The organism is Chryseobacterium sp. TB1-D10, from assembly GCF_059803555.1.
Window position 1 is genome coordinate 173,015 of the sequence record NZ_JAPFHB010000009.1, and the last position, 44,034, is coordinate 217,048.

The following is a 44,034-nucleotide window of genomic DNA, read 5'->3' on the forward strand; positions in this document are numbered from 1 at the left end:
AATGTTTGGAACAACTTCGTGATTGATTATCTCGACACCCGAAATTATTGGGAAAAAGAATATCCTTTAAAAAATAAAGGGGCGACATTGAAATCTTTAGTAACATCAAAAGCGAAAACAGCTAAAATCACTGATTTCACATTCTTTGGATTGCATCGTTCGGCGTTACTATTCAATAATTATGGTTTGAAAGACGTTTCGAAAAAATTAATGACTTATCTTAAGGAAACTTCGACAAATACGGATACTCAAGGGGTTTATTGGAAACAAAACTTGAACGATTGGGGTTGGTATTCTTCAAAAACCGTGAATCACGCCGGCGCTTTGGAAGCGTTTAATAAATTGACGCCGACGGATGAAACTTTCATTGAAGAAATGAAAATCTGGCTCGTGACCCAAAAAGAAGTGAGTTCCTGGGGAAGTTCGCGCGGCACTGCTGAAGTGATTTTCACGATTTTAAATTCCGGAAAATCCTGGACTTCTGCGGAATCTGACAAAGCAGAAATTACTTGGGGCGGAAAAGCTTTGAATCCTCAAACACAAGCGACAGGTTATGTGAAACAAGCAATTACTTCTGATAATTTGGATAAAAATCTGGCAACGGTTTCCATTAAAAAAGACAGTCCGGGAATTGTGCAAGGTGGTTTGTTCTGGCAATATTATGAGGATTTAGACAAAATAAAATCTTCGGAAACTTATATTTCCATCACGAAAGAATTGTACAAAAAAGTAAAAACTGAAAACGGCGAACAATTAATTAAAATCAATGAAAATTCGCCTTTGAAAGTTGGTGATAAAGTGACAGTGAGAATGATTCTGAACACCGACAGAAATATGGAATTCATTCACCTGAAAGATATGCGAGCGGCAGGTTTTGAACCTTTGGACGTGATTTCTGGTTACGAATGGAAAAATAATCTGGGGTATTACCAATCCACAAAAGATGCTTCCACCAACTTCTACATCGAATATATGCCGAAAGGAAAATATGTTTTCGAATACGATTACGTGGCAAATGCAAGCGGGAAATTCAGCAACGGCATTACGACTTTGCAGAATTATTACGCACCACAGATGAATGCACATACCCAGGGAACGAAGGTTGTAATTTCGGAATAACTTATAAAGTTTCAATTTAACAAAAAGAGGTTTCAAATATTTGAAGCCTCTTTTTATTTATAGAAATGAATATGTTAAATTATGAAGCACATTGCATTATTTTTCTTATTTTAGCAAAAAAAAGTATGAAATTAAGGTTTCTTTTGTACTTTTCTTTATTGATTCACTTATTTTCTTGTCAAAATGCAAAAATCAAAGGTGTTGAAATGGAGCTAAAGACAGTTGAATTTGAAGAAATCAATCACGTCAAGCTTAAACTTATTGATTCTGAATATCAAATCCTTAAGTCGCAGGATGAAATAAACGTGATTTACAAAAAAATAAACGACAACAATCCTTCTCCAAGAAAGAATCCAATTCCGTCTTACAATGAGAATGAAACTTACATTGTCCTACAACCCAAAATTGAGCAATCGGATTTTAGTGTTGAGGGAATTTCGGAAAGTAATCAAAACTTGAAAATAAAAATTCAGCAGTATAATAATCCTGAATTCAAAGACAAAAAATATCCGATAAGTATTATCAAGCTAAATAAAAAAAGCAATTACAAGAGTGTAGAAATTAATAAATAAGAAAAAATTAAAATATTCAACAATGAACAAAAAATTACTATTTACAGTAGGTGTAATGTTCTCGGGAATGCTATTCTCGCAGAAAAATTACTGGAAGCCAGTATCCGGTGTTGACAGCAAAGCAGCAGTCTATGACAAAACCGCAACCCCAGCAAAGTACAAACTGTACAAATTAAATACGGAAGAAATAAATGCTGACTTAGCAAATGCTCCTAAACGTTTTTCCAATAACGAATCACTAGTTCTAAAATTCCCTACAGCGGAAGGAAAACTGGTAGACTATGTAATCCAGGAAGCGTCTGTGATGGATCCGGCTTTGCAGGCAAAATATCCTAACATCAGATCTTATGTAGGTTACGAAAAAGGTAACTCCGGAAATTCAATCCGTTTCAGCGTTTCTCCTTATGATGGCGTAAATGTCATGTATTATAATGGCGGAAAAACTTCATATCTGGATACTTATACAACGGATAAATCTACTTACATGGTTTACAACCGTGAAGATCTGGGTGCTGATACTCAAGGATTTGTTTGTGAATTCAAAAATTCTGAGACTGAAAATATCACAGATCCAATTCCACAATCTTTGGTACAGGATGGGAAATTTAGAAATTACAGATTAGCATTATCATCTACTGTGGAATATTCTAACTATCATATCAACAGAGCTGGATTATCTGCGGGGACAACAGAACAAAAAAAAGCAGCTGTTCTTGCTGCTATGAATACCACGATGACCAGAGTAAACGGAATCTATGAAAAGACGATTTCCCTTACGATGACGATGATCGCAAATAATGATGTTTTACTTTCAATTGGTGTTGATGCTTACGGTCCCGGATTTACAAATAATGACGGAGCAACTTTGCTAAATGAAAATCAAGCTTTCGTAGATGCAACAATCGGAAGTGCTGCTTATGACATCGGGCACATCTTCAGTACTGGCGGTGGCGGTATTGCACAATTGAATTCCCCTTGTAGCAACAATGGGAAAGCAAGAGGCGTTACAGGGCGCTCTGCACCAAGAACTGATGCATTTGATATCGATTATGTAGCACACGAGATGGGACATCAGTGGGGAGCAACTCATACCTTCGATAATTCATGCGGAGGAAACAGAACATCATCCACTTCTGTAGAACCAGGCAGTGGAAGCACAATTATGGCTTACGCAGGAATTTGTCCACCAAATATCCAGAATAATAGTGATGCACATTTCCAAGTGGTAAGTGTAAACCAAATGTACAGTAACATCACGGTAGGCGTGGGATCAAATTGCGGTGTGCAAACTGCCAACAACAATCAGGTTCCTGTGATCCAGCCTTTGTCTAACTACACAATTCCTAATGGAACTGCATTTGTTTTATCTGCAACTGCTACAGATCCAGACGGTGATGCACTAACTTATCTTTGGGATCAGACAAACACCAGACCAACAACAACTTCTACTACGCCTTCTCCTACACAGACTACAGGATCAGTATTTAGATCTTTTGCCCCAAAAACTACCAGCGAGCGTTACTTCCCTGTTATGACTGCAGTTGCAGCAGGAAATCTTGCTCCAACCTGGGAAGTAATTCCTACAGTGGCAAGATCACTAACTTTCGCTCTTTTTGCTAATGATAACAAGGCAACCGGAAATCAGGCTGCGAGAGCAAATATGACAGTAACAGTTGCGGCAACAGGTCCTTTCAAAGTGACCTCTCAGGCCGTTGCAGCTAACTATGTTGGTGGAACACCATTGACAGTTACGTGGGATGTTGCAGGAACTAATGCGGCACCTATCAATACTGCAAATGTTCAGATTTATATTTCTTCTGACAATGGTCTTACTTATCCAACTCTATTGGCGGAGGTTCCTAATAACGGATCAGCTTCTGTTACACTTCCAAATGAAGATAACGGAAATGCAAGAATCATGGTAAAAGCGGCTAATAATATCTATTTTGCTGTAAATACAACAAGATTTAATATCAGTAAAAACCTTGCTGTGAGTGAAACCGCTTTCAACAAAGGCTTTGCAATCTATCCAAATCCCGCAAAAGGAGAAGTTAATATTTCTTTAACCAAATCTGTGAAAGGTGCTACTTACCAAATTTTAGATTTATCAGGTAAATTAATTTCTAACGGAGCTTTGGAAAATGAAAAAACAAAATTAAATATCTCAGCTCTGAAAACAGGGAACTACAGAATTGTAATTTCAAACAACGGAGAAACAGCCAGTAAAAATCTTATTGTTAAATAATTATTACAATAATACTCCATAAAAAAAGACCAACATTTCTGTTGGTCTTTTTTGTTTTTATTCAGTATTAAAATCCGTATTGCAATCCAATCTGCAATGCATTATTCCGGAGCTGCTTATCATCATTGCTCCAAGTGGTAGAACCGGATTTTTTAATATCTGTGAACCCCATCAAATATCTTGCGCCAATGGTAATATTATTAATTCTAAAACCTAAGCCTACAGCTCCACTCAAGTCAAAATTGTTATAGTTGGAACTATTCCTGTACTTTTTGATGGTCACTACATCATCTGTTTTATTACGATCACTATTTCCTACAAGAAAAGAAAACTGTGAACCAGCTTCAACATAAAACTTAGGGATTGGCTCAAACTGAAACATAATAGGAGCTGAAACATAATCCAAACCAAGAGTATGGGATGTTTTGCTATTTTCATACTTTACACCTACACTGTTATAAAGCACTTCCGGCTGAATACTGAACACATTATTGACCGGTGCGTGCATATAAATACCCACGTAATAACCAAGTTTTGCATTTGTATCGTCCCAACTTCTTTCTTTACTAATGGTTGAAATATTAGCACCACCTTTTACACCAAAAGACTGCGCCTGAACTATTGACAAGGTAGCAATTGCAAAAAAACAAAAAATTCTCTTCATAAATATCTTTTTATTAAGACAAAAGTAAAGAATATGAAACAAAAAAAGACCGATTGAATCGGTCTTTTATAATATTTAAGATTTTGTAATATTAGAATTTGTAAGACAATCCGACTTGGAAAGTATTGTTTCTGTTCTTATTGTCATTATTTTCTAATGATGTATTACCATTTTCATCATTATTCTTTTTGTTGATATCTGTAAATCCTGCAACATATCTTGCATTGATACCAAAGTTTGGTGTAAAATTAAATCCTAAACCAAGACCTGCTCCCATATTAAAAGAACTTATACCATCTTTAATATCAGTAGAACCAGATGTAGTACTTGTTGAAGTGCTGCCTCCAGTAGTTGTTTCTCTAGTTAAATCTCCTTTATCTTTTGCACTAACTAAGAATCCAAATTCCGGACCTGCTTCTAAATAGAAAGCTGGAGTTGCGTGGAACTGAAACATTACAGGTACAGTAATGTAATCTAAGTTACGACTCTGAGAAGATTTGTAATTTGTAGTGGTACCTAAAACTTCAGTAGTATAACTCTGAGTAACTTTTGCCCCATATTGACTGTATAAAACCTCAGGCTGAATACTGAACATTTCTGACAATGGTGCATTCATAAAAACACCACCATAGAAACCAGCTTTTGATTTTGAATCTTCATAACCATCATCAGAAATTGAAGATACATTAAGACCCGCTTTCAAACCGAATGTTGGACTTGTTTGAGCAAATGCAAAAGTTCCTGCTACCAAACCTAATCCTAAAAATAACTTTTTCATAATATCAAATTTTAATTTTGTTTTACGGGAAGCATACTTCCAAATACTTTGCCAAAAAATTAAAAATAAATGATATTTTTTTCGATTATAGTTTCAAATAATTAGTTATCAATGAATTAAAAATCATATTCAATGAATAATATTATGATTTTTGATTCATATTTTTGTAAAAACTCAGTGTCAGATTAATCTGATCCACGTGTAATTTCTGGTCAAAAACACAACTTCCCAAGCCATTAATGAGAGAAAAATTGATATTTCCATCCTGATTTTTCTTGTCATTGAACATCAAATCCATAATAGCACCATTCTTAAATTCTGAAATATCGATGTATGGAAAGAATCTTTGAATTTTGGTAATAATCACGGAGGAAACTTCAACATCTATCAACCCGGCAAGCAAAGCCAGATGCGTTTCACAAATCATTCCTAGTGCAACTGCTTCTCCGTGAGGAATCAGAGTTCCTTTCTTCAAAAAAAGACTTTCGACCGCGTGACCAATTGTATGACCAAAATTGAGAATTTTTCGGATATTTTCTTCCTTGAAATCTTTTGTAACCACATCATTCTTGATTTCCATACTTCGTTTGATAAATGGCGCAAGATCTTCCGGTGTAACCTTAAATAAAGAGCTTAGCTCTGTCCAATGTTGTCCGTCGGCGATTAAACCGTGTTTCAGCATTTCGGCAAAACCGCTTCTGAGCTCTTTAAAATCCAAAGTTTTCAGAAACCCGGGATAGAAAAAAATCCTTTCTGGCAAGGCAAAAGTTCCGATAATATTTTTAAGAAATTGATGATCGATTCCTGTTTTTCCACCGATAGATGCGTCGCACATTGCCAGCAAAGTCGTGGGAATATTAATAAATTTAAAGCCTCTTTTATAAGTTGAAGCCACGAAACCACCCATATCCGTTACCACGCCACCGCCAAGATTTATCAGAAGGGATTTTCTGTCTGCTTCCATCTCTGAGAAAATTTCCCAAAGCTGGGTTGCTGTTCCAATATTTTTATTTTCTTCGCCGGCTTCTATTTCGATGATCTCGAAAGGTGCGTCGGTTTCTAAATTCGGAAGCAAGATTGGAAGACAATGATCGTGCGTATTCTCATCTACCAGAATAAAAATCTTGCTCGGCGCCAGTTGACCGATATATTCATTAAGACTGCTGAAATCTTTGTCTAGTTCCTGTATCATAACTAATATTTTAACAAAAATAAAAACAAATTGATTAGCAATCTGATTATTTCGAATATTAATTTTATTAAACAAAAAAAGAGAAGCAATCCGCTTCTCTCAAGTTTTACAATTTCGAAATATAATCCCGTAATTCCTGCGCAGAATTCTGAAACTGGAATGATGGATAAATCACAAAGTAATTATTGGGATCTACACATTTTACATAAGCATATTTTGCAACGTCCAGCCTGTCTTTATCGTAAGGCAAAGCTTCGATAAGTGCTTTTACCTGTTCAGAAGTTACCATAGAATTCCTAAGTTGTTGTTTTATTACAGAAACCTTATCATCTCCAAATTTCGTATTTTTTACAACCTGTAAAAAAGAATTAAAAGTGGCATTATTCATCACATTTCCGTAAGAATTTCCTTGATTACTTCCATTGTAGCCCCCTTGATTATTAGTTCCGTAATTTGGATTCCATTGTCCCGAATTACCATTGTAAGGAGAATTCCAGACATCATTCCAGACATCGCCATAATTTCCGTAAGCCTGGCTCTGAAGCGGATAAGTTCCCAAAAGATACAATCCCTGATTATTAAAGAAATCCAAAACCAATCGGGAATTGTTACGGACATTGATTCTTGTTCTGTAAATCAGATAACCGTTTCCATAAATCGAGATAGGAATAGATCCGGGAATCAAGTCAAAAAACCTGTATTTTCCTGCAGAATTGGAAGACATCTGATCGCCAACTTCTACCGTATAAAATCCACGTTCCGGAATTCTCAAAAATACTTCCGCATAACCGAAACCGTAATTTTGATTCCAGTCATAATTTGGAATGCTTCTGTTGCCTGAATTATTGTTTGAATTATTATTGCTTTGCCCCTGATTTTGATTTCTGTAGTTTGAATTATCAAGCGTGTTGCCTCTTTTCCCGGACATTTCTGCTCTTTTGGTTTGCATTTCACTTTTTGAAGCTTCATTTTTCAGAAGTTCTCCGGCTTTTCCGGCTTCCTGTGCAAAAGTGCTGATACTCAATATAAAAATACAAGTAATAAATATTTTTTTCATAGTTAATAGTTTTAATTTATAGTTTTTGATACAATTCTACAAATATGCCAAATTTTCTATTATTATTTAAATATTTTGAAAACAAAATCCATTATTTATTAACTAATTGATAATATTATAATTACAAAATAAAAAAAGAGAAGCAAATTGCTCCTCTTTATATTTTAATCTTTTTAAATTCCAAGATTACATATGGATCGACCTCTTTCCGGTTGCATCCAAAGCTGCTTCTTTCACAGCTTCTGCATAAGTCGGATGCGCGTGAGAACTTCTTGCGATATCTTCTGCACTGGCACGGAACTCCATTGCGATAACGCCTTCTGCAACCAAATCCGCTGCTCTTGCACCAATCATATGGAAACCTAAAACTTCGTCGGTTTTTTCATCAGCAATGATCTTTACAAATCCGTCTGTGTCGCCACTTGCACGGCTTCTTCCTAACGCTCTCATTGGGAAACTTCCCACTTTGTAAGCTACACCTTCTTCTTTCAATTGCTCTTCAGTTTTACCTACTCCGGCAACTTCCGGCCAAGTGTAAACAACGCCTGGAATCAAGTTATAATTGATATGAGGTTTCTGACCAGCCAAAATCTCAGCAACCAAAGTTCCTTCTTCTTCCGCTTTATGAGCCAGCATCGCCCCTTTGATAACGTCACCAATTGCATAAATGTTAGAAACATTTGTCTGAAGATGATCATTAGTTTTCACTCTTCCTCTTTCGTCCAATTCTACTCCAGCTTTTTCCAGTCCAAGTCCGTCTGTGTAAGGTCTTCTTCCAACAGAAACCAAAACATAATCACCTTCGAAGCTGACTTCTTCTCCTTTTTTATTTTTAGCGGTAACTTTTACAGAATCTCCGTTTCTTTCAACTGCAGAAACAGCCGTAGAAAGTTCGAATTTCATTCCTTGTTTTCTAAGAACTTTTTGTAATTCTTTAGACAAACTACCGTCCATTCCAGGAATGATTTTATCCATAAACTCAACAACAGTCACCTGAGAACCTAATCTCAAATAAACAGAACCAAGCTCAAGACCAATTACACCGCCACCAATGACAACTAAATGTTTAGGAATTTCTTTAAGATTAAGAGCTTCCGTAGAAGTGATTATTCTTTCTTTATCAAGATTGATGAAAGGTAAACTGGATGGTTTGGAACCAGTTGCGATGATTGTATATTTGGATTCGATCACTTCAGAAGAACCGTCGTTTTTGGAAACTTTGATCTGAGTTGCAGATTCGAAACTTCCAAGGCCTTCAAAAACAGTGATCTTATTTTTATCCATCAAAAAGTTGATTCCCTTTGTGGTTTGATCCACCACTTCGTTTTTACGGGCAATCATTCTTGCGATGTCAGCAGTCGGCTCATTGATGATGATACCGTGATTTGCAAAATCGTGTTTTGCTTTTTCGAAATGTTCAGAACTATCAAGCAAAGCTTTTGAAGGAATACATCCAACATTAAGACAAGTTCCGCCTAAGGTTGAGTATTTCTCAATAATTGCTGTTTTGAAACCCAATTGGGCAGCACGGATTGCCGCAACATATCCACCAGGACCAGAACCGATAACGGTTACATCAAATTGACTCATAATATTTTGATTATTATTCGAATAAAAATTTCATCAAATTTACGAATTTTAGACGAATTTCAGAACTGATTTTCGTTAAGAAAATTAATCCTTATTTTTGTATCAGATTTAAAAAATCATATTCAAATGTCAATCAAAAACAATTATCAAAAGATTCTTTCTCAACTTCCCGAAAATGTAAAACTGGTAACTGTTTCCAAAACCAATCCTGCTGACAAAATCAAAGAAGTTTATGATCTTGGGCAAAGAGCTTTCGGAGAAAACAAAGTTCAGGAATTGCTGGAAAAGCAAGTTGTTCTTCCGAATGATATTGAGTGGCATCTGATAGGTCATCTTCAGACCAACAAGGTAAAATTCGTAGCAGGTTTTATATCAGTGATAGAAAGCGTGGACAGCGAAAAACTATTGAAAGAAATTGATAAAGAAGCTTTGAAAAACAATAGAAAAATTAATATTTTGCTTCAGGTAAAAATCGCAAAAGAAGAGACAAAATTCGGATTGACTGTTGACGAAGCGAAAGAGATTTTCAACAATTATCTTGATGGAAATTATTCAAATATCGAGATCAAAGGTTTGATGGGAATGGCTAGTTTCGTAGAAGATGAATCTCAAATCCGTGAGGAATTTGGAATCTTGAAAAAACTTTTTGATGAACTTTCAAGCATAAAACCTTTGGAAACTTTGTCAATGGGGATGAGTGGGGATTTTCCTTTAGCAATCGAATGTGGTTCCAATTCTGTGAGAGTTGGATCGGCGATTTTCGGAGAGAGAGTTTATTAGTAGCTGGTTTATAGTTGACAGTTTTGTCAGGCTGAGTTCTAGAAGACTCTTTAAATTAAAGTTCCTTCAAAACAAACTCTCGTAAACCTTCATCACATCTTTCGCAATTACGTCATCATTGAATTTCTGGACAAACTGCAAACCTTTCTCCGCACGGCGTTTTCTTTCTGGTTCGTTTTGCCAAAGAAAATTAATTTTTGATTTGATGTCAGCTATATTTTTTGGATCAATGTAAACAGAATCCGGCCCGCCAGCTTCCGGAAGGCAACTTGTATTGCTCGTTATCACTACCGTTTCAGAATATAAAGCTTCGATCACCGGAATCCCGAAACCTTCAAAAAAACTTGGATAGATGAAGATGTCAGCAAGTTTATAGATCGCAGCAAGTTCGTCCATTGAAACACCTTGCAAAAACTGGGCTTCGATTTTACCTTTCGTGATTTCCTTTTTTATTAATTTGAAATATTTTGGTTTCTTAGTTCCAACGACCATCAACGGAATTTTACTATCTTTCAAAGCTTTGACGATGTTCAAAAGGTTTTTCCTAGGCTCAATAGTTCCTACATTCAGGATAAATTTTTCCGGAAGCTGGAATTTTTCTTTGACCAGGTTCATGAATTCCTGCGACTGCTTTTCCTTGAAACTGGCGTGACAACCTTGGTAAACCACTTCAATCTTGCTTTCCGGAACTTTTAAATAATGAATAATATCATTTTTCGTTTGCTCAGAAATAGCTATAATTTTATCCGCCGAAACAGCTGCTTTTTTAAATTTCCAGAAATGAATTTTACGGTCGATCCAGGTGTAATATTGCGGGAATCTTTCAAAGATCAAATCGTGGATGGTCACAACTTTTTTGATTGGTTTTTTATTCCATTTCAAAGGTAATTCGCCGGACAAACCGTGGAAAATATCTGCACCCAGATTCTGTGCATCTATTCCCATTTTGAATTGTCTGGATAACGTTCCTTTCGAAGTTTTGACGTGGGAAACATTTGGAAGTTCCAGAATATTTTTTCCTTTTTCAGACGTTTTTTTGCTGATCAAAATATACTGATTCTTCGGGAAAATCTGAGAAAGAATCCGCACCAGATCGCGGGAATAGTTTCCTAATCCGGATACGCTGGAAAAAGCACGTTTGGCGTCGTAAGCAATCTTCATTAGCTTTTTTTTACGTTTTGACTAGTTAAATAATTCCTAATTGTATCAAACTCATACTTGTTTTTCTTCGCCCAAACTATGAAGTTTTCAAATCGGGTTTCCATCTGTTTTCCTGTATTCTTAAAAGTGTAATTTGGCAATTTATATTTCGGGGCAGAAATATCTGAAAATTCCCACGGATGAAAGTAAATGTTCAAAAATCCTGTCGCACCCAATGATAATCTGGATAACACTTTATAAAACCAAAGCGGAAAGTTATGAAAACTTAACCAAAACAAAGGGACTCTGAAAATCGTAGAAACAGAAGCCGGAAACTGAATTACTTTACCTTGCCAAAAAGGTTTTCTGCTGACTTTGAAATTATTGTATCTGCCTGGAAGATAAGTTGGATTGATGGAAGAATTGTAAAAATAGCCTGCATCTGCCACTGCTTTTTCTGAAACCGGACTCATTCTTGGCATTCTCAAGCCAGTCACTTCCGTATTAAAAAGTTCTTCTAATTTTTGTTTTGATTCTGCCAAATGCTCTTCTTTAAAATCTGAATGAAACCAAGTGTGGGAAGCCAATTCGTGGCCATCCGCTAATAACTGAGTGATGAGATCTGTATTTTCTTGAGCAAAAACTACTGTAGAAAAGAATGTTGCCTTAATATCATATTTTTTGAGAAGCCGGAGGATGTTCTGAAGACCATTGCGGGACACAGAAATCTGTTCCTCGAAAGGAATTTCACCCTGGTACTCCAAAGGCATATCAAATTCTTCGATGTCGAAACTTAGTAAAATCATTAATTGATATTTTTTGAACGGATGATATAGTTCGGACGTTCCTTGACTTGTTTAAAAATTTTACCGAGATAAATTCCGAAAATCCCAAGAATAATCAACTGTAATCCTCCGAAGAAAACAATTGTCATAATGAGCGATGCCCAACCTGAGATTTCTGTCCCGGCAAGAAACGAATAAATAACGTAAATCCCATATCCAACGACTGAAAAAGCTGAGAAAATAAAGCCAAGATATGCTGCGAGGTACAATGGTTTCACACTAAATGCGGTAATCCCTGTGAAGGCAAATTTCATCATCTTCTTAATATTATAGCTGCTTTCACCTGCATTTCTCGAGCCTGCCAGGAAATTGACTGATGTCTGCCGAAATCCCATCCAACTCGTAAGACCTCGCAAAAAAAGATCGTCTTCTGTGAAATTTCTGAATTCCTCTACAACTCTAGCATCTAACAAACGAAAATCTGAACCACCTCCTGCTTTTAGATCCACATCAGAAATCTGTGAAAGAAATTTGTAAAAAACTTCCGATGTTTTCCTTTTGAAATAGGAGATTTCTTTGGGATATTTTCTGTTTGTCAAAACTACGTCGAAACCTTCTTCCCATTTTTTAATCAGTTCCGGAATCAGTTCCGGCGGATGCTGCAAATCTGCGTCCATAGAGATCACAGCGTGTCCGTCGGCAAAATCCATTCCGGCTTTTACGGCCGGCTGATGACCGAAGTTGCGGGAAAACTCGATAAACTTTACATCTTCGTTATTCCGGCTAAATTCTTCTAAAATATTTTGGGTATTATCCCGGCTTCCATCATTCACGAAAACAATTTCAAAACTGTAATTCTCCAGTTTAGAAAAAACAGTTTGTATTCTTTGATAAATCAGGGAAATATTGCCTTCTTCGTTGTGAGCGGGTATGACGATGGATATTTTTTTCATCTGTAAATTCCGTTAATCTAATTTATAGTCCTTATCGAAATCCTTTGTAAGCAATTCGTACATCACACGGAACCAAATCACAATACAAGGAATTGCTTTGGTAGAATATTTAATAAAAACTTCTTCCTTGATAGATTTTGGGAAAAGATCCGAAAATGCAAAACAAGTGAAAATCATTACGAAAACTAATAAACCAATATCCAATTTTGAGAGTTTTCTCTGCATCAAAAACCAAATCATAACGCCTGAAACTGCAATAATGTAAGTCGGACTTTCTGAACCTGAACTGAACAAGACCACAAATAATAAAGTTGAAGACAAAATCATCATTTGGAAAGGTAAAAATTTGAATTGTTTTGTTCTTAAATATGGCAACATAAACAAGGCAAATCCAGGAATCAGGAATATTAAATTAGAAATATCTGCATTTCCTAAAATCCGCCTCACAACGCCCATCAAAGAATAGTCCTGACGAGTTCCCAAAACCTGATTGGACAAATTTTTCTCAGACAATGACTGGTACCAATCCTGGTACGACTGAACCCCAAAATGCGGACTTGAAATCAGCATTGGTAAAAGAAAAAATAAAATTGCTATGACAGCAAATGAAATAATGAACTTCGTTTTGTTTTTAATGAAAAAGAAAGCGGAAAAACCGACTATTCCATAAATCTTCACAAATGTTCCTATGAGAATTGCAAATGCGGATTGCGCTTCCTTCCTTTCATAAATGTAAACGGCGGAAAGAATCAATAATCCTGTGAGAATAATGTTAAACTGAAAATAAGTGGCTGCTGTGATGAATTCCTGAAGACAAAGCCAAGCAAAAAAAGACTTCTTCGCATTGGAAAAAGGAAGTTTATAGATCGCATAGAGGAAAACCAAAGTAATGGCAACATTCCAGAATACAGCACCAAAACCATCCGGCATCATTGCAAAAGGTGCAATCAGCAGGCTGAAAAACACACCATAATGATTGCTGTCAAAAAACAAATCTGGATATTGCAAGAAAATATTCTTCTCTTGTAATGTATTATAAAACACACCTTTGAAAATCAGATAATTATTATAACCGCCTGTTCCCCTTTTATACTTACTGTAAGCCGTGACCGCTGCAACAATGATGTAAATTACAAAGATGATCCGATAATCCGAGATCAGTTTCAGGAACTTCTGTTTCACAATGCTTTCTTAGTTTTGGTTTAAAAAAATTGTCATTCTAAAGAGAAGTTAGATTCTCATTAGAATGACAAATATAAGTTTAAAATCAATATCTCTTAAACCGCGACATTATTTTCTCTCAAAGCATCATTTAGAGAGGTCTTCTTATCTGTAGATTCTTTTCTTTTTCCGATGATTAATGCACAAGGAACCTGATATTCTCCTGCCGGAAACTTCTTCGTGTAACTTCCGGGAATTACTACGGAGCGCTCCGGAACATAACCTTTCGTTTCTATTGGTTCTGGACCTGTAACATCAATAATTTTGGTAGACATCGTCAGACAAACATTAGCGCCCAAAACAGCTTCTTTACCTACGCGAACGCCTTCTACAACAATACAACGAGAACCAATAAAGGCATCATCCTCAATAATAACAGGAGCAGCCTGCAACGGTTCCAAAACACCACCAATTCCAACGCCACCACTCAAATGTACATTCTTCCCGATCTGAGCACAACTACCAACCGTAGCCCAGGTATCTACCATAGTTCCGGAATCTACATAAGCACCGATGTTAACGTAAGATGGCATCAAAATCACGCCGCTTGCCACGAAACTTCCGTGTCTTGCGATAGCGTGAGGCACTACTCTAACGCCTTTTTCCGCATAATTTTTCTTCAAAGGAATTTTGTCATGAAACTCAAAAGGGCCAACTTCTATGGTCTCCATAGTCTGGATTGGGAAATACATCACCACTCCTTTTTTCACCCATTCATTGATCTGCCAGCCGTTTTCTGTAGGCTCAGCTGTACGCAATTCGCCCGCGTCCAGTTTTGCAACTACTTCTCTTACAGCATTCTGATATTCTTCTTCTTTCAAAAGTTCGCGGTTATCCCAAGCTTTTTCGATTTTTTCCTGTAAAGACATATTTTTTATATAAATGATAATTGATTAATGATAATTGATATTATTTGGACTGAAAATAGTCTGTAGCAAAAATAATAAAACTAAAGCACACTTCGTGCAAAAAGGAAAGCTTTGTTCCAGTAAGCTTCGTTGAGTGATGAGATGATCACACCTTTTGAAGTAGAAGAATGAATGAACGTGATTTCTCCGCTGTTCATAATATCGTGAACGATCCCAACGTGTGTTACCGATGATCCGCCAGCTGTTGCAAAGAATAGAAGATCACCTGGTTTTGCTTCAGAAACATTGATGGATCTACCCTGTTTGGCCTGATCGGATGAGCGTCTTGGCATTTGGATTTTGTTTTCGTCAAAAACTTTGCAAACCAATCCTGAACAGTCGAAGCCGGCTTTTGTATTCCCGGCGTATTTGTACGGCGTTCCAAGGTAATTTTCTGCATTGTCCAGAATAGAGGCTCTTGTCCCGGAGACATTTCCTGAATAGGTGGAGCTCAGTTTTTTTAGATTGGCAGATTTTGTGGTAGCAGGTTTTTTGTAAGAATATTTTTTTATGGATTTTGAAGCACCACAAGACACCAGAATTATTGAAAATAAAATTACCAGTAAGGATCTTTTCATTGAGTAGATTTTAAACAGTAATTTTTTTTTCGATAGATTAATTTTGATGGTCTCACAAAAATAGGACACTTATCCAAATTAAACAAGAGTTTGACGTAATTTATATTATGTTGTTGCAATAGATACTGTACCAATATTTAATACAAATATCAAGTAAAATTAGTTACCTTTGACATAGTTAATAAAACTGAACCATAAAAACAAAAACTATGAAAAAATCATTATTTTTTTTTATCCTAATTTTCGTTGGTCTTAAATTTTCTGCTCAGAATACACGTTATGTTACAAAAAATGGCACAGGAAACAAAAATGGCAGCAGTTGGACAAATGCTTCCAATGATATACAATTAATGATCAATGCATCTGTCTCCGGTGATCAGATTTTTGTAGCTGTTGGAACCTATAATCCTAGTCGTACAGCAGATACCAGCACATTCAGCCCTGGCAATAGAAGTAATACATTTTTAATTAAAAACGGTGTAAAACTTTATGGTGGTTTTGATCCAGCCAATGGGATAGATGATCTTGCAGATACACGTATAACACCATCAAAAGCTGGAGCTATAACTGGTGGTACAATTTTACAAGGTACCAACAATGTCCATCATGTGGTTTTAGGTGCAGATGTAAATGACGTAAGTATCGATCTGGATGGTTTTGTAATCACTGGCGCATATTCTGCAGATCTTAATTTATCCCCTTCTTATAGTGGAAGCCTTCTTGTAAATGGTGTTCTCGTCTATTATGTTACAGGAGGAGGGATAATGGCCTCGTCTTCGGCCAGTTCATCTATAAAACTAACAAATTGCAGCGTTAATAATAATTCTGCAGGAAGTAGCGGTGGAGGAATTTTTTGCATATCTAAAGCTTCAAATAATATAAAAATAATTAACAGTAATATCTGTTCAAATTCTGTTGGTGGCTACTCTACCGACACAGGTGGTATTTCAAGCACTGCTGTTTCAAATTCTACTATTGATATTATAAATAGTAATATCAACGACAATACAACATCAGCAGGTAAGAGTACGGGGCCTTCGGGTATTTCCTCATCAGTACAAAACTCTGTTTCTACAATTAATATAATAAATAGTACTATTAGCAATAACAGAAAATTAAGTGGTCTAAACCAAGCTGCATACATGATTGGTACAGGATCCAAAAATACAGCAATTGTGAATGTAACGGGAAGCAGCATTATTGGGACTCATCTGACAGGTCCTACTTGGACTACTGGTACTATTGGCGGAATTTCTTTGTCTGCTCCCAATTGTACAGTAAATTTTCAAAGTAGTACCGTTGCTAACCTTAAAGGCAGTGAATATGTTAGTTTTCCCCAAGAAACTAATAACCTTTTCAAAGCATATAATACTATCATTTATAACAATACAAATAATGGTATAAGTCTGGGAATGGCAGGCAACAATATTATAAAGGACATTCAATACAGCATAGTACAGAATGAGAATAAGACGACTAACGGTAATATAGACGGCACACTAGCCTACCCTAATCTTTTCACAAATCTATCTTCGGGCGATTATACGCTATCAAACTCCAGTCCCGCAAAAGATAAAGGCAGTAATTATCTTTATACTGCAAATGGGGGTGATATAAGTCTTGATAAGGACCTTGCCGGTAATCCGAGAGTATATAATTATGCAATCGGCGGAATCATTGATATGGGAGCTTATGAAAGTCAGACGGGAGCTAACATTAGCACTTCCGAAATTGATTACATTAATGTTAATATCTATCCTAATCCTACTACAGATTTATTGAAAATCAGTAGCGGGACAGAAATTATCGGTTACGAAATTTATGACTTAAGTGGTAAAAAAATGTTAGGTTTAAAAGGTTCCAATTTAGTACAAATCGATATATCAAAACTTCAGCAAAATGAATATATACTACAATTAATCACAAAATCAGGTAAAAGTAAAAATTTGAAGTTTATAAAATACTAACAATACTATTTCGTCATAAATTTTTCAAGCATTTTATAAACATTAGTAAAACTACTATTAAAAGCAACTTTAATAATCAAATTAAAAAGGGTTTGAAATAAAACTTAGTAGTAAATTAAACATCAGAAATTCTTTACCAAACCAATTCCAAAGCTTTTATTCTGATAAAAAGGCATTATCATGGTTTGAGAATGTCCGTTTTTCCCACTTAAAAGCTGATTAATTTTTGGATAAAGCCAATAAGATACTTCGGTTGACAAAATTCCAAAACCCGCTCCTGCAACAACATCGCTGAACCAATGCTTGTCATTCAGCATTCTGTAAACACCTGTAAAAACAGCAAATGAATAACCCGAAATTCCTAACAGAAAATTGGAATCTTTATATTCTCTGTACATAAACTGAGCCGATGCAAAAGCAAAAGCTGTATGCCCGGACGGAAATGAAAGATTGTTAGAACCATCTGGTCTTTCCTCTTTCGTAATATGCTTCAATGGAAGTGTAATTGCGGAAGTGATCAACAAAGATGTTCCATAAATAATGCTTCGATCTTTGAAATTATGTTTTCCTTCAACCCCAAAAGCATTTAATCCATATACTAAAACACCTGGTGCAAACTGCGTATAATTATCCAATCTGATGTGATCCGGCTTATGTTCATTGATCTCGGTTCGGGTTGAGAAGTTCAGTTTTTTCAAACCGTCTATTTTCAAAGTTGCAGCACCGTAAGCAATAAATGCGGCAGGAATAATAAGTTTTTTGTCACTGAATTGATGTGTTTTGTCATAAGAGTTCGATGATGTAATTATTGTATCTTTTATTTCATTAGTATCCAAACTATCTTGTGCTTTGAATGCTTGAAAATTTAATAAAATTAAAACCAGACTTGATATCAGACTTTTCATAATGAGATTTAAAAGTTAAAAATGCAACCCGATTTAGAAGAAATTTTGAATTATTTCTTAGTCAATAACGTTTCATTTTTTGTCATTTTCATCTTTCCGTTTTTGAATCTTTCACTGGCGGTTTGGTAATAAGAAATGGTTTGAGAAACGAGTTCGTTATTTTTAGTTTTCATTTCGGATAAAGCCTGATCATTTCCGGAAACACCGAATTGTTTTACTCTTTTTCTGTCATCAATCTGAGTAAAGATATTTCCTTTCAGCATTCCCAGAGTTCTATAGTTTCCTAAGAAAGCTCTCTCGTCTCCAGGTTTTGTTTGATTAATATCTTTTCCATACAAATTTGTGTCATAATTCCATCCGAGATATCCGAACAATATTGGCATCAGATCAATCTGAGAAGTCAGACGATCAATCTTTTCTGCTTTGTGAGGCAGATTATAAATAATGGCAGGAATATGATGATTCTTAATATTGATTTCCCATTTCCCGGCGCTGTTTGCACAATGATCTGCAACGATTAGAAATACTGTATTTTTGAACCAGGGTTTCGTTTTGGCTTCGGCAAGAAATTTCCCCAAAGCATAATCTGTATATTTTACAGCCGCATTTCTGTTGCCTTGCGGAAGATCAATCTTTCCATTTGGAAAAGTATAAGGTTTGTGGTTGGAAGTCGTCATTACAAACTGGAAAAAAGGTTTGTTTGCTTTTGCGTCTTTATCAGCATATTTTATCGATTGTCTGTAAAGATCTTCGTCACAAATTCCCCACGCATTTTCGAAACTAACTTCATTATCTGCGATCTGGAAACGTTTTGTCTTAATATCATCCGATAATGCATTTCCCCTGTTTCTATCCACAATATCAAAACCTTGTCCACCAAAAAAATTGTTCATATTATCAAAATAGCCGTCGCCACCATAAATAAAATAAGGCTGATAATTTTTCTGTTTCAAAATGGTCGAAATTGAAAACAGATTCTGATTGTTCGGTCTTCTTACAATACTATTTCCTGGCGTTGGCGGAACAGACAATGTCAAAGCTTCCATTCCGCGAACGGTTCTGGTTCCGGTTGCATAAAGGTTTGTAAAGAAAATACTTTCATCAGCAAGCTTGTCGTAATTTGGTGTGATGTTGTCTTTATTACCGAATGCTTTTATGAATTCTCCGCTGAAACTTTCTATGGTTATCAAAATAATATTTGGTTTTTGTTCCGCATTTCCCTTTGTTGTTCGGGAAATATCATCTGTAATATTGGAATCATAAGTTTGATTTTCCTGCAAAAGATCGTTCTTCAAAACTTTGTAAGCTTCTTTATCAGAGATTTTTGGATAGAACGTTGCATAATCCAACTCATTAGCTTTGAAAGCCGTAAAAAACGAAAACACGCCATTTTTCCCTAATTCATTCACAACCAGATTATCTGTAGATTCTGCCTGTTTATTTTTCATTAATAATCCCAAACCAACTGCAATAATGATAAGCGGAAATGCAAATCCTGAACGAATAGAAATTGATCTTTTATCTGAAAATGTATTTCGGAAAGCACCGGTTTTTTTTAATGAAAAAAGTGTAAATCCAACTAATGCAACCAAAACTCCAAAAATCAAAGGAAGCGGATAAGACTGGTTGATATTTTCGACAACTTCATAAGTATAAATCAAATAATCAACGGCAATAAAATTGAACCTCACTCCAAACTCATCCCAAAAGGGAATCTCCGCCAACAGACTGAAATAGATGATAATTAAAATTAAAACCAGATAAAAATAAGTGAAGACTTTATCGAACTTGGAACCGATCCATTTTTTCGGAAATATCAATAAATAAACAGTATATAACAGAAGAAATAGAGATCCAACTGCCAAATCAAAAAAGAATCCTGTGAAAAATGCCTTCGAAATATGTAGAAAATTAAGATCTAAATCCTTCGACGACCAAAGCAAAAATACAATCCTTACAACAAATGAAAGAATAATATAAAGACTTAAAATTGATATTAATACAGAAAATCTACTTCTGAATAATTTTGCAAAGAATGCTTTTGGATTCATAATGACACGTTGTTGAACGTGCAAAGTAAAAACCCAATTTAGAAGAAATTTTGAATTTAAAAATCTATGGAAAATAGGTGAAGATTATTTTCAAACCGGTAATTGATATTCCAATTTTGAAGTATGCAAATTTGTTTGATAATCGCTAATCCCAATCCGCTTCCGCGATTGTCTGTTGACAGTTTGGAAAATCTTTTGAAAAGCAGATCTTCATTCAGTTTTTCTGTTCCGGAATTGGAAACTTCAAATACTGAATTGGTCAGTCTGATATTAATCAAACCATTGGAAGATGTGTGACGAATAGCGTTTAGAATCAGATTATTAATGAGAACTTCCAGCAGACTGCTGTTTCCTTTCACTTCAACATTGAATGAAATTTCTGACTTCACAGTAATATTTTTCTGTTCAAAATGTTCCTCTAAAATCTCAACACTTTGATTCAATAATTCATCAAACCGGATCAATTCAGAATTATCAAACTGGCTGTTATCAATCTTCGCCAAAAGCAAAAGATTCCTGTTGATTCTGGAACTTCTTGTCAAAGCCTTGTTCATTTCTTCGGCAATCTGATATTGTTTTTCCGTCAGATCTTGGTTCTGTAATAGAATATCTAATTTATTTTTCAGAATAGCCAATGGCGTTTGCAGCTCGTGTGAAGCATTTTCCGTGAATTCTTTCTGCGTTTTGTAAACGGAAATATTCTGATCTATTAATTTGGTTAAAGATTGATTGAGTTCATTAAATTCTTTAATATCGGTTTCTCCAAATTCAATTTTAGTCTGCTGATTCAGATTGAAAGTTTTGAGCTGATCCAATGTCTTTCGGAAAGGTTTCCAAACAGATTTAGACAATCTTCTGTTCAAAAGTAACAATCCTCCGACAATTAAAATGAAAAGAAAAACGGTGGTTGCAGAGATGAAAAATATGGTTTCCTGAGATTCTTCAATGTTTGTTTCTACACGAAAGCGAAACGGCTTTTTATTAAGATAAATAATCTTGGAAAGTCCTCTGTACCTGTCTATATCTTCGAAATTTAAAAAATCGTGTGGCTTTTCCAAGATGAAAATACTGTCCCTGAGATTGTCATTTTCTTTCAAACTTTGAATATTCGTACTTGGTTGAATCTCATTCCAAAACTGTATCGTTTTCAGAAGTTTTTGGTCTGTCAAATTCAAACTATTGAGTTGGAAAGAAGTTTTTCTCGCTACAATCTCGTTATGCTCGTCCAGCTCGTGTTTCCAAATCGCATCTACCACAAAATAATAAATGGGAATACTAATGACCAGAATAATAAGGACATAGATGATAAATGGTTTGGTAGTTTTGCTTAGTAATGGTTTCAACGGAGTAAATTTATGAAATTTCCCACTTGTATCCAGTTCCGTAAACGGTTTTTAAATAATGCTCACAACCTGCGTCGTAAAGTTTCTTTTTCAAATTTTTGACGTGGGCATAGACAAAGTCGTGATTATCCAGCATATCTGCAAAATCTCCGGAAAGATGCTCTGCCAAAGTACTTTTGGAAATCACTTTGTTTTTGTTTCCGATAAAATAAATCAGAAGATCAAATTCCTTTTTTGTCAGAGAAATAATCTCATCATTTATAGAAACAGATTTCGCAAGAAGATCAATCTGCAATTCATTCTGCTTTACAACATTCGAGTTATTGAACTGCTTTCGCCGGATAATTGAGTAGATTCTAGCCATCAATTCAGACAAATGAAATGGCTTTGTGAGATAATCATCCGCACCCAACTGTAAACCTTTTATCTTATCATCCAGCGCATTTTTCGCAGAGATTATGATAACGCCGTCTTGTTTATTTTGAGATTTCAGTTCCTCTAATATTTTGAGTCCGTTACCGTCCGGAAGCATAATATCAAGTAGAATACAGTCATATTGGAACATTTCGATCTTATGAATGGCTTCGTCAAAAGTTGAAGCAAATTCGCACAAGTAGTTTTCTTCCGAAAGATATTCCGCAATGCTTTTCGCCAGTTCTGTTTCGTCCTCAATGATTAGAATTTTCATCAGTATAAATTATTCAGCCAATTTACAGTTTGAATTTAGAAGAAATTTTGAATGAAGATAAAATAAAAAATCCTTACAAAATAATTGTAAGGATAAAGTGGAGAATACGGGGATCGAACCCGTCACCTTTAGACTGCCAGTCTAACGCTCTAGCCAGATGAGCTAATTCCCCTTTTGTAATGCAATGATAATGATTTTGCAGATTACCAGCAAAATTAAATTCAAATTAATCATAAAAAAATCGGGCTCAAATAAATTTGAACCCGATTTCTGTAAAACGTAAAATTTAAAAATATGAAATCAATTTTGATTTGATTTTAAATACTCATCGATGATCTCGAACGCCTTTTTTTCGTCTTTAAGATCAACTTTAATAAAAGTGTTGGTTGCAGTGGGAGTCGAAAGAAAACTAAGATAAGAGTTTTCAACATCACATTTTATTCCTGCATCTTCCAGCTTAGACTTCATCAGCTGGATCTCCTGGGGGCTGCTGCTTTCGTAAACAGAAACTCTGGTTGTTGCATCCATAATTCAGATTTTGATTTTATTAAGGATAAGCAATTTATAAAAAAAATATCAAAATCCGAAATTCTTTATATTAAATTCTCAAATATTGAATTTATTTTATCTAAAACAATCTGGATTTCTTCTTTCGTTATATTAAGATGCGGACGGAATCTGATGGATTTATCACCACACGTTAATCCAAGCACACCTTCTTCATAAAGCCTTTTGTACAACCAGTTTCTTGTGTCGTGATCTTTTAAGTCGAATGCACACATCAAGCCTTTTCCTCTGGCCGCAAAGATTTGCTCCGGATATTTTTGTTCTAATTTTTTGAGTCCATCTAAAAGAAATTCTCCCACAACTTTAGAATTTTCAACCAGATTTTCATTTTCAATAATTTCTAAAACCAATTGAAAACGAAGCATGTCAATAAAATTCCCACCGAAAGTAGAATTGATCCTGGAACTTTCCACGAAAACGTGATGTTCCACTTCGTCCAGTTTTTCTTTGTTCGCCAAAATCCCGCAAACCTGTGTTTTTTTACCAAAAGAAATCACATCCGGAATAATTCCCAAATGTTCATAAGCCCACATTTTTCCCGTCATTCCGATTCCGGTCTGCACTTCATCAAGAATTAAAAGGATCTCATTTTCGTCGCAGATTCTTCTCAATTCAGCAAAGAATTCATTTCGGAAATGGTTATCTCCACCTTCAGCCTGGATTGGTTCGATGATGATACAGGCAACCTGATCCGGATTAGCCAAAATTGCTTCCTGAATATGAAGCAAAGCCATTTGTTCGTGCTTGATAGTTTCTTCAAGATTTTCTTCCGTGATTGGGAAATTCAGTTTTGGATTGGTAATTCTTGGCCACTCGAATTTTGGGAAATATTGGTGTTTTCTTGGATCAGAAGTGTTCGTTAATGATAATGTATAACCGCTTCTTCCGTGGAAAGATTGCTTGAAATGAATGACTAAATTAGCTTCTTTATCGATGTTTTTCTGCCAGTTTTTTCTGGTTTTCCAGTCGAAAGCTGTCTTCAAAGCGTTTTCTACAGCTAATGCACCACCTTCTACGAAAAAGCAGTAAGGCAATTCTTTCGGGATTGCCACTCTGGAGAAAACGTCCATAAAATCTGCATATTCCTGAAGATAAACATCGCTTAAAGTTGGTTTGTAAATTGCCATTTTTCCAAGCCAGTTGGCTTTTTCCAAAATATAAGGATGATTGTAACCAACGGCTGCCGAGGCAAACATCGAGAACATATCAAGATATTCTTTGCCAGTCAAACGGTCAACAATATAAGATCCGTGGGACTTTTCAAAATCCATTACAAAATCGAAACCGTCTGCTAGGATGTGTTTACCGAGTGTTTCTTTTACTTTATTTTCTGTAGTTGTTATCATTTATGAATTTTATTATTTAAAAATTTCTATAAGTTTTTTTTTAGATTTCTCTTTTTCTTCATCGTACGAGAAAACTGGAATCATCGTAAATGCTAGGACAAAGAAGAAAAACACCATGTTCATTGTTACATTTAATAATCCTATCACATTTAAAAATATGACTAAAAATATTACAAACACTACCATTACTAAAGAAAAAACAACACTAAATATCGCTGGTCTAATCGATACTTTGACAATGAATTTTCCATCTTTTTCAGAAATATTTCCTGTAGAAACAGCTTCTAAAACTCCTCTGGCATTGGCAATTTTTGTGACTTTAAATGTCTTATTGGAAATTATTCCTCGAAACATTGTTTTCTTATTAAAGCCAAAAAAGGAAAAATAATTTTTATTTGTTATTTTTTTCAGCTCAGCCAAACTTTCTGCTAATTTTTTTGTTGTTTCAATTTCAAAATGCTCAACAATTTTCATCAACAATTAAATTTTACAAATCGAATTTAATTCCCTGAGCCAAAGGCAAACTGGTTGTATAATTGATTGTATTGGTTTGTCTTCTCATATAATATTTCCAGACATCGGAACCGGATTCTCTTCCGCCGCCGGTTTCTTTTTCTCCACCAAAAGCACCACCGATTTCTGCACCGGAAGTTCCGATATTCACGTTGGCAATTCCACAATCGGAACCGCCGTTTGAAAGGAACAATTCTGCTTCTCTCAGATTTTGAGTCATTATTGCGGAACTTAATCCTTGCGGAACATCATTCTGTAAAGCGATTGCTTCGTCCAGAGTTTTATATTTAATCAAATAAAGAATTGGTGCAAAAGTCTCGTGCTGAACGATTTCGTAACTGTTTTCAACCTCAGCGATACAAGGTTTTACATAACATCCGGAAGTGTAATTTTCGACTTCCAAAACACCACCTTCAACTACGAATTTTCCGCCTTCAGCTTTACATTTTTCGATGGAATTCTGATATTGTTCTACTGCCGATTTGTCGATCAATGGACCAACGTGATTAGATTCGTCCAATGGATTTCCGATTTTCAATTGTCCGTAAGCTTTTACCAAACGGTCTCTCACTTCGTCGTAAACAGATTCGTGGATGATTAAACGTCTTGTAGAAGTACATCTTTGACCGGCAGTTCCTACTGCACCGAAAACTGCACCAATGATACTCATATTGATGTCAGCATTTTCCGTAATAATGATCGCATTATTTCCACCTAATTCAAGAATCGATTTTCCGAAACGTTTTGCCACATTTTGTCCTACGATTCTTCCAACTCTGGTAGAACCTGTGAAGGAAACGAGAGAAATTCTTTTATCATTCACCAATTTATCACCAATCTCGTGGTCTGCAATCACCAAACTTGAAATACCTTCCGGAAGTCCGTTTTCTTTTGCAACTTCAAGAAAAATATTTTGACAGGCAATCGCACAAAGCGGTGTTTTTTCTGATGGTTTCCAGACGACAACATTTCCGCAAATCCAAGCTAAAGAAGCATTCCACGCCCAAACGGCAACCGGAAAATTGAATGCAGATATTACGCCTACAATTCCCAGTGGATGATACTGCTCATACATCCTGTGACCAGGTCTTTCGGAATGCATCGTGTAACCGTGAAGCTGACGGGACAATCCTACTGCAAAATCGCAGATATCTATCATCTCCTGAACTTCGCCAAGACCTTCCTGAAGAGATTTTCCCATTTCGTAAGAAACAAGTTTTCCAAGATCATCTTTGTATTCTCTCAGTTTATTTCCAAACTGGCGAACCAAATCACCACGTTTCGGAGAAGGAATTTGTCTGAATTCTTTAAAAGCTTCCTGAGCTTTTGACAACACTTTTTCGTAGTCATTGGCGTCTGAAGTTTTGATTGAAGCGATTTGATTTCCGTCAACCGGAGAAAAGCTTTCTATACTTTGACCAGAGGAGAAAAATTCTAATCCTGTTGAAGTTCCGTTGTTTTCTGTTGAAATACCTAATCTTTTTAGACTTTCTGATATTGAAATTGAGGACATAAAGTTTTTTAATTTTGAAGTCTCTAAAGATAAAAATATATTTTGAGCGACAAAATTTAAAACTAACAATCGTTAGTAAATGAGTTTAATAGTAGAAAGATTTGGGTAATTTTATACTTTTAAACTATTTTGAATCAATCTAAACTGCAGAATTTTTCTTATTTTTGACAAAAATAAAAAATGGAGAAGCAGGAAAAGATTGAGGAAAACCTAGAAGAAAAAAAAGTACCGAAATGGAAGATCTTGCTGAAGAAATTTGGAATTGGAGGTATTATTTTTTTCACTGTAAAAGGAATCATTACCTCTACGCTGATTTATTTTTTAGGTAAGAATTTCTGGATCATTATCCGGGATTATTTTGCAAACTGGTTTAATTAGTAATTCTCCTCTTTTTTCGTCATTAAATGATCTATGGAGAACTTTCCGGAACCCATAATAAGAATTATAAAATAAAAGAAAAAATACAAAACACTCAATTCTTTAGCCTCGTAAGGATCTGAACCGTGAACAACGAAACATGCGACCAGCATAGTGATGATTAGCGGAATACATGCAATTCTTGTAAAAAGCCCAACAATTATAAAAATTGAACACAAAAATTCTGCAAAAACGACCAAAACCATCGTAAAAATAGATCCCATTCCAAGAAAATGCATGAATTTAATATGATCATTCTCTACCAACGTCTGGAGTTTGGGTATGCCGTGCGTAAGCATAGACAAACCTACAAAAATGCGGACAAGCAATATTCCGACCTCTACAACATTAGGATTTGGTTTTGTTGAATTTATATTTTTCATCTTTGTGTCTTAAAAAATATCCTAATTCAAATCTACAAAAAAATCCTTTATAGAAAAGGATTTGTATAGATATTATCTGTAACCGAAATTTTTAAGATCTCTGTCATTTTTCCGCCAGTCTTTTTTGACTTTTACGAAAAGGCTGAGATGTATTTTTTTGCTGAAGAATTTTTCCAGATCGATACGCGCTTCTGTACCTACTTTTTTGATCATTTCGCCTTTGTGACCAATGATGATACCTTTCTGCGTATCACGTTCTACGTAGATTATAGAATCGATAACGATAGCACCTTCTTTTTCTTTAAACTGTTCGGTAACAACTTCTACGGCATAAGGTATTTCTTTATCGTAATTCAAAAGGATTTTTTCACGGATTGCCTCATTCACGAAAAAACGTTCCGGTCTGTCCGTGTACATCTCCTTGTCGTAATACGGTGGATTTTCTGGCAACATCTCTTTCAGTTTCGGAAGGATGACGTGCGTGTTGAAAGAATTAAGAGCAGAAATAGGAAGAATCTCAGCTTTCGGGATTTTCTCGTGCCAGTCTGTAGCTATTTTCTCAAGCGCTTCCTGATTGGTTTGATCAATTTTATTTAATAATAATAAAACCGGAACAGGAATCTTATTCAATTTATCAATCAAAAATTCTGATTGTTCTGCCTTGTCCGTCACATCTACAATGAACAGGAAAACGTCTGCATCCTGCAAAGAATCTTTCACAACGTCCATCATTTTTTCCTGCAAACCGTATTTTGGATCCAGAACGCCCGGCGTGTCAGAAAAAACGATTTGAAGATCCTCTTCATTATAAATCCCGAAAATCCTGTGTCGGGTGGTTTGTGCTTTTTGGGTTACAATTGCCAGCTTCTCTCCCATCAATTGATTGAGAAGTGTTGATTTTCCGGCGTTTGGTTTCCCAACGATGTTTACGAATCCTGCTTTGTGCATTGGTAGAAATTAGATTTTAGACTTAAGCAATTAGAACAAAGTCTTTGATTGAAATTTCGGCAAAGTTACGGAATTTTTGGAGTAAGACTTCTATAATCCTAACATTAAAATTATCAGTAAGTTACATTATATTTAAAATATTTTTTAACTTTAAGGCTAAATAAAATTATGACCTATGAAAAAAACTTTCCTCTTTCTTTTTGTGACCAATGTATTTTTCGCACAAAACTCAGAATTAATAAATACAAACTGGCAAGTGACCAAATTTGTTGGCGAAATGTTTCCTACGGATCAACTTCCTCCGTCAATGCCTTACCAACAGGTTACTGATTTTAGTAGTAATCCATCAAAACTCAGTTTAACGTTTTTCAACAATGTCTCAGCGGATATAACTTATACTGGGCAGAATGTTTTTACAGTAAACAGTAAAGCTTGTACCTTGGCAGACTATGGTGGCGATAATGGACAGGTCAACCATTTTTTTGGGTTATTGTGTAATTTCTTTATAAAAGACACAAACTATTATTACTTTATTGAAAATAATGGCACTGAAAAAACTTTAACAATTGGCAATGCGATATTCCAGGAAATTCATTTTAAATCTGGAAATCTAGGGACAAAAGACATTCAATCATCCAAAGTTGTTCTCGGTCCAAATCCAGTAAAAAACATTTTAAACATCAATAATCCTGCTAATATAACCTCAGTAAAAATATTTGATTCTTCGGGGAAATTAGTTTATGACAAACATGATGAAAAGTCGAAAACATTAAGTATTGATATGCACACCTTTAAAACAGGAACGTACATTATCCAGCTAAACGGTGAGGAAAATTATAAAGTTATTAAAGAATAATTATTGTAAATTAAAACAAAATCGGTTCAAATTTGAGCCGATTTTTTTATTTAAAGTTTTACCTTTGGAACTTCACTTTTTCAATCATCATTTATGTTTACAGCCAAAGAAATTTCAGAGATTAATTCACTTCTCGTTCCCGAAAAAAATATCGTCATTGTAACACACCACAACCCAGACGGCGACGCAATCGGCTCTTCTCTTGGTCTGAAACATTACCTCAAAACAAAAGGAATCGAAGCCACTGTAATCGTTCCCAATGATTTTCCAAAGTTTCTGAAATGGATGCCGGAAGCGAAGAAAATCGTGATTGGAGAATACAAAAGAAAAGTCGCCGGCGAAGCCATTTATAATGCGGATGTTATTTTCTGTCTGGATTTTAATTCGCCGACAAGAATCGGACTTCTTGGCGATTGGGTGACGAAAGCCAAAGCAAAGAAAATCCTGATCGATCATCATCAGATGCCTGAGAAATTCGATTTTGTATATTCTGATACTACGATTCCTGCGACTTGCCAGATGATTTATCATTTTATACAGGCCAACAATGATGAAAAATCTGTAAATCTGGATGTTGCACAATGTCTTTACACCGGAATAATGACCGACACTGGCGGTTTCCGGTTTCGATCTACGAGTGCAAGTACGCACAGAATTGTGGCTGACTTAATTGAAAAAGGAGCAGATCCAGCCATCATCACTTCCAACACTTGGGACACGAATACGATTTCAAGATTGCATCTGCTTTCCCTCGTCCTGAGTAGAATCGAATTGACAAAAGAAGGAAAAGTAGCAATCCTCTGGCTGAAACGTGCTGAACTGAAAGAATATGGCTTTGATAAAGGTGATACGGAAGGTTTTGTCAACTACGGATTAAGTGTTCTTGGAACCAAAATGGCGGTTTTCTTTATGGAAGATCTTTATGAGGATTTTATCAAGATCTCTTTCCGTTCCAAAGATTCTGTGGACACCAATCAGTTTGCGAGAAAGCACTTCAATGGTGGCGGACACATCAATGCTTCCGGTGGGAAATATTTCAAATCTATGGAGGAAACGATTGAGGATTTCAAAGAGAAGATTGAGGCGGAAGAGTTTTAATATTTGCTTAAATTCTGACAAATTATGATTGACAGAAAAAATCCCTAACCCTGATGGGAACGGCATCCTTTTTTGTCTTTTCTGGAAACTTTCTTTTTGATGACAAAAGGTCTAAGACAAAAAAGATATAGCACTTCGACAAGCTCAGTATAAATTACCAGCGGGAAACAACTCCTAAAAATTTATCTCAACAAGACGAAAACCAAAACGATAATTGCCGGCAAAGCCTGAACGAAAAAGATCTTCTTCGACGCAGAAAGCGCACCATAAATCCCGGCAACGATCACACATCCAAGGAAGAATGTCGCTACATTTTTTGACCAAACCGTATCGCAAATGAATAAGCTCCAAATGAGTCCGGCGGATAGAAATCCGTTGTACAGACCTTGGTTGCCTGCGAGTCCTTTCGTGGGTTTGAAAAGCTCGTCTGGAAGTGAACCTTTAAACGTTTTCTTACCCAAAGTTTCCCACGCAAACATTTCCATATACAAGATGTAAAGATGCTCTAGAGCTACGATTGCGATGAGGATTTTTGATAGAATTTCCATTTTAGAGCACAAATTTTTTAGGTAAATGATGAAGTAATTCTGTATTGATGATCGAGGCGCAAACTTCTGGTTTCTCCCAATGTCCGTTGTGTCCGCAATCCAGAACGTAGGATTTGATGTTCGTATTATCCGGAAGATTTTTGATGGTTTTTTCAGAATTGACCGCCGAATCGTGCTTGCCGGATAAAACCAGAATTTTGCCTTCGAAGTTTTTTAAGACCTCGGATCTGTCGGGACGTTCTATCATTCCTTTTTGTGATGCGAGAACGCCGTCAACGGAAGACGTGTAGGCGATTTCTTTGGCGAGCTTTATTTTCGATTCCAGAATATCGTGCTCGTTTGGGTTGAAGAGATTTGGAACGCCAGCATTTACGAAAGCTTTCAGATTTTCTTTGATGATTCTCAAGCCTTTTGTTCTTGTCTGCTTTTTTTCCTCGTCGTCTGCGAAATAGGTGGAGAAAAACAAGGTAAACGATTTCAAGTCTTTAGGATATTTTTCCGCAAAAGCCAAAGCAATATATCCGCCCATCGAATGTCCGAGCAAGTGAAATTCTTTTAATTTCAGATGATCTGTGACTTTTTTCACTCCATCAGCCATCAAATCCATTGTTTGGATTTCAGCAATGACTTCCGACTTTCCGAAACCTGGCAAATCGATTTTTATCAATTTAAATTTCTCTGACAAATATGGTTTCAAATCATCCCAAATCGAGAGATTTTCCATAAATCCGTGGAGCAAAACCAAGGCTTCCGTTCCGTTTCCTTCTATTTCGTAATTGAGCATAATTTTTATATTTTAATTATAATTTGATCAGCAAATCCAGCACTATTCACAGATTCGTGGAGTTTGAAGGTTTTGCCCCCATCTTTTGTAGAAAAATTTCTCTTGCCACTTCTTACATCTAGTTTTCCGTTGTCATTGTCGGAAATGCTTTGTTTGATATTTCCCTCAAACTTCAGATTTTTTGGCGAAGTCATTTTTGCCGTTCCGTCAATTGATAAAAAATCTTTCCCACTGGTTTGTTTGCCGGAAACTTCATATTCATCCTGACCAATTTTTTTAAAAGTAACTTTCCCACTTCCTTTCAGCATATCATGTGTAAGGCTATGAGTTCCTTCCAGATTTTTGAAACTGCGGCTGGCAAGAATGCTGTCGTTGATTTTTGTTCTCGCAAGGTTAATAGAATCGATTATTTTTGTACTGTCAACTTTGGAAACTGCATTGTCTGCAGATTTATTACAGGAGTTAATTAAAACTAAAATTACGATCGGGAAAAGTTTTTTCATTGGCTAAATTTTCCTCTAAAATAAATAAAAAAGAGCGCCTGACAGACACTCTTTGTAAAATATTATGCAATTTTTACTGAATTTTATTCTCGTACAATTCTTTTTCTTTATCATTCATTTCAGAAATTCCGTAAAGTTCAGATTTTGTGATGGTCATTTCGTCCAACATATCAACCATCGTTTTGTATTGGGAATCGTCTGCAGGTTTTATGATTACGGTAAAAATCTCTTTTTTAGGGGCTTTTGCTTTTGCAGATTCAATGGTTTTTGCAACCTGAGCTTTGTCGAAAGACACTTCTTTCAGACTATTATCATTCAAATCTTTTTTATCTGCTTGATAATAAAAAACTTTTCCATCCTTACCAATAATAAAAACGATCGAATTTCTGTAGTCAATATAATTTTCAACGTGCCGTGGATTTTTTGGTGGGTTCGAAAAATTGATTGCGTTCGGTTTTGAGAAATTGGTTGTGAACATAAAAAATGTGATCAGTAAAAATCCCAGATCTACCATTGGCGTCATATCTACGCGGATTGGTTTTTTGTTTTGAGTTTTCTTTCCGTTAGATTGCTCTTTAATTTGAATTTCGGCCATAGCTTTAAATTTTAAGTTAATAATAGAAAATAAAAATCCATAATGATTTATCATCATTATGGATTTTGGAATACAAATTCTGTACCTTATATTTTAAATCATTGCAAAATCGCTATTCAATGAATTACGAATTCATCCATTGCTCGTAAGTCATTTCAAATTTGATTTCTTTACCCTGCGTTCCAATCTCTTTCCATTCAGCCAATCGATAGAATTTTTCGGCTCTCGTATGTGGTGCAGTTCCTAACCAGAGTGGTGTTTTGGTTTTTTGAAAATACCAATTCAACATCATATTATGCAATTGCTTTCCAATGCCCTGGTCTGCGTATCTTGGCGCAACGAACAATGCCCAGACATTATTTTCAACTGTATCTACGACTGCAAAACCAACGATTTGATTTTTGATTTCACAAACCCAAGCTTTTCCTTTTTCGATTATAAACTTTTCATAATCCGCGTCTTTTATAAGGTTTGGATCCGATAATTGATTCTCCTTTACAGAATTACGAACCATCTGCATCTGTTTGATGTCTTCAATTTTAGCTTCTCTGAAATCCATTTTTAGTTATTGTTTTTATAAAAATCAATTCCGCATTTCAGGAATTTTTTGAACTCTTCTTTTGGCATATATCCGGAAACAGGAATGTTGATCACCTTTTGATCTGGCGTTACCAAAACATAATGTGGCTGAGAATTATTATTAAAATTCACTTGCTGGAAGAGACTCCATTTATCGCCAATTGTTTTTACTTTCTTCATTTGACCGTCGCCCATATCGATTTTGATTTGTTCATTTTCCGGCAATTCTTCCTTGTCATCCACATAAACCGAAGCAATAATCAAATCATTTTGAAGCATTGGCAAGACATCATCCTGACTCCAGACGAATTCCTCCATTTTACGACAATTTTCGCAACCATAGCCTGTGAAATCTATCAAAACAGGTTTGTTCTCTTTCTTCGCCACTTCAATCGCTTCGAAGTAATTGTGATAAGGTTTCAAGCCAAGAATTCCATCTTTTTCGTCGTGGAAATAACTGACATTCAATGGCGGTAAAATTCCGCTCAACATTTGCAGTTTCGGTTTTTCTGAAGGAATCAATCCTTGAATCAGATAAACCACAAACACAATTCCGAAAACACCAAGAATTCTTCTTCCTAAACTGATCTTCGGTTTCTTGTCATCGTGCGGAAATCTGATTTTCCCGAATAAATAAACCACCAAACCAATGGCTATAATAATCCAAAGTGCAATGAACAATTCTCTTTTCAATAGGAATGTTTTGGAAACCAGATCTGCTTTTGAAAGGAATTTTAAAGCCAAAGCCAACTCGATAAAACCAAGAACCACTTTCACAGTATTCATCCAACCACCAGATTTTGGTAAGCTTTGAAGCGCTTGAGGAAACAATGCCAACAATCCAAAAACTAATGCCCAAGCCAATCCGAAACCGCCTAAAGCAAACGTCAAAAGTGTCGGAACATTCGTAGCTCCAGCGACTACTCCACCAAGCAAACTTCCCAAAATTGGACCTGTACAAGAGAACGAAACGATGACCAAAGTCAAAGCCATAAAGAAAATCCCAATCATCCCGCCAGCTTCCTCAGCTTTGGAAGATTTGTTCGCAATGGAGCTTGGTAAAGTGATTTCGTAATAGCCGAAAAAGCTCAGAGCAAAGAATAAAAATATGGCAAAGAAGAATAAATTCAGCCAAATATTGGTCGAAATCTGATTGAAAATATTCCCCGAAATCCCATCAATAATATGAAACGGAATACTTAATAAAACGAAAATCAATAGGATAAAAAAACCGTAAATGAATGCGTCTCGTTTGCCTTTTGCTTTGTCTTTATTGCCTTTGGTGAAGAAGGAAACCGTCAATGGGATCATTGGGAACACGCACGGCGTCAACAATGCAATCAATCCACCGAGGAAACCTAGTCCAAGAACAAGCCAGTTATCATTCTCCGGTTTTTGTTGAACTGCCCCACAATTGGTCAATGGATTTTTGAAGTCCAGAGAATTGATCTTCAAGCCATCTTGTTTTGCAACTGATATTTGTTCAATATTAGTAGGCTTCAAAACAGTTCCCACTTTTCCTGCAGGCGCAACTTCGTAAATGGTATCTTTTGTCTTTTCAGCGGTTTGTTCGGAAGCAACTGCGGTCGCAGTTCCAGCGATTTGTTTTTCGAATTCCAAAGTATTTGGAGCCAGACAAACGCGATCATTACAAGTCTGATACATTATTTCAGCTGTAATCGTGGTCGGTTTCGAAGCATCTTTCGGTTTGAACTTCTGCTTGAAAATCACTTTATCTGAATAATAAACGATCTGAGCGCCGAAAGCTTCTGAGAATTCATCGTGCTTTTTCCCAATTTCCTGAACTTTTCCAATTAGCTGAATTCCCTCTTTTGAAGTGATTTTAAATTCAGTTGGTATTCCGGAATCCGGTGGTAAATCTTTTGAATAAATATGCCATTTGTCTTCAATTGTTCCGGTTAAAACGGCTTCGTATTCGTCTTTTCCAACAGGATTAACATCGAATTTGAACTTAACCGGATTTTTGATTTGCGCAGAAAAGATTTGAATAATAAGAAGTGAGAATAAGAAAAAAAACCTCTTCATTTTTAATATTTTTAGATTTACAAAAGTACTTGTTTTAAGATTAATCGAGCAGAGTGCTTTGCCTTAATTTTTTTTCTATCGCCAGATTATTTTTCAAAGCCAAAAAACCTTCTTTAATATCCAGATAAGGAAATCCTGTTTCGTGATTTCTGCGACTGATTTCTGCCATTATTTTCCAGTGTTTGGTAATTTCTTTCCAAGCAAAAAACAGAGAATGTTTGGGGTCATACATATGAGTCGGTTCGCTTTTAGCACCATTTATTTCGATGATTTTTAAATTCTTTCCTTCTTTTAAAAGTTCTAGATTTTCGAACATTACATCCAGTCTTCCGAAATAAAAACCGTTGACTTTCGTACAGATTTCATCTATTTTTTGTACTAATTTTTCTGTAACTTCACTTGAAATATCAATAAATTTTGCGCCTCTCGTATGGCTTCCAAACGGTATCAGAATAATTTCTTCGTTTTCAGGAACTGTTTTCTGCATTTCGCTTCCCATTTTCAATTCTATGGCTTTGATCTGGAACGCACTTCTGGGATTTTCCATCACCAGTTCTCTCAGTGTGTTTTTGCCGTTTCCTTTTACAGATAGAAATTCTTTTTTCACCATTCCTGTAATTTTTCCTTTTTTCTCGTCTGGAAATCTGTGATAAAAAATGCCGACTTCATTTTGATAATTTATTTTTTCCTGAATCAAAAAATCGCAATCGCTGTTGTTTCGATAATTTTCCAACTCATTTAAATCTTCGAGCTGAACAACACCTAAACCTTTCAGTCCAATGTTTGGTTTTACAATAACAGGGAAGTTAATGGTTTGTGATTTTAATTCAGATACAATTTTCTGAAACGGGATTTCTGAAGATGCAAAAACCGTTTTCGGGATCCAGTTTTCGGGAATCAGATCGTAGATTTCTTTTTTACTTTCCATTGCCATTCCTCCGTATTTTATAGAAGGATTCGCTCCGTGGAAGAACAAAAGCGTTCTTGCTTTATATGCACAGTACAGCCAAACCGGAAAAAGCGGCAGGTAAATGGAAAAAGTAGACCAGTATTCCCAATGTGCAATTTTATGAAGGCGATGTTTGAGTTTCATTTTTGAGGGAAATTTTTTCGGGTTTAGAATCTGGGTTCAGTCGGTCATAATGTTTCAGTGTCATTTCATCGGAAATAACGAGCTGTGTCGTACTGATGGTTTGTATCGTATTTTGCCTTTTGATGGTAATTCCGTTTTCCAGATCATCGGTTTTCTGATGGTGGAAATCTAAAATATCTGCTTCGGAAATCGGCTCGATTTGCAGAAATTCTTTGAAAATTTCCCTTCTTTTTTCCTGTGCTTTTGCATCGTACAAAGTTGCGGAAGACCAGATGTACGGAAGATGAGCGTCTAATCTTTTAAAATGTTTTTCGGTTCCGTCCCAGCAAAATTCTGCCAATTGTTTTTCCTGAAAAATCACCAGTGTAAAAGGTTCAATGTTTTCCAAATCAATTAATTCTATTGACTTGAAAATATCTTCTTCCACTATCAGATCCAAAACAATCAGTCCACGGCTTTTTCGGTATTCCTTTTTTACCAAATGATTTTCAAAAGCACCGTTTAATAAAATGAGGGCATTTCCATTTTCTGAAACCGCAAACCACGTTCCGTTTTTGGTAGCATCTTTCGGATAAAAGATACCTTTTTCACGATGAATTTCCTGTGCAGAACGATTCGGTTTCTCGTCCCGGTTGGAAGTCAGAATAATTTTATTTTTAAGCGGAAAATACGTTACAGTACACATTTAGTTTAGGTTTTGGGTTTCTCTGTATTGAATCGTTGAAGGGGCAATTCCGAAATTTTTGTTGAGAAGATGACTCATTTTAATCTCGTTAAAAGCCACTTTTATCAAAGCCTGATGATGGATGCAATGCTCAATATTGTACAAAAGTTCCCGAAAGAAATTGGTCGGAATTTCCAAAGAAATAGTTCCCACCGTTTGATGCATTGTCAAATTTTTGTTGGGCAAATTAATGCTGAAAAGTATTTCGGAAATAATTTCTATCGCTTTTTCAGGATTATGTTCCAGTTCCGGATTTCTCTGTCTTTCGTCATAATTAATCTGATTCGTATGGTAAGAGTTCCGTAAAATTTCCAGAAACTCAATAATATGTCTTGTGTGACCGCCAATGGTAGAACCGTCCAGAGAAGGAATACTCTGAGTGTACATTTTTGCCGAAACTTTTCTCAGTAAATTCTGTTGTTCGGTAAGGATCTCGTGTAAGATCGCATAAACCGATTGGTCTTTATTCATACTTTCCTTTTTTAAATTTAAATAAAAGAATAACACAGAAAACAAAAACGGTAAGCGCAAGGTAAAACAATTTTCCGCCATCGTTATTGGTATCGATTCCCAGAATGAAAATGTGTGAGGCAATTGCTCCAATCATCGTTACAAATCCCAGAACAGCTCCCCAAAAAGTGGTTTTCGGGTTCAGAATCAAAACTGCCGTAATGAGTTCCAGAATACCTGAAAAAATTCTTCCAAAAGGTTCTGCGTGAAGCTTAGAAAAAATCGCAACAGAATCCGGATGAGCCGTAAATTTGAAGAATAAAGTCTGCAGTAAAATAATGGCGGGAATTAATCGTAATGCCCAATTGATATAGTTTTTCATATCTCGTTATTTTTTCTCCAATAAAGCGTGAGAAAATAAATGATTGTACTGTTGGCAATGAACAACGGCATATTTGTATTCATCAAAGTTTACGGGGCTTGTGAAAGTATAGGTTTGCCCGCCATTCACAGATTTCAGTTTTCCAAGCGAAATAAATTGTGCTGGCTCCTGTTCTTTACTTACATAAACGTACAAATCCGGACCATTGCTAACCGTGAAAGCATCATTGAAAACCAAGGTAAAAGTTCCGTCTTTCTCATAAATTTCAGCTTTTCCGTTAACGTTGTTTCCGTAAGGTCCCTGCATAAAGTTTCCGGAATATTTTAAAATTGCATTTTCGGGAGCCATTTCCATTAAATCTTCTGTTGCGGTATTTTCTCTGATGCAGGAAACCAAGAGAAAGGATGCGAAAATAAAGGTGATCATTGTTTTCATAATTTCTGATGTTTTTATTTGTTGTAAGTTTTTGATTGAGTGAATTAAAACCTGATTCTGTATTCTACATTAGCGATGAAGCTTCTCGTTAATCCATCGGGTCTAGCTGTTCTCACGACAAAAGGAACACCCACATTAAGTTGAAGTCAATTTCTTCGGTTGATTTCGTAATCCAGATAGACATTTCCGTTCAGTGTAAGTCCTTTCGAATTGTTAATTTCCAGTTCTACATTGTTTTGGTTGGTAAAACGGTCATTCTTCAGGTGATAAATCGGCAAAATACTTGGCGTAAGTCTTATTTTTGGATGGATCATTAAAGGATAAGAAACTCTCAGCAAAACATCGCCGCTTCTCTGGAATTTATTGGTGGATAAAAATCCTCTCAGTGCTGAACTTGCGGGATACTGTGATGCCAAAAACTGATTGTCGTTCTGCGTTAGAGGCTGTTGAAGAGCGGTAACTAACTGGATTTTTTTGATTTCATAACCAACTCCCACAATTAAATCCAGTGTTCCTAAGCTGGACTGATAATCCATTGGCAACGGAAGATTGTTTTTGGAGTTTCCTGCATCTGACAAAGGAATCTTAGCACCTAAAGTAAACTTTAGTTTTTCGTTAGCTTTATAATTGGCATTCAAAAACAAATCAGAAACGCCAAAAGTGGAAACATCGTTTCCGTTTTGCGCTAATGTTGTCAATTTTGCATCAAAGCCAAATCTGTCATTGATTTGTCTGTTATATTCTACGTAATTTCCAAAAACAGAAATCGAGTTATCTGCTTTGCCAAAGAAAATTCCGGTTTTAATTTGATTATGGTAAGTTTTGATGCTGTCATTGTTATTCGGCTGAAAACTGTTAACCGTACAGAATCCGGCGTCACTGCATCCCTGTGCAACTAGATGATTGCTTTGCAAAAGCAGTAAAAATGCAGTTCCCAGAAAAATTTTAAAGTTTTTCATAATGTTATTTTTTTGTGAGGATTAATTGGTCAGTTTTTCCCAGTTTTGGTCTGCACTTTTTTTCAGTTTCGTCTCGTTCTTGTTCCACGAAGTCAGGGTATTGTTGAAAAATTTATTGTAGAACAGGTGGGTTTTTCCGTCAATGATTTTAAAAGTATTGGGATTGATGTCTACTTTTTCACCATCATCTCCCATTGCAAAAGCGCACCAACCGCCGTAAACAGGTTCGTATTTTGCGGGATCTTTTTTCAGGAGTTCTTTATTTTTTTCCGAAGAAGTATAATAAATGGCTCCGTTTACATTAACTGCAAATTCTTTTTTCCCTTTTACAGCTTTTTTCTGTTCGATGTAAGAAACGGGATCATACCCCTGAATTGCCAGTTTGTTTTCTAAATTTCTGTGTTCTGCTTTTTGGGAAAATGCCAAAAAAGGAAGCAGAAAAACAAGAATGAACGTAATTGTATTTTTCATAATTTTTAAACTTATTGGTTTTTATTAGGTAGTTTTAACCACAAAAGAATCAAAAGATTTAACCGAATTATCAGATTGTCAAAAGTCTACAATACATAGTGGATTTTGCTGACTTTTTAATTTCTTTTTTTAATCATTTCTTTTGCAGCTTTTGCGGTCAAAAATTAATTAAAGCTGTTTTAAAATATCCTCTAACGAAGCCCTTTCTTTGTAATCGGGATTGAAGTGTCTCCAGATTACTTTTTGATTCTCGTCTAAAATATAGGTCGCGGAAACGGGTAGTCTTCCGGAATCATCGGAACGGCTTTTCTTAAAATCGTCTCCCAATCGGTTTTCGTAGAAATCGAGCGTTTTTTTCTCGGGCGTGTACAGAACATCAAAAAGTTCTGCTATTCTGTAGTTTTCATCATACAAAACGGAATACGCGGTTTTTGTTTTGCTGATAGTTTTTGCGATAAACTCAGGTTTTTCAGGAGAAATAATGACCAATCTTGTGTTTTTTGACTGTAATTCGGGAGCAAGATTTTGTAGGCTTTCAACATATTTATTACAATACGGACACCATTGTCCACGAATGAAAACCACCACGGTTTTCTTTTTTTCCTGAGACAGAGAAAATGTTTTTTCAAACTGATCTTTTGCTGTAAAGTTGGGAATCGTTTCACCTACCATTTTGCCCTTCACTTCGCTGATTGTCGGTGTTTTTTTGTCTGAATTTCTTTTCTCTATAACCGATTGTCCTATATTTAAAAATTGTGCAGCGTTGTAATATCCATATTCGTACTGCACCAGTTCGCCGTTCTGGTCTAAGAAAAGAAAGGAAGGATAATTAACGATTTTAAATTTTTTGGCAAGTTCTGTTCCTTCTTTTTCGGCATCAATATAAAGACTGATGAAATTTTTATTGAAAAATTCTCCCAGTTCAGGATTCGGGAACGTATTCTTTTTCATTAGTTTACAGGGACCGCACCAAGTTGTGTACAGATCGATGAAGATGAGTTTGTTTTCCTGTTGTGCCAATTTTTTGGCTTCTTCTAAATTTTTAGTCTGAAATTGAATTCCGGCTTTGCTTTGTGCATTGAACGAAATGGCAACTAAGAAAAAGAACGTATAAATTATTTTGGTGAACATAAGATAAAGTATTTACTATGAAGTTCCCAAAAGCAGAAAAAATCACCCGGTGAAAAGGTGATTTTTTAATTATTTTATTTAAAGTGTTGATAATCAGTTTTAAAAATTATCATCTTTTTTTATTTTTCGGATTTGTTCCACACATTTATACTTTTGATTTTGCGCATTATGCTTGGTGGAATACTTGTATTTTTCCTGTATTTCTTCCATATTTTTATTCTTCATAAAAATATCGTGGATGAGGTTTTGGCAGTGCGAAGAAATTTTATTGATGTAATCATTAAGTTTATCATAATAATTCCTTTCGTTTTCTATTGCCTGGTTGATCTCTTCTTTGTTTTCAAAATAATAGCTTTCGTACATTTCCACAAAAAAGTTTCGGTTGCGCAATTTTTTCAGCCAAAGATTTTTAGAAATTCCGGTGACATAATTGGCAAGACAAGTATAGGCTTTGAAATCATCATCGTACAATTTTTCGTACAAAATTATCAAAGCATCCTGAAAAACATCTTCCGCATCTTCCAGATTTCCTTTGTTTCCAAGAACAAACTTACGAGTGTAACCGAAATATTTTTGGTACAGAACGCCAAAGGCAACATTGTTGTCTTTCTGAAAATCTGCGATTGCTAAGGAATTGACCGCCTTTTTATTCATTATTGAAGGACTTTGAGAAAAAAATTATAATCATCATTTGTTGAAAACCTTCTATCCTGACGAAACGGCAAAATACCCAAAACATTGTCTTTCCCGTCGCAAAGAATCCAGATTTTTTGCTTGGCCAAAATAGACAATTTTTCATCTTTAAAAAACTTCGAAACTTTCTTTTTACCAATCATTCCGATAGGAAAAAACAAATCGCCTTCTTGTTTTCTTCTTAATTTTAGAGGCAATTGAACTTTGTGTTTATCTATTTTCCAGGAACAATTACCAAACGTTTTTATTTCATTTTTAATATGCTCAGGAATCAGTATTTCGTTTTCTACAATTTCAATAAAAATTATTGATTCTTCTGACTTCTGACTTCTGACTTTTGACTTCTTCTCAAAAATCAATTCGTTTCTGTTAATAATTAACTGAAATTCAGAATTAAAAAATGAACTTCCGGTTTGCGCCGTGAGAACTTTCTGCATTTCATTTTCGTCATTAAAACCAAATCGTTTCAAAATCTCAAAACGAATTATATTTGACTCTTGCGAGAATTTCGTTTTATCAATAATTGTTTGTCCAGTTTCAGTATTAGTTTTATAACCATTGATTTTTTCATTAATCAAATCATTCAGAACATCTTTTGTCTGATTCAAAATCTCCATACTTTTTGAAAAATTCTGAAGAAAATTATCATTGATGTCCAACAATTGCGGAACAATATTATGCCGGATTTTATTCCTTAGATAATCGGTTTTCTGATTCGAAACATCTTCACGGAATTCAATCTTATTATCTTTCGCAAACTCATAAATCTCATTCTTAGAAAAACTAAGAAGTGGCCGGATAATTTGATTCTCATTCGCAGGAATTCCACTCAAACCTTTTATTCCTGAAGCTTTGGAAAGATTAATAATGAAAGTTTCCAACTGATCATTTAAATGATGCGCAATTACAAGATATTCGAGATTTTGTTCTTTTTGGATTTTTCGGAAAAACCGATAACGCAATTCTCTAGCCCAATTCTGAATAGAATTTTCCGGTTTGTCATCTTTCTCTGAAACTTCATACAAATGAAAAGGAATTTGATAGCGTTCACAAAAGTCGGAAACTACTTTCTGGTCGAGGTTAGAATCCTCATTACGAAGATGATAATTGATATGTGCGATTTGAAATTTCAAACCCGAAACCTGAAACAGATCAGCCAAAACCATAGAGTCGACGCCTCCACTTACTGCTAAAAGGTATGTTTTTTGTTGCGGTTGAGATTGTAATTGCTCAAGAACGTTTTGAAATTTTAAGAGACTTAACACAATTTTATAACGAAATATTAAGTTATAAACACAAATATACGTTTATTAATCATTACTTTTGGAATGTTAAATTACGCTAAGAACTATTATTAAAACCATAAATATATACTTATGAAATTATTCAAGATTCTGACAATTGCCGTAATGGGACTTTCCCTTACCTCATGCGTCAGCAAAAAACAATTCGATGCCCTCAATCTGAATTACCAACAATGTATCTCAGATGCAGGCGAAAGAATGCGTCAGATCCAAGATTTGAAAGGCGAAAATGGTTCACTTAAAGGTCAAAATGATCTGTTGGTTGGACAAAACAACGCCTTAAAATCAAGTCTCGATGCTTGTCTTGCAAATGCAGGAAAAGGTTCTACAAACATTGATAAATTGGTTGGCGAAATCAATGCTTCCAATGCATATATCAAACAATTAATCTCCGGAAAAAGCAGAAATGACAGTTTGAATATGGCATTATCCAATAAACTGAAACGTTCTCTTGACAACATCGCAGATCAGGATGTGGACGTGAAAGTTCTAAAAGGTGTTGTATTGATTTCATTATCAGACAAAATGCTTTACCAGGTTGGTAAATACGAAATCCAGCCAGCTGCTGCAGATGTCTTAGCTAAAGTTGCGAAAGTGATCAACGATTACGATACATACAGTGTATTGATCGAGGGTAATACAGATAACACACCATTGAACAGCGCCAATGCACCAAGAGACAACTGGGATCTTTCTGCACTTAGAGCGACTGCCGTTGCAAAGGTGTTGCAAAACCAGTTTGGTGTGAATCCAAACAGAATCACGGCTGGTGGTAGATCGGAATATAACCCGAAAACAACTAATGCATCAGTTTCCGGACGTGGAGAAAACCGTAGAACGGAGATCATCATTATGCCAAAACTGGATGAGTTTATGAAATTGATGGACATTGCTCCAGTTAAAAAATAATATAGCAAATTGCTCTTAGCTTTTAGCGAGTAGCTTAAACCTTCAAGGATTGATTTCTTGAAGGTTTTTTTTGTAATTATTTGGGCAGCTTTTCCGCCTTCCACTCCCGCTTTTTTGTCATTGCGAAGGAAGATTGATAATTAATAGAACTTTTCGACAATCGCAATGACAAATGAGCTCCGTTCCTTTAGATTTGTAATAATAAAATATGATTGGGAAAATATTAAATTTAGAAAGAGAAAAGCATTTAA

46 protein-coding genes and 1 tRNA gene (1 of these 47 running past the window's edge) are annotated in these 44,034 nt (G+C 35.6%); 9 read left to right on the top strand and 38 right to left on the bottom strand.

The genetic code is table 11. From position 1 onward, the window contains the following. The 3 genes from OPU68_RS13840 to OPU68_RS13850 all read left to right on the top strand — a co-directional run. Nucleotides 1-1,119 carry the final stretch of an alpha-2-macroglobulin family protein gene (locus tag OPU68_RS13840; RefSeq protein WP_498474571.1) on the top strand. Its footprint begins 4,818 nt before the window's first position, so 1,119 of the gene's 5,937 nt are visible here — the last part of the coding sequence; its start codon lies off the left edge, out of view; it ends in the stop codon at nucleotides 1,117-1,119. A gap of 206 nt (nucleotides 1,120-1,325) precedes the next feature. Then, nucleotides 1,326-1,691, top strand: a complete 366-nt coding sequence (locus OPU68_RS13845) for a hypothetical protein (RefSeq protein WP_498474572.1) — start codon at nucleotides 1,326-1,328, stop codon at nucleotides 1,689-1,691. Nucleotides 1,692-1,713: 22 nt separating this feature from the next. Further along, a complete protein-coding gene (locus OPU68_RS13850; protein WP_498474573.1) occupies nucleotides 1,714-3,936 on the top strand; it encodes a zinc-dependent metalloprotease in 2,223 nt (740 codons plus the stop codon). Nucleotides 3,937-4,003: 67 nt separating this feature from the next. On the opposite strand, the gene OPU68_RS13855 is transcribed toward OPU68_RS13850, so the two are convergent. The 5 genes from OPU68_RS13855 to lpdA all read right to left on the bottom strand — a co-directional run bounded on the left by OPU68_RS13855 (nucleotide 4,004) and on the right by lpdA (nucleotide 9,217). Continuing rightward, nucleotides 4,004-4,600, bottom strand: coding sequence for a porin family protein (locus OPU68_RS13855; RefSeq protein ID WP_498474574.1), 597 nt, complete (start codon nucleotides 4,598-4,600; stop codon nucleotides 4,004-4,006). A gap of 91 nt (nucleotides 4,601-4,691) precedes the next feature. Further along, complete coding sequence (locus OPU68_RS13860; protein ID WP_498474575.1) at nucleotides 4,692-5,378, bottom strand: outer membrane beta-barrel protein; 687 nt, start codon at nucleotides 5,376-5,378, stop codon at nucleotides 4,692-4,694. Between the two features lie 142 nt (nucleotides 5,379-5,520). Beyond that, nucleotides 5,521-6,570 carry a 3-dehydroquinate synthase gene (gene aroB, locus OPU68_RS13865; protein ID WP_498474576.1) on the bottom strand — a complete coding sequence of 350 codons (1,050 nt, stop codon included), beginning with the start codon at nucleotides 6,568-6,570 and terminating at the stop codon, nucleotides 5,521-5,523. 106 nt (nucleotides 6,571-6,676) lie between these two features. Continuing rightward, nucleotides 6,677-7,627: a proline and serine-rich protein 1 family protein gene (locus OPU68_RS13870; RefSeq protein ID WP_498474577.1), complete on the bottom strand. Its 951-nt coding sequence runs from the start codon at nucleotides 7,625-7,627 to the stop codon at nucleotides 6,677-6,679. A gap of 186 nt (nucleotides 7,628-7,813) precedes the next feature. Then, nucleotides 7,814-9,217, bottom strand: coding sequence for a dihydrolipoyl dehydrogenase (gene lpdA, locus OPU68_RS13875; protein ID WP_232705354.1), 1,404 nt, complete (start codon nucleotides 9,215-9,217; stop codon nucleotides 7,814-7,816). Between the two features lie 126 nt (nucleotides 9,218-9,343). On the opposite strand from lpdA, the gene OPU68_RS13880 reads away from it, so the two are divergent. After that, nucleotides 9,344-9,997, top strand: a complete 654-nt coding sequence (locus tag OPU68_RS13880) for a YggS family pyridoxal phosphate-dependent enzyme (RefSeq protein ID WP_498474578.1) — start codon at nucleotides 9,344-9,346, stop codon at nucleotides 9,995-9,997. Nucleotides 9,998-10,063: 66 nt separating this feature from the next. Here OPU68_RS13880 and OPU68_RS13885 read toward each other — a convergent pair whose 3' ends face one another. The 6 genes from OPU68_RS13885 to OPU68_RS13910 all read right to left on the bottom strand — a co-directional run bounded on the left by OPU68_RS13885 (nucleotide 10,064) and on the right by OPU68_RS13910 (nucleotide 15,582). After that, entirely contained in the window at nucleotides 10,064-11,158 is a 1,095-nt protein-coding gene (locus tag OPU68_RS13885) for a glycosyltransferase family 4 protein (RefSeq protein ID WP_498474579.1), read from the bottom strand. Then, on the bottom strand, nucleotides 11,158-11,943 hold the full coding sequence (locus OPU68_RS13890; RefSeq protein WP_498474580.1) for a polysaccharide deacetylase family protein: 786 nt from the start codon (nucleotides 11,941-11,943) through the stop codon (nucleotides 11,158-11,160). Before OPU68_RS13890 ends, OPU68_RS13885 begins: the two co-directional genes overlap by 1 nt. Further along, entirely contained in the window at nucleotides 11,943-12,875 is a 933-nt protein-coding gene (locus OPU68_RS13895; RefSeq protein WP_498474581.1) for a glycosyltransferase family 2 protein, read from the bottom strand. Before OPU68_RS13895 ends, OPU68_RS13890 begins: the two co-directional genes overlap by 1 nt. Before the next feature lie 12 nt (nucleotides 12,876-12,887). After that, nucleotides 12,888-14,057, bottom strand: coding sequence for a glycosyltransferase family 87 protein (locus OPU68_RS13900; protein ID WP_498474582.1), 1,170 nt, complete (start codon nucleotides 14,055-14,057; stop codon nucleotides 12,888-12,890). Nucleotides 14,058-14,152: 95 nt separating this feature from the next. After that, complete coding sequence (locus OPU68_RS13905) at nucleotides 14,153-14,965, bottom strand: 2,3,4,5-tetrahydropyridine-2,6-dicarboxylate N-succinyltransferase (protein WP_498474583.1); 813 nt, start codon at nucleotides 14,963-14,965, stop codon at nucleotides 14,153-14,155. Between the two features lie 80 nt (nucleotides 14,966-15,045). After that, complete coding sequence (locus OPU68_RS13910) at nucleotides 15,046-15,582, bottom strand: C40 family peptidase (protein WP_498474584.1); 537 nt, start codon at nucleotides 15,580-15,582, stop codon at nucleotides 15,046-15,048. Between the two features lie 209 nt (nucleotides 15,583-15,791). On the opposite strand from OPU68_RS13910, the gene OPU68_RS13915 reads away from it, so the two are divergent. Continuing rightward, nucleotides 15,792-17,549 (top strand): T9SS type A sorting domain-containing protein, encoded by a 1,758-nt coding sequence (locus tag OPU68_RS13915; RefSeq protein ID WP_498474585.1) that lies wholly within the window; start codon nucleotides 15,792-15,794, stop codon nucleotides 17,547-17,549. A 122-nt stretch (nucleotides 17,550-17,671) separates the two neighbouring features. Here OPU68_RS13915 and OPU68_RS13920 read toward each other — a convergent pair whose 3' ends face one another. The 9 genes from OPU68_RS13920 to amaB form a co-directional block, all read right to left on the bottom strand. Further along, entirely contained in the window at nucleotides 17,672-18,454 is a 783-nt protein-coding gene (locus tag OPU68_RS13920; protein ID WP_498474586.1) for a phosphatase PAP2 family protein, read from the bottom strand. Between the two features lie 50 nt (nucleotides 18,455-18,504). Further along, nucleotides 18,505-20,505: an LTA synthase family protein gene (locus tag OPU68_RS13925; protein WP_498474587.1), complete on the bottom strand. Its 2,001-nt coding sequence runs from the start codon at nucleotides 20,503-20,505 to the stop codon at nucleotides 18,505-18,507. Between the two features lie 56 nt (nucleotides 20,506-20,561). Further along, nucleotides 20,562-21,848, bottom strand: a complete 1,287-nt coding sequence (locus OPU68_RS13930) for a sensor histidine kinase (protein ID WP_498474588.1) — start codon at nucleotides 21,846-21,848, stop codon at nucleotides 20,562-20,564. A gap of 10 nt (nucleotides 21,849-21,858) precedes the next feature. Then, a complete protein-coding gene (locus OPU68_RS13935; RefSeq protein WP_498474589.1) occupies nucleotides 21,859-22,536 on the bottom strand; it encodes a response regulator transcription factor in 678 nt (225 codons plus the stop codon). 98 nt (nucleotides 22,537-22,634) lie between these two features. Next, nucleotides 22,635-22,708: transfer RNA gene (locus tag OPU68_RS13940), tRNA-Ala, on the bottom strand. A 128-nt stretch (nucleotides 22,709-22,836) separates the two neighbouring features. After that, complete coding sequence (locus OPU68_RS13945) at nucleotides 22,837-23,064, bottom strand: putative signal transducing protein (protein ID WP_034975323.1); 228 nt, start codon at nucleotides 23,062-23,064, stop codon at nucleotides 22,837-22,839. A gap of 65 nt (nucleotides 23,065-23,129) precedes the next feature. Further along, entirely contained in the window at nucleotides 23,130-24,449 is a 1,320-nt protein-coding gene (gene lat, locus OPU68_RS13950) for an L-lysine 6-transaminase (protein ID WP_498474590.1), read from the bottom strand. A gap of 12 nt (nucleotides 24,450-24,461) precedes the next feature. Further along, the gene (locus tag OPU68_RS13955) at nucleotides 24,462-24,923 is read right to left on the bottom strand and encodes a hypothetical protein (protein ID WP_498474591.1); all 462 of its coding nucleotides are present in this window, start codon (nucleotides 24,921-24,923) and stop codon (nucleotides 24,462-24,464) included. A gap of 13 nt (nucleotides 24,924-24,936) precedes the next feature. Then, nucleotides 24,937-26,475 carry an L-piperidine-6-carboxylate dehydrogenase gene (gene amaB / locus OPU68_RS13960; RefSeq protein ID WP_498474592.1) on the bottom strand — a complete coding sequence of 513 codons (1,539 nt, stop codon included), beginning with the start codon at nucleotides 26,473-26,475 and terminating at the stop codon, nucleotides 24,937-24,939. A 180-nt stretch (nucleotides 26,476-26,655) separates the two neighbouring features. On the opposite strand from amaB, the gene OPU68_RS13965 reads away from it, so the two are divergent. After that, complete coding sequence (locus tag OPU68_RS13965) at nucleotides 26,656-26,853, top strand: hypothetical protein (protein WP_498474593.1); 198 nt, start codon at nucleotides 26,656-26,658, stop codon at nucleotides 26,851-26,853. Here OPU68_RS13965 and OPU68_RS13970 read toward each other — a convergent pair. Both OPU68_RS13970 and era read right to left on the bottom strand, forming a co-directional pair. Continuing rightward, a complete protein-coding gene (locus OPU68_RS13970) occupies nucleotides 26,850-27,275 on the bottom strand; it encodes a DoxX family protein (protein ID WP_498474594.1) in 426 nt (141 codons plus the stop codon). The two genes, OPU68_RS13965 and OPU68_RS13970, sit on opposite strands and share 4 nt — an antisense overlap. Nucleotides 27,276-27,347: 72 nt before the next feature. Then, entirely contained in the window at nucleotides 27,348-28,223 is an 876-nt protein-coding gene (era, locus tag OPU68_RS13975) for a GTPase Era (RefSeq protein ID WP_498474595.1), read from the bottom strand. Between the two features lie 175 nt (nucleotides 28,224-28,398). Here era and OPU68_RS13980 point away from each other — a divergent pair, with 175 nt between their 5' ends. Continuing rightward, nucleotides 28,399-29,079 (top strand): T9SS type A sorting domain-containing protein, encoded by a 681-nt coding sequence (locus OPU68_RS13980; RefSeq protein ID WP_498474596.1) that lies wholly within the window; start codon nucleotides 28,399-28,401, stop codon nucleotides 29,077-29,079. Between the two features lie 93 nt (nucleotides 29,080-29,172). Next, entirely contained in the window at nucleotides 29,173-30,177 is a 1,005-nt protein-coding gene (locus tag OPU68_RS13985) for a DHH family phosphoesterase (RefSeq protein ID WP_498474597.1), read from the top strand. A gap of 182 nt (nucleotides 30,178-30,359) precedes the next feature. Here the strand turns inward: OPU68_RS13985 and OPU68_RS13990 are convergent, their stop codons facing one another. The 16 genes from OPU68_RS13990 to tilS all read right to left on the bottom strand — a co-directional run bounded on the left by OPU68_RS13990 (nucleotide 30,360) and on the right by tilS (nucleotide 42,835). Further along, the gene (locus OPU68_RS13990; RefSeq protein WP_498474598.1) at nucleotides 30,360-30,725 is read right to left on the bottom strand and encodes a DUF1304 domain-containing protein; all 366 of its coding nucleotides are present in this window, start codon (nucleotides 30,723-30,725) and stop codon (nucleotides 30,360-30,362) included. 1 nt (nucleotide 30,726) lies between these two features. Then, on the bottom strand, nucleotides 30,727-31,509 hold the full coding sequence (locus OPU68_RS13995) for an alpha/beta fold hydrolase (protein ID WP_498474599.1): 783 nt from the start codon (nucleotides 31,507-31,509) through the stop codon (nucleotides 30,727-30,729). A 5-nt stretch (nucleotides 31,510-31,514) separates the two neighbouring features. Then, nucleotides 31,515-32,012, bottom strand: a complete 498-nt coding sequence (locus OPU68_RS14000; protein ID WP_498474600.1) for a hypothetical protein — start codon at nucleotides 32,010-32,012, stop codon at nucleotides 31,515-31,517. Nucleotides 32,013-32,085: 73 nt separating this feature from the next. Next, entirely contained in the window at nucleotides 32,086-32,607 is a 522-nt protein-coding gene (locus OPU68_RS14005; protein WP_498474601.1) for an ExbD/TolR family protein, read from the bottom strand. Between the two features lie 124 nt (nucleotides 32,608-32,731). Beyond that, nucleotides 32,732-33,166, bottom strand: coding sequence for a GNAT family N-acetyltransferase (locus tag OPU68_RS14010; RefSeq protein WP_498474602.1), 435 nt, complete (start codon nucleotides 33,164-33,166; stop codon nucleotides 32,732-32,734). A gap of 2 nt (nucleotides 33,167-33,168) precedes the next feature. Then, nucleotides 33,169-35,232 carry a protein-disulfide reductase DsbD family protein gene (locus tag OPU68_RS14015; RefSeq protein ID WP_498474603.1) on the bottom strand — a complete coding sequence of 688 codons (2,064 nt, stop codon included), beginning with the start codon at nucleotides 35,230-35,232 and terminating at the stop codon, nucleotides 33,169-33,171. A gap of 40 nt (nucleotides 35,233-35,272) precedes the next feature. Then, nucleotides 35,273-36,325 (bottom strand): D-alanine--D-alanine ligase, encoded by a 1,053-nt coding sequence (locus OPU68_RS14020; protein ID WP_498474604.1) that lies wholly within the window; start codon nucleotides 36,323-36,325, stop codon nucleotides 35,273-35,275. After that, nucleotides 36,300-37,010, bottom strand: a complete 711-nt coding sequence (locus OPU68_RS14025) for an NRDE family protein (RefSeq protein ID WP_498474605.1) — start codon at nucleotides 37,008-37,010, stop codon at nucleotides 36,300-36,302. Before OPU68_RS14025 ends, OPU68_RS14020 begins: the two co-directional genes overlap by 26 nt. After that, the gene (locus OPU68_RS14030) at nucleotides 37,011-37,520 is read right to left on the bottom strand and encodes a DinB family protein (RefSeq protein ID WP_185209283.1); all 510 of its coding nucleotides are present in this window, start codon (nucleotides 37,518-37,520) and stop codon (nucleotides 37,011-37,013) included. It lies immediately after the preceding gene. After that, on the bottom strand, nucleotides 37,513-37,881 hold the full coding sequence (locus tag OPU68_RS14035; protein ID WP_498474606.1) for a DoxX family protein: 369 nt from the start codon (nucleotides 37,879-37,881) through the stop codon (nucleotides 37,513-37,515). Before OPU68_RS14035 ends, OPU68_RS14030 begins: the two co-directional genes overlap by 8 nt. 6 nt (nucleotides 37,882-37,887) lie before the next feature. Beyond that, nucleotides 37,888-38,316 carry a DM13 domain-containing protein gene (locus OPU68_RS14040; protein WP_498474607.1) on the bottom strand — a complete coding sequence of 143 codons (429 nt, stop codon included), beginning with the start codon at nucleotides 38,314-38,316 and terminating at the stop codon, nucleotides 37,888-37,890. 146 nt (nucleotides 38,317-38,462) lie between these two features. Next, nucleotides 38,463-39,275 carry a hypothetical protein gene (locus tag OPU68_RS14045; RefSeq protein ID WP_498474608.1) on the bottom strand — a complete coding sequence of 271 codons (813 nt, stop codon included), beginning with the start codon at nucleotides 39,273-39,275 and terminating at the stop codon, nucleotides 38,463-38,465. A 21-nt stretch (nucleotides 39,276-39,296) separates the two neighbouring features. Then, nucleotides 39,297-39,746, bottom strand: a complete 450-nt coding sequence (locus tag OPU68_RS14050; protein ID WP_498474609.1) for a YHS domain-containing (seleno)protein — start codon at nucleotides 39,744-39,746, stop codon at nucleotides 39,297-39,299. 168 nt (nucleotides 39,747-39,914) lie between these two features. Next, on the bottom strand, nucleotides 39,915-40,877 hold the full coding sequence (locus OPU68_RS14055) for a redoxin domain-containing protein (protein ID WP_498474610.1): 963 nt from the start codon (nucleotides 40,875-40,877) through the stop codon (nucleotides 39,915-39,917). A 99-nt stretch (nucleotides 40,878-40,976) separates the two neighbouring features. Next, a complete protein-coding gene (locus OPU68_RS14060) occupies nucleotides 40,977-41,531 on the bottom strand; it encodes an RNA polymerase sigma factor (protein ID WP_498474611.1) in 555 nt (184 codons plus the stop codon). Next, complete coding sequence (gene tilS, locus OPU68_RS14065) at nucleotides 41,531-42,835, bottom strand: tRNA lysidine(34) synthetase TilS (protein ID WP_498474612.1); 1,305 nt, start codon at nucleotides 42,833-42,835, stop codon at nucleotides 41,531-41,533. The genes OPU68_RS14060 and tilS overlap by 1 nt, the downstream gene beginning before the upstream one ends. 111 nt (nucleotides 42,836-42,946) lie before the next feature. Here tilS and OPU68_RS14070 point away from each other — a divergent pair, with 111 nt between their 5' ends. Further along, entirely contained in the window at nucleotides 42,947-43,783 is an 837-nt protein-coding gene (locus OPU68_RS14070) for an OmpA/MotB family protein (RefSeq protein ID WP_498474613.1), read from the top strand. Nucleotides 43,784-44,034: the final 251 nt, after the last annotated feature.

Excerpts from the sequence above, each read along its gene's own strand:
- OPU68_RS13905 (WP_498474583.1), bottom strand. The coding sequence starts at position 14,965 with ATGTCTTTACAGGAAAAAATCGAAAAAGCTTGGGATAACCGCGAACTT.
- OPU68_RS13845 (WP_498474572.1), top strand. The coding sequence starts at position 1,326 with ATGGAGCTAAAGACAGTTGAATTTGAAGAAATCAATCACGTCAAGCTT.
- OPU68_RS13915 (WP_498474585.1), top strand. The coding sequence starts at position 15,792 with ATGAAAAAATCATTATTTTTTTTTATCCTAATTTTCGTTGGTCTTAAA.
- lat (WP_498474590.1), bottom strand. The coding sequence starts at position 24,449 with ATGATAACAACTACAGAAAATAAAGTAAAAGAAACACTCGGTAAACAC.
- OPU68_RS13895 (WP_498474581.1), bottom strand. The coding sequence starts at position 12,875 with ATGAAAAAAATATCCATCGTCATACCCGCTCACAACGAAGAAGGCAAT.
- OPU68_RS13890 (WP_498474580.1), bottom strand. The coding sequence starts at position 11,943 with ATGATTTTACTAAGTTTCGACATCGAAGAATTTGATATGCCTTTGGAG.
- OPU68_RS14000 (WP_498474600.1), bottom strand. The coding sequence starts at position 32,012 with ATGAAAAAACTTTTCCCGATCGTAATTTTAGTTTTAATTAACTCCTGT.
- OPU68_RS14025 (WP_498474605.1), bottom strand. The coding sequence starts at position 37,010 with ATGTGTACTGTAACGTATTTTCCGCTTAAAAATAAAATTATTCTGACT.
- era (WP_498474595.1), bottom strand. The coding sequence starts at position 28,223 with ATGCACAAAGCAGGATTCGTAAACATCGTTGGGAAACCAAACGCCGGA.
- OPU68_RS14050 (WP_498474609.1), bottom strand. The coding sequence starts at position 39,746 with ATGAAAAATACAATTACGTTCATTCTTGTTTTTCTGCTTCCTTTTTTG.
- lpdA (WP_232705354.1), bottom strand. The coding sequence starts at position 9,217 with ATGAGTCAATTTGATGTAACCGTTATCGGTTCTGGTCCTGGTGGATAT.
- OPU68_RS13945 (WP_034975323.1), bottom strand. The coding sequence starts at position 23,064 with ATGGATGCAACAACCAGAGTTTCTGTTTACGAAAGCAGCAGCCCCCAG.
- OPU68_RS14060 (WP_498474611.1), bottom strand. The coding sequence starts at position 41,531 with ATGAATAAAAAGGCGGTCAATTCCTTAGCAATCGCAGATTTTCAGAAA.
- OPU68_RS13860 (WP_498474575.1), bottom strand. The coding sequence starts at position 5,378 with ATGAAAAAGTTATTTTTAGGATTAGGTTTGGTAGCAGGAACTTTTGCA.
- OPU68_RS14015 (WP_498474603.1), bottom strand. The coding sequence starts at position 35,232 with ATGAAGAGGTTTTTTTTCTTATTCTCACTTCTTATTATTCAAATCTTT.
- OPU68_RS13970 (WP_498474594.1), bottom strand. The coding sequence starts at position 27,275 with ATGAAAAATATAAATTCAACAAAACCAAATCCTAATGTTGTAGAGGTC.
- OPU68_RS13855 (WP_498474574.1), bottom strand. The coding sequence starts at position 4,600 with ATGAAGAGAATTTTTTGTTTTTTTGCAATTGCTACCTTGTCAATAGTT.
- OPU68_RS14030 (WP_185209283.1), bottom strand. The coding sequence starts at position 37,520 with ATGAATAAAGACCAATCGGTTTATGCGATCTTACACGAGATCCTTACC.
- OPU68_RS14070 (WP_498474613.1), top strand. The coding sequence starts at position 42,947 with ATGAAATTATTCAAGATTCTGACAATTGCCGTAATGGGACTTTCCCTT.
- OPU68_RS13965 (WP_498474593.1), top strand. The coding sequence starts at position 26,656 with ATGGAGAAGCAGGAAAAGATTGAGGAAAACCTAGAAGAAAAAAAAGTA.
- OPU68_RS13955 (WP_498474591.1), bottom strand. The coding sequence starts at position 24,923 with ATGAAAATTGTTGAGCATTTTGAAATTGAAACAACAAAAAAATTAGCA.
- OPU68_RS13910 (WP_498474584.1), bottom strand. The coding sequence starts at position 15,582 with ATGAAAAGATCCTTACTGGTAATTTTATTTTCAATAATTCTGGTGTCT.
- OPU68_RS13885 (WP_498474579.1), bottom strand. The coding sequence starts at position 11,158 with ATGAAGATTGCTTACGACGCCAAACGTGCTTTTTCCAGCGTATCCGGA.
- amaB (WP_498474592.1), bottom strand. The coding sequence starts at position 26,475 with ATGTCCTCAATTTCAATATCAGAAAGTCTAAAAAGATTAGGTATTTCA.
- OPU68_RS14035 (WP_498474606.1), bottom strand. The coding sequence starts at position 37,881 with ATGAAAAACTATATCAATTGGGCATTACGATTAATTCCCGCCATTATT.
- OPU68_RS14005 (WP_498474601.1), bottom strand. The coding sequence starts at position 32,607 with ATGGCCGAAATTCAAATTAAAGAGCAATCTAACGGAAAGAAAACTCAA.
- OPU68_RS14045 (WP_498474608.1), bottom strand. The coding sequence starts at position 39,275 with ATGAAAAACTTTAAAATTTTTCTGGGAACTGCATTTTTACTGCTTTTG.
- OPU68_RS13925 (WP_498474587.1), bottom strand. The coding sequence starts at position 20,505 with ATGAATCCAAAAGCATTCTTTGCAAAATTATTCAGAAGTAGATTTTCT.
- OPU68_RS13935 (WP_498474589.1), bottom strand. The coding sequence starts at position 22,536 with ATGAAAATTCTAATCATTGAGGACGAAACAGAACTGGCGAAAAGCATT.
- OPU68_RS13995 (WP_498474599.1), bottom strand. The coding sequence starts at position 31,509 with ATGCTCAATTACGAAATAGAAGGAAACGGAACGGAAGCCTTGGTTTTG.
- OPU68_RS13870 (WP_498474577.1), bottom strand. The coding sequence starts at position 7,627 with ATGAAAAAAATATTTATTACTTGTATTTTTATATTGAGTATCAGCACT.
- OPU68_RS13990 (WP_498474598.1), bottom strand. The coding sequence starts at position 30,725 with ATGGAAATTCTATCAAAAATCCTCATCGCAATCGTAGCTCTAGAGCAT.
- OPU68_RS13850 (WP_498474573.1), top strand. The coding sequence starts at position 1,714 with ATGAACAAAAAATTACTATTTACAGTAGGTGTAATGTTCTCGGGAATG.
- OPU68_RS13920 (WP_498474586.1), bottom strand. The coding sequence starts at position 18,454 with ATGAAAAGTCTGATATCAAGTCTGGTTTTAATTTTATTAAATTTTCAA.
- OPU68_RS13985 (WP_498474597.1), top strand. The coding sequence starts at position 29,173 with ATGTTTACAGCCAAAGAAATTTCAGAGATTAATTCACTTCTCGTTCCC.
- OPU68_RS13980 (WP_498474596.1), top strand. The coding sequence starts at position 28,399 with ATGAAAAAAACTTTCCTCTTTCTTTTTGTGACCAATGTATTTTTCGCA.
- OPU68_RS13880 (WP_498474578.1), top strand. The coding sequence starts at position 9,344 with ATGTCAATCAAAAACAATTATCAAAAGATTCTTTCTCAACTTCCCGAA.
- OPU68_RS14040 (WP_498474607.1), bottom strand. The coding sequence starts at position 38,316 with ATGAAAACAATGATCACCTTTATTTTCGCATCCTTTCTCTTGGTTTCC.
- aroB (WP_498474576.1), bottom strand. The coding sequence starts at position 6,570 with ATGATACAGGAACTAGACAAAGATTTCAGCAGTCTTAATGAATATATC.
- OPU68_RS14020 (WP_498474604.1), bottom strand. The coding sequence starts at position 36,325 with ATGAAACTCAAACATCGCCTTCATAAAATTGCACATTGGGAATACTGG.
- OPU68_RS14055 (WP_498474610.1), bottom strand. The coding sequence starts at position 40,877 with ATGTTCACCAAAATAATTTATACGTTCTTTTTCTTAGTTGCCATTTCG.
- OPU68_RS14010 (WP_498474602.1), bottom strand. The coding sequence starts at position 33,166 with ATGGATTTCAGAGAAGCTAAAATTGAAGACATCAAACAGATGCAGATG.